Below are 57,671 nucleotides of genomic sequence, written 5' to 3' on the forward strand. Positions count from 1 at the left end.
ATCAACAACTGAGAATCATTGGTGGCAAGCATGTTCGGTCGTTAACCCCGGTTCGGCGTACGGGATCTGCACGACGGTTTCACCCATCAGATCGAGCCCACGAGCGAACAGGGTGCACGCGAATATAGATCTATCACAAACTGATTCGACGTATGAGCTAGGTTGCAGCGCAGCACGGTCGACAACACTGTTGTGCAACAACAACCAAAGCCGTGAGTGAACGGTGCGGTTGCGCTAGCTTCAATCGGCATGCCGACACTGATCGAGCGCAGCACTGACGCTATCGAGTCGAACTATGCATCAGCCCACAACGGCGCAGAGCTGCGCCATTGTCAAGGACTCTGGCCATGCAAAAAGCTATCGAAAAACCCTACACCCCAACCGTCGGCGTTCTCAGCCCGTGCTTTTGCCGACGCGGAGCACAAAACTGCACCCCAAAGACTGTGCGACGGGTCTAGCACCACCGAGGACATTGTGACTTCTGCTCCCAGCCGCCCCAAATGACGACGTATCAAACGCCCCATGCCAACCGAAGACCGCAGAAGATCTGACGGCGAGCCAGATGACTCCAGTTGCGGAAGCTGGGAAGCAGGATGTCAGGCTCCACGGCCCAGTATCCACACCGCAACACCCGATAGTCGCTGTCGAAGAACGGCTGCAAGTAACGCTCATTGGAGCATAGGAACAAACCCAGTCCAGGGCCACAACGGCGAAATCGTCCACGCCCAGACAGCGCCCAGTACCTATTGCGATCCCGCAGACCTACGCTCCGGCTGGGTTAAGCGCCAGACGCAGTGCGGGCCACCCAGGTTGGCACGGGCTACCATCGACTCCTCAGCTCCCCACGGGGTAGCAACGCCGGTGTTCGTCGCCGAATCCCACGTACAGGCTTTCTCCCACTCCGTCTCGGTAGTGCCAGCCGCGCGCCGACCCAGGCTACGTAGGCTTCGGTTTCAAAATAATATTGGAGACATATTGCACCGGCTCGCCAGTCAGACTGTCTTCGACATAGCCAAACCTGATGCGGGTGCACCCGTCGGAAAGCCAGAATTGTGGGTGGTCAGGCCCGTGTACTTTCGGTACTGCCAGCCACGCGTCGACTACCATAGCGAGTCGGCTGTAGCCGCCGTCGTCGATGAAGTGTTGCCATTCGTCATTGACAACCAGAAACCGGCTAAGCTAGAACACTGGTACGACGACGTGGGCTGGGCACTCATTGTCCAACGAATACGGGTCGCTGGCGGCTTCGACGCCCAGCACTAACGGGCCGGCGGATACGGGCGCCGACGCTCCTGCCATTCCAACTCCGCTCGGCAAAGTAGGACGTATCATGCAACAGCTCCGCCCCGACGCACAGATTTAAGGCCTGCAGCAGGGTTTCGTCGTATTGGTTTTCGTGACTTACCATCATGCCGAATGCGAAGACCGCTTCGTCAGCAACAGAGTCGTCAGGTAAAAGCATCGAAAGTACCGCAAGAAACCTACCACATGGTGCGGTAATAGGACTGCACCCGTTCCGGAGACAGCATCGGTAATTCAACACCATTGACACGGAAATGCTTAAAGGTGTCGGAAAGACCCTTGAAGGCCAGCGGCAATATCCCGTGCTGATTCGGGTCATCGCCCCTCAGCAGCCACAGCTTTTCCTGTTAACTAATGTGCACCAAGTCCCACGCAAGTGGGCTCATCAACAGATCGTAATGCCAGCCATTCGGCGTCGTCGAAATTGACTAGCCACAACGTCCGCATCTGGGCAACCGGTGTCAGATCGCCGGCTAGCTGCCCAGGATGTCACAGCTTCCTTGGGTCCACCGCACGGCTTCGGCTACCGTAGCCGCGATGCCGTACTTGATTACCCGATCGGAACAGTGGTCGCCAGGACAGTGCCCCTGCTTCAACCCTGCGAACCAGTCGCTCTATCGCGTGGTTGAACTTTACCAGGGCGTTTGCAACGGCGACGGACGCACATTGGTTGACCGCCGCTTACAACAGCCGCCAGTCACGCAAACCAACCCAAGCCGCGGTGTCCCAAGCGGTGGCCGCCGGTTCAACAGCCTCAGCCACGATGTCGGCCGGCAGCCGGATCGTCGAACAGAGCAATCAGAGTGAACGCCAGGGCGGACAAGAAGACATCCGGTGAACTATAAAAAGATAGCGAATTTCCAGCCACTGCCGTGGGCAGACCGGTGTGAACACGGTCGTTAAGTATATAATTATGGGTCGGACGGCGGTAGTTGGCTAGGACCAAACCTTCTGATTCAGCCGGTAAAGACCGCTATAGTACGCGACTGCGGGTAGGTCCGTGATGTCCAGATTGTGTGCCAGCATCATCGACGGCTTGAGTGCACAGCAAGCCCAGGCGGTGCAGAGGGTCACGGCCACTGGCCGGGTCTACAACCTGCAGCGGGGTGCGGGTTGTAGAAGCGGCCAGAGAATTCCCCACCAAACTATCGGGAAGTTGGCGACGATCACAATCGTAGTGGGCCCCAGGGCATGCACCAACCACATCTGCACCACCCATGTGGCTTGTGTCCCGGCGTCTACGTTGACCTGAACCCAGGTGACCGACGTCATCATCGCCAGCATCCGCCACCCACGAGTTACTGACAGCGAAGAACTACTCCGTCACGCGGTAACGCGCACCGGGGGTAACGCGCTCGACTAGCTGCCACGAGTCCGCGCAGGAAAACAGCTCCAACCCACCGTCGGCCAGCGGACCGGACAGTTCGACGACGTCACCGGGTTCGACGCTGATCACGCTAACGCTCGGCAGCGAGCTAAGTCACTGCAAAACCGCGATATTTTCGTCCCAGCCAGACCTGCGCCGCGGATCAGCCGGATCGTAGCGTACGCCTCCATTTCTAGACTCATCCGGCACAGCAATGCATCGACTCAGAAAGCCGTCAGCAATTGATTGGGCGGCAGCCGAGCAACTGGCCATCAGTATACTACGATCAATCTTCTCCGGGTCCGAGCAGGTCTTGCGGACCGCTTACGAAGGAGCTATCGGAACGATAGTTGCCACCTTATTTTCATCATGAAAACCGCCCAACATATTTGATGTCTCGTACTTTTGGTCGTACGACGTATGTGGGTGCCCAAATTCTCCCACGCTATTGACCCAACGCATTCTGCATCGCCCCGGCCAAGACGTTGACCGCGGGACCCGCGTTGCCAGGTTGGCAAACTTTCGTCTGCAGCAACACGTTTTCACGCAGCCGGGTTTGTACGAAACACCGACGATCGGTTCCCGCCTCCTGCTTAGTCCAATTCGCGTCGGTATCGGTAGGCACGCCACCCACGAACGACCAAACCTGGGTTGTTCCGTTATCCAGGTGCATCGCAGTGGTCTGTCCCGAGCAACCTACGGTCCGGTCCACGACCCGATGAAAAGCCCGTACCGCAGCGTCATTAGTAGCAAATACCCCAATCGCCTGCTTTACGAAGTGCGTCTGGTCATTAGCCGACGTCTGGGTAATAGCTCCGTTGAACGAAGCTAAGTCAAGGTCGTGGTATACCTCAGGCAACCCGATGTCCGCCCAGTTGTTGCACATCGGTAGGTCTACCGAGTACGTCTGCAACGGCTCGGTTACCACCGACTCCCACCCCATGGATCGACCGACGATATTGCCTACCGAGCCCTTGCCGAGGACCGCATATAACACAACTCCCGGTTCGGAGGGGTGCGCGCTCGCGACCGGTACCCCCAGCGCCGCCCCTAGGGCCAGAACGACATTCATAACCACAGCCGATATCCGTATCGCCCAGTTCACCAGCCCGGCTGCACCATGGCCGAGGCATCGAAAATGATAGAAGCCATCCACTGGCTTCCGGTGGCCATCGCAGCGGCCGACAGTCGCTGTGGATTCCATGGTGTAACGGACTTCGATTGTCATGGGTCCCGATCATGCCAGTCCGACGCTGAGCAGCGAATGGCGGCAAGAACTACCGTCTACAGCGGCGCGCGACGGGTCGGCCTGGGGGTCCGCTGTGAGAGTTGGGCGCCTAGATCTAAGCTGGACGAACTCACGAAAATCCCTAAGAAACATAGTAATTTATCATTTCGTAACCCGGAAACCAGCTTCGATGGTCGGAATACGATTGGTCGTCAAGCACTTTCAACACGATGCCCTTCCGCCCACGCCCCCGCCAGGGTGCCAGGCCGGCGGTTGCGCAAGATCCCCATTTCTGTTCGATGTCCCGACCGGGTACCCGCTAGGGCCATGCTGGCGCAGTACTGGAAGGTGGGATCGCTGGTAATTGACTAGGATCACCTGGTGCCCAAAAATACCCCGGCCCGACACACGGATCAGGAGGTCCTTCAGAGTTTGAACATGCCGTGGTCATAGCGATCATGGCAGAGGATGGTGAAGGCCCCACCACGGCGGCCAAGAAGAACACGACTGCGAAGACGAACACGATCCCGACGACGATGGTGACCCAGGCCGCGACTTAAAAGATGAAGATCTTGGGGGGCTTGTATGGTGGCGTCTCTGCTACAGGAAGCGCCGGTGCTGTTGCAGTCGAAGTCTGCACGGTTGGGGTTTCAGATGTTTCACTCATGAGACGCATGATGCCAGGGTAAACAATATTTTGGCTTGGCGTTACTTAATTTGTAGAAGCCGTAAACTCACGCAACTTCTTGCCTGGCACAACCGCCAAAGCCACAGTGCTGCCGGGACGTCGTGTGCCGAAATTGAGCTGTCCGATCTGCGATAGTGGGCTATGTGCCGGCACAAGCATAAATAACACTGTTTGTTTGTCGACGTTCTGGCCCATAACAGCAAACCACAAGCCGAAGTCTCGTAAGCTATCCGTGCGTAAGGCGGCCGTGGCTACCAAAGAAAAAACCGACCGGTCCGTCGGTCGATATCCAAATGACGAAACTCACTGAATCGCAGCTAGACTCCCGAGTCAGGCAAGGAGTACGGAGACGTCGCGGTGTGTCCAGACGCATGGTAAATGTGACTTTGTGTCCTCCGGCCTCCCGGGTGGGCATCTGGTGGTGCCGAGCGAAGTTGTGGTTCGCTTCATATGGAGTGCAGCGAATCCGTGAGCTGGGGGTATTTTTGCCCGCGGAGGTGATTCTTTGCCGGCAGCCATTGGCCCGCAGTCCGGTTGTCATGGCCCGCAAACATTCATAGCGAGTCATCGAAAGCTGCTGGCCGGGATCGAGTACACAACCACGTCCGGGACCCTGGCGTCGGTGGACAAATCGATGATGTTTGCATGGCCGACCTAGGCCCTGGTCGACGCAGGCCTATCCGGGCTGTGTGCGGGCCGTGCGCTCATCCGACAAGATAAAGTACACACTGGCGCTAGAGGCGAGTTATCGGGTAGGTGGTCGAATGGTTTACAAACTTGTCATGGTCGGCGGTTAGATTGACCTCAGCGGTCAACCTATTGGCCTCCCAAAGCGGTATTCTTTAGCTCACCGCGTCACTGAGTGTCATGCATTTCGATTACCATGATGCGGAGGCACACGATCATCGTCTGTTACATTAGCGATTTGTCGGCTGTCGATGGCAGCTTACCACTGACCGAAACGTCACCAACAAGCTCGTCAGTCGAAGTTGCTGAAGCCAACAAAGTTTGGCATCAATTCTTAGCAGTGATCACTACAGTGAACGTCAAGCATCCGTGGCTAACATCAGATGCCGCCGTGCTAGACGTCCAAACCGTAAGCAGCGGGCTCGCCGCTACCACCACGCCCCGGTTTCGCCGGTTTCTGTGTTGCCAACTAGATTACACTCCGTCAAGAAAGCGTCGACCTGGACGCTGCATCAATCCTGTTTATTCTCGCGTCCTACGCAGCGAGCCCTGGCAAGAAAAGAAACCAGAATAGTGGCTCTTTAAAGGAGCGGCCGATCAAATTGACGAGCACCTTGCAGAGAAATCAGGTGACGCGTATTTCTTGCACAACCCACCATCCTAGCCGGACAGGACGACCACGGAGCGACCGTCCCTACTAGCGATGTTGATTACCGCAAGGACTTCGCGATATTAGCACTTTTCCCAAGTGAGCCGGAGCAATTGATTACAGTCCGCCGCTACCCACGCGTCGTATCCAATAGCTGCAAATAGGCTAGGTGATCACACTTATACCTCAGTTTACCCGACCCGCCTAGTGGCGCACGAAAGGGCTCAGCGGAACAACCGTGAGTGATCAAACCGCTGTACAAACAGCAGACAGCTCGCCGCCTAGAGGTACCCCGGGATCTTGATGAACTTCGTCGTCGGGCACGCCGCCATCCGGTTAGTAAATGAATCCGACGACACCCGTAACCTAACACAGTGCCCTCGTACCTAGCCACGTACTTTAGCAACGAAGCGATGTGCCCGATCCAATTCATCGAAACGAATTAAGACCAGCGAAAAATGGACTGGAAGAGCGCTCAACGCTGTACTCGGCCCCAATACACTTACCACCTACGGCTCAGCCATAGCTGAATCTGTGGGCCAGATTCACTGAGCTGATACGAACGCCCCCTATGGAACGCCTATTTTAACGAGGCAATACAGGTTGAATACACCGCAGCTCATGCGGTGGCGGGACGCGCAGTCTAGGCCGCTGATCAGGGTTTGAACGGGTTGACCGCGAATTGGATCACCCGGTACAGCGCACTCATCCGCGCGCGGGTGTCCCACTGGCTGACGAAGATCCGCAGCTCATCAAGGGTGGAACCGGGTGAGATGTACCCTCCATACGGTTGGGCTAGCCGATTGTCGTACGGAGGCGGCAGGCTTTCCGCCGGATCGGGCCACTCATCGTGTTGCACCACCGTAGTCACCGGGGAGGTGCCCAGCAACGTCGGATCGGCGGCAACTCGGACCTCCATATTGCCAGTGGTGGCGTTGAAATAGGACAGCACTGCCTGGCCATCAATCTGCTTAATGCACATCTCGCCAACCTTGTCAGGCCAGAGCGGTGTCGGGGGCTTGTTCCAACCGCCATCAGGTCCAGCCGCCCAACCCTGCCACCGAGACCGGTCGGTGAACGTTTGCGGTGTGACCCGAAAAAGCTGCACAGGATCTCTGCGGGTGAAACTGTTGGCCACGATGTATACCCACCCACTCGACGAGTCAGGGGTGGGTATCGGGTCGTAGTACCCGCTGATCTGCGTCTGCCGGCCGTCATGGGAGGCCGCGGCGCGTCGCGATCCTGGTACGGTCTGCCAACCGACACGCGCAGGCTCGGCCGTGACCAGCCGCGAGTCCTGTGGCTCCAGGTCTTTGGTCGTAGTCACCATCAGGTAGTTGTGCCGGTTAATTTGCACCACGCCAGCAGGCAGCTGCGAATCCCCCGGCGGTGCGGAGTCGGCCAGCAACGGCTTATCGACACCGGTGACGCCGATGTAACGCACCCCGGTCGGGTCGTCGACCGACGCAGTATCCACGTGCAGCGCGACCGGTGAGGACCAGCCACCGAACCCGACCCCCTGGCCGGCAAAGCTGTCACCACAAACCTGCAAAAGCTCGGCGGGGAACTCGATGAACTCGCACAAGTCGGTGGCGCCGATGCCATAGTCACCGGTACGGGTTCCTGTGCCCGCCGTCGGACCGATTCGCAACACTTGCCCCGGCACCAGAGGCCGCAGAATCGGCTCTGGTGCCGGGGCGGGTGGATCGGCATGCGCTGTCCAAGAAGCAACCCAAAAAACCTGTGCGACACACAAAAACAACGCGGCGTACCACGAGCACCCCGCGAAACGGGCAAAACTCACCCGTGGATCATAGCTGCGTGGCTAGCAACTCGGCGATTTGGATCGCATTGAGCGCCGCGCCTTTACGCAAGTTATCACCAGAGACGAACAGTGCCAAGCCACGCCCGTCGGGTACCCCGGGGTCGCACCGGATGCGGCCGACCAGTGATTCGTCGACACCGGCGGAGGCCAGCGGCGTCGGCACATCGACCAATTTCACGCCCGGAGCGCCGTCCAGCAGTTCGCGGGCTCGTTGCGGCGACAGCGGCCGGGTGAATTCGGCGTTGATCGACAGCGAATGCCCAGTGAACACCGGAACCCGAACACAAGTACCGCTGACCAATAGGTCGGGAATGCCCAGAATCTTGCGGCTCTCAAAGCGCAGCTTCTGGTCTTCATCCGTCTCGCCTGAGTCGTCGTCCACCAGCAATCCGGCGAGGGGCACCACGTTGAAGGCGATCGGCGCTACATACTTGCTGGGCGCGGGAAATTGCACGGCACCACCGTCGTGTACTAATTGCTCAGCAACGTCGATAACCGCACGCACCTGGGCGACCAGCTCGGCCACCCCGGCCCGACCGCTACCGGAGACCGCTTGATACGATGACACCACTATTCGCAACAGCTGAGCTTCGTCGTGCAGCACCTTGAGCACCGGCATTGAGGCCATGGTGGTGCAGTTAGGATTGGCAATGATGCCCTTGGGGAGCGGGAAAGCGTCCCGCACATCCCTGTTGTAGTTCACCTCGGACACCACCAACGGCACTTGCGTGTCCTTGCGCCACGCTGACGAATTGTCGATCACCGTCACTCCGGCGGCGGCGAAACGCGGCGCCTGCACCCGAGACATTGATGCACCGGCAGAGAACAACGCGATGTCTAGACCGGTGGGATCGGCCGTCTCGGCGTCTTCCACCTCGATCTTCTGGCCGCGAAAGGCCAACTTACGACCCTGGGACCGGGCTGAGGCAAAAAAACGCACGGAATCGGCCGGGAAATCGCGCTGGTCGAGCAGCGTGCGCATCACGTGGCCGACTTGGCCGGTGGCACCCACTACCCCGATTGCCAAACCTTTGGCACCCATTACTTCCCCGTCCCTGCGTACACGGTCGCCTTGTCCTCGCCACCGAGCCCGAACGCCTCATGCAACGCACAGACGGCCTTGTCTAGTTCGGTATCACGGCACAGCACCGAGATCCGGATTTCCGAGGTGGAGATGAGCTCGATGTTGACCCCAACAGCAGCCAGCGCCTCGCAGAAGGTCGCCGTGACCCCAGGGTGACTGCGCATGCCGGCGCCGATCAAAGATACCTTGCCGATATGATCGTCATAGAGCAGCTGGGTGAAGCCGATCTCGTTGCTGAGCGAATCCAGCTTGGCCACCGCGATGGGTCCGCTATCGCGGGAGCAGGTGAAAGTGATATCGGTCTTGCCGTCTTCGACCTTGGATACGTTTTGCAACACCATATCGATGTTCACGTCAGCGTCGGCGACAGCTCGGAACACTTTGGCCGCGTAACCCGGGATGTCGGGTATCCCGACGATGGTCACCTTGGCCTCGCTGCGGTCGTGCGCGACTCCGGTCAGTATGGGGTCTTCCATAGGTACGTCCTTGATCGATCCAACGATTACAGTACCTGGTTTGTCAGCATACGACGACCGGACATGCACCGGAATGTTCTGGCGGCGTGCGTATTCCACGCAGCGCAGCATCAACACTTTGGCGCCGCAAGCCGCCATCTCGAGCATCTCCTCGAAGGTCACGGTGTCGAGCTTGCGGGCATTGTGCACGACCCGCGGGTCGGCGCTGAAGACTCCGTCCACGTCGGTATAGATCTCGCATACGTCGGCGCCTAATGCCGCGGCCATGGCGATTGCGGTGGTGTCCGAGCCGCCGCGGCCCAGCGTGGTGATATCGCGGGTGTCCTGGCTAACGCCCTGAAATCCGGCGACCAACACGATCCGCCCTTCGTCGAGCGCGAACTGCAGCCGGGTCGGTGTGACATCGATGATTTTGGCGTTGCCGTGGGTGCCGGTGGTGATGACACCAGCTTGCGAGCCGGTGAACGAGCGAGCCTGGGCGCCGAATGATTCGATCGCCATGGCCACCAGCGCATTGGAGATGCGCTCCCCCGCGGTCAGCAGCATGTCCAGCTCGCGAGCTGGCGGCTCCGGGCATACCTGCTGCGCTAGATCTAGCAGGTAGTCGGTGGTGTCGCCCATCGCGGAAACCACCACAACGATGTCATTGCCCTGTTTTTTGGTTTGAACGATGCGCTCAGCAACACGGCGAATCCGATCGGCGTCGGCCACCGAGGATCCACCGTACTTCTGTACGACGAGCGCCACTGTTGCACTGCCTTTCTGGTTATCTCCCTGGCTAGTAGGTCCAGAACAGAATACGTGGGGATGGCACTGCGACGATGCATACCATGCGTCGAGCACCGTGCGCTCACCGGCACCTCGCAGCGGATGGAGTCAGCATAGTTATGCAGCAAGCTGGGGATGTCAACAAGATCTGTCGACTGGGCCTGAAACCCTTTCTAGAACCTAATTAATCGGCGTACTATATGGGTATTTGAGCGGAAATCCATAAACTCCCCGGCGATCGCGATACGTCGCGCATCCCTGGTGGTGGGAATCGCCGGATCCTGCTTGGCGGGAAACAGCACATGTCATTTGCGGTCACGGCCCGGAGTTAGTGCTGGCAGTGACACAGGATTTGCAGGGTATCGGCTCGCTGGTGGGCGCAGCACAGGGGTAACGCTGGCACCAACGGTCAACTGTACGGCAGGCCGATCCGACCCCAGTGCCTACGGCTGAGACTTGGTGCACATGCCGAAGCTCAGTCTGTGGTTTGGCAGCGACGCCCATCGCGGTATAATGCAGATCGTGCTGCAGGTACTCCTTCTCGAACGCCGCGGCGGGGTCTGATGTAGACCGGCTTCCCGTCGTGGGAGTTCACTATGCGCCGGTCTGAGGTTCCTTCTCACATCCCGGAGCAAGTATTGTGGCCAGCTTTTCTGAGGCTTTGAGCCAGGAGTCAGCAAATGCCTACAAATCGGCGCCCACCGTCACCAAGCCCATGGGCCCGCCCAGTCCCGGCCAACCCCGGTGGAATCCCCAACGAGCTACATTAATGCCGGTCTGCCGGTACCGGCCGTTCGCCGAGGAAGTCGAGCCTATCCGGCTGGCTGACCGCACCTGGCCCGACCGCGTCATTGATTGCGCACCTCTATGGTGTGCGGTGGATCTGCGGGACGGCAACCAGGCACTGATCGACCCGATGAGCCCTGTATGCAAACGCCGCATGTTCGACCTGCTGGTTCGCATGGGCTACAAGGAGATCGAGGTAGGGTTCCCATCGGCCAGCCAAACTGACTTCGACTTCGTTCGCGAGATCATCACCGAAGGCGCCATTCCGGACGACGTCACTATCCAGGTGCTGACCCAATGCCGACCTGAACTGATTGAACGCACCTTCGAAGCCTGCGAAAACGCGTCGAGGGTTATAGTGCACTTCTACAATTCAACGTCAATTCTGCAGCGCCGCGTGGTTTTTCGCGCCGACCAAGCCGCAGTACAGGCCATCGCGACCGACGGTGCTCGTAAGTGTGTCGAAGAGGCGGTCAAGTACCCGGGCACGCACTGGAGATTCGAGTATTCACCGGAATCCTATACCGGAACCGAGCTGGAATACGCCAAACAGGTGTGCGACGCTGTCGGCGAAGTCATTCAACCGACACCGGAAAACCCGATCATTTTCAACCTGCCTGCCACCGTGGAGATGGCCACCCCCAATGTCTACGCCGATTCTATCGAGTGGATGAGCCGCAATCTGGCCAACCGAGAGTCCGTCATCCTAAGCCTGCATCCACACAACGACCGCGGAACCGCCGTCGCCGCAGCCGAATTGGGCTATCACGCCGGTGCCGACCGAATCGAGGGCTGCTTGTTCGGTAACGGGGAACGCACCGGCAACGTGTGCCTGGTAACGCTGGGGCTGAACCTGTTTTCCCGCGGTGTGGACCCCCAGATCGACTTCTCCAATATCGACGAGATCCGGCGAACGGTAGAGTATTGCAACAAGTTGCGGGTGCACGAACGTCACCCCTACGGGGGAGATCTCGTCTACACCGCTTTCTCTGGCAGCCATCAGGATGCCATCAACAAGGGCCTAGACCAGATGAAGATCGATGCGGACGCCGCCGACTCCAATGTCGACGACATCCTGTGGCAGGTGCCGTACCTGCCGATCGACCCGCACGACGTCGGCCGCACCTACGAGGCAGTGATCCGGGTCAACTCGCAGTCCGGTAAGGGAGGCGTGGCTTACATCATGAAGACCGACCACGGTCTGGAATTGCCGCGACGGCTGCAGATCGAGTTTTCTCGAGTGATCCAGAAAATCAGTGAGGGCGAAGGAGGCGAGATCACACCCAAGGAGATGTGGGACTTGTTCTTCAAGGAGTACCTCGCACCGGTGCAGCCGTTAGAACGCATAAAGCAGCGGGTCAATGCCGCAGAGGAAGACGGCGGCAGCACCAGCATTGCCGCTACCGTCAAGATCAACGGCGAAGAGACCGAAATTAGCGGGGTCGGCAACGGCCCACTGGCCGCTTTCATCGACGCGCTGGAACACGTCGGCTTACATGTGGCCGTCCTGGATTATTCCGAGCACGCGATGAACGCCGGCGATGACGCGCAGGCTGCTGCATACGTCGAGGTGTCGGTACATGGGCACACAGCATGGGGTGTGGGCATTGCACCGTCGATCACTACAGCGTCGCTGCGTGCCGTCGTCTCAGGGATCAACCGGGCAATGTCCGGCTAAGACTCAGTAACAGGCACCGGTGACGGCTCTTCCCTAACTTCAAGGCTCCATTTGTCATCGGCGTGCCTGGCCCATCCGGGCCAGGCGGTCTGTTCGGCACACAGAGGATATCGGGAACGAACGGTCTCAGCGGGTTTACTCGAGTTACCTAATTCATCAAAACAGTGTGACTTGCTCGTCGGTAACCGCGGCACTAGTGAATTCATCCAGGAAAGTACCACAGACGACAGCGCGAACGTAGTCCATGAATTGCTCTCAGAAACCACCGGCACATCCAATTGCCTGGCGAGATAACCCTTACTCTGCGCGGGAGTGGCTTCGTTGCAAATCACCAGCGAGGTCTCGCGGTCAACAGCCTCTCAGTAGGCCAGCCCAGCGTGCAGGATTCACTCGACAAGTTCTTCCTGGGTGCGTGCCAACTCAGCGGCCAGGTCCACCCGCATGCCTTGGGGGTCAGCGGCCTACCGCCAACGTATCTCCCCAGGTTGAGATACGGACACAGCATGCGGGCAACCAACACCTTCAACGGTCGCAGCCCATCGTGAACCGCCCGGGCGTTGTGCCAGACCGTCAGAAACCACAAGTCGAGTTGGTGTCCCCGTTTGAACACCATCGCCAATACCCTGGTCAAAACCATAGCATAGCCGAAGGCATCATGCGACCGCTTCTTGGGGATACCCCAGTGGTGCGCCGCGAACGCCTCGAGTCTCGGAATATCAGATCCCCAGGCCTAACCGCTAGACCATAGTACATGGCACTGTCGACGAAGAGTTCAGCTCCCAAGATCTCGGCCTCCGCGGCGAGAAATGCGTAGGCGAACGCAACATTGCTCGCCACCAGCGTGCTGTCGAGCAACACCTCGGACATGTCACCGACCATGTCAGCAATTGAGACGGACTCGAGCATGGCGGCCGTCAGGCGATGCACGTGGGTGGGACCCGAGATTAAGCAAGCTGACCAGGGACCACTCCACACGTCCGTCGACATCAAAGCCGAGTACGGCAAGGCTGATTATCTGGGCCAACCAAACCCGGACGAAAATCCGACAGCTCGACCTGTCCGACGAGGACAGCCCAACCCGCATTCGGCTCGCTGGCCGACCCCAAAGCGTCGGGTTCATTAACTGCAGTATTACAGTCGAGCCGACATCAACGGTGGCGTTGCACGTCGTGTTGGCCCGCAAATATTTTAGGGCGACCCGCTGCACCCAACGCAAGCGCTGCGCTTGCGATCGCCCTAAACTGCACAGGTGTTTACCGTCCGCGCACGTCTAGCCCTGGCCGCCGGAGCAAGCGCGCGGTGGACATCACAGATCACCGGACGCGGAGCTGGGACAATGATCGGCGGCCTGGTGGCGATAACCCTGGACCGCTCAATTCTCAGCCAGCTCGGAGCGGGCCGGCGCATCATCGTCGTCACCGGCACCAACGGCAAATCGACGACCACCCGGATGACTGTGGACGCGTTGAGCACACTGCCCCCCGGCTCAGTGGCCACCAATGCTGAAGGCGCCAACATGGACGCTGGCCTAGTGGCCGCGCTGGCCGCGAATCGTGCCGCCAAACTCGCAGTCCTCGAGGTCGACGAGATGCATGTGCCGCACGTCGCCGATGCTCTAACACCTTACGTCGTCGTACTGCTTAACCTGTCGCGTGACCAGCTGGACCGCGTAGGCGAGATCAACGTGATCGAACGCACGCTGCGCACCGGCCTGGCCCGGCACCCGACGGCAATCGTCATCGCCAATTGCGACGACGTGCTGATGACCTCGGTCGCCTACGACAGTCCGAACGTGGTTTGGGTGGCCGCGGGCGACACCTGGCCGAACGACTCGGTCAGCTGCCCCCGCAGCGGCGAAGTCATCGTCCGCAACAACGGACATTGGTATTCCACCGGCGCCGATTTCAAGCGACCCAGCCCACACTGGTGGTTCGACGACAACACCTTGTATGGGCCCGACGAGTTGGCGCTACCGATGCGGCTGGCGCTGCCCGGATCGGTGAATCGCGGCAACGCCGCCCAGGCGGTGGCCACCGCCGTCACGCTAGGTGCCAACGCCACAACAGCAGTAGCAGCAGTGTCCAAGGTCAACGAAGTTGCCGGACGATACCGGAGCGTACGGATCGGTGAACACACCACCCGGATCTTGCTAGCCAAGAATCCGGCGGGCTGGCAGGAGGCGCTGTCGATGGTGGACACACAAGCCGCTGGAGTGGTCATCTCAGTCAACGGGAAGGTGCCTGACGGTGAGGATCTGTCGTGGTTGTGGGATGTGCGTTTCGAACACTTCGAGAAGATCCCCGTGGTAGCCGCTGGCGAACGCGGCACCGACCTAGCGGTGCGCCTGGGATATGCAGGCGTGGAACACACTCTGGTGCACGACACCGTAGCCGCGATCGCCTCGTGCCCACCCGGGCCGGTGGAGGTCATCGCCAACTACACCGCGTTCCGTCAGCTACAACGCAGGTTGGCGCGTCATGGCTGACTCGACGGTGCGGATCGGGCTAGTGTTGCCCGACGTCATGGGCACCTACGGCGACGGCGGCAACGCCGTGGTGCTGCGACAACGGTTGCTGTTGCGAGGTATCGCGGCTGAGATTATCGAGCTGACGCTCGCCGATCCGGTGCCCGAATCACTGGACCTTTACACGCTGGGCGGCGCGGAGGATTACGCGCAGCGGCTGGCCACAAGACACCTGCTGCGGTATCCGGGCCTGCAGCATGCAGCCAGTTACGGCGCACCAGTGTTGGCTATCTGTGCAGCTATACAAGTGCTCGGCCAATGGTATGAGACATCGTCCAGGGAACAAGTCGACGGCGTGGGCTTGCTGGATGTGACTACCACACCGCAAGATGTGCGCACCATCGGCGAACTGGTCAGCACGCCGTTGCTGACCGGTTTGAACCAACGCCTAAGCGGCTTCGAAAACCACCGCGGTGGCACCGTGCTGGGCCCCGCGGTGACGCCACTGGGCGCGGTGGTCAAGGGAGTCGGCAACCGGGTCGGTGACCACTTCGACGGCGCCATTCAGGGCAGTGTGATAGCGACCTACATGCACGGACCATGTCTGGCCCGTAATCCCGAGCTTGCCGACCTATTGTTGAGCAAAGTGGTAGGTGAGCTGGAGCCACTAGAGCTGCCCGAGGTGGAGTTGCTGCGCCGTGAGCGACTGGCGGCTCGCTAGGCCTTCCAACCCCTGGCGAGCAGCGCGTTACGCACGCGAACCAGCACTGCGTTGGATTTATCTTGGGCAATTACGCAGGTAATAACCTGACTTAAGTCTTCCAACTTACGTAGCCGTCGCTGGTCGCTGGGTATATTGCCGGCAATCGCTGCGATGGTGGTCACTGTCATTATTCATTATTCAACGGCTACCTCCATCCCTCCCCGCCCATATAAGTACGCCTACCGGATAAGTACGCCTACCGGACGTCAGTTTTCCTAGACCGACCGGTATTTGCGTGGTGAGAACGGGCAGGTTGGCGTCGATCAACCACAAAAGTAACCAACTCTCTTTGGAAGACGCGGCACCCGGATAGACGAGCGCAAGCACCACGCGTAGCCGTCGCAGACCCCATGCATCCGAGTACCACTCTGGCAAACAACAGCACATTTTCGCCCGAAAACGGGGTCTACCCGCATGAGAGCGTCGAGCTGCGCCACCACCGGCCCGCGCGACAGAAGCCGACCGCGATCATAAGCTGTGCGGGCCAACGTAGTAACCGGCAACCCGACCCGACACGGAATGATCTGGTCGTCGACCACGGTCTCGTTGCGAGACGATAGGCCGCGTTGTGGCCGGGCGCTGGGCACAACCAATTCGACAGCAAAGCCGTCGCCCACCCACTGCGCACCACGAATCGCGGAGACAGCGACGCCGGCAAGGACCGCCTTTTGACCACGCAAAGAAAGCCGGGAGCCGGTAACTCAGCCACCCAACGTGAATGCCGGAGCACCTCGGCAGGTAAATGCCGTGTTAGACCGCGTCATGCCAACGCTAAAGTTCATGTACGGTCATCCAGTCAGCGGTAATGACCTCACCGGCCAATAAACAATAAAGACTTTCCCCATGCAAGCATGCTAACTACCGGCTATCGACATTCCCCAGATCGACGTTTTGCATATAACACCCGAGAGAGTGCCTACAAAACATCGATTTCGGCGAAATCAGATCATCGCTCGCCGGCCGGTCAGCGCACGGCCGAGTGTCAGCTCGTCGGCGAACTCCAGGTCACCGCCCATCGGCAACCCGGACGCGATCCGCGTCACGGTCAAGCCGGGTATATCGCGCAGCATCCGAACCAAATAGGTGGCGGTTGCCTCACCCTCGGTATTGGGGTCGGTGGCAATGATCACCTCTGTAATGTCCACATCGTCGACCCGCTCACCGATGCGGCTTAGCAATTCGCGGATCCGCAGCTGGTCGGGGCCAACTCCGGATAGCGGATCAAGCGCACCACCCAACACGTGATAGCGGCCGCGGAATTCGCGGGTGCGCTCCACGGCCTGGACATCTTTCGGTTCCTCAACAACACACACCACAGATGCATCTCGACGGGTATCAGAACAAATTCTGCATCGCTCATCGTCAGAGACATTGCCGCACACCGCACAGAACCGCACGCCATCGCGAACCGCCACCAACACGGCGGTTAACCGGTCGATATCTTGCGGTTCAGCCGATAACAGATGAAAGGCGATGCGCTGCGCGCTTTTAGGTCCAATACCAGGCAGCTTGCCAAGCTCATCGATCAGATTCTGGACCGGCCCCTCAAACATATCGATGCAAGTCAGGTGCCTGGCATGTAAGTCGGTGGGGTTGGCGGCGGTGCCGTCGGACGCATGGCGCTGGTCAGCGCGCCCAAACGCTCCTGAGCCAGTTTGGTGACTTGTTTGGAAGCATCGGCCATAGCGCCGACGATCAGGTCCTGTAAGGTCTCAATGTCGCCGGGGTCGACGACCTTAGGATCGATGGCAACACTAACCACTTCTCCACTGCCTTTGACAACAACCTTGACCAAGCCCCCACCAACCTGACCATGCACTTGCGCGTTCACGAGCTGTTGTTGGGCTTCCAGTAACTTCTGCTGCATCTGCTGCGCCTGGGCGAGCAGAGCCGACATATCACCTCCGGGTTGCATGACAGTTCCCTCGCATCTTGGTCTCGAGTTGGTTTCGCCTACGGATATTAGGGCGATTTGAAACCCCGAGCCTAAACTGCACCAGGCTAGCTTTGCGCCGTGAACGCACGAATCAGCCTCCATATCGGGTTCCGAATGGTCATAAGTCTATTAGTCACGGCCTTGGCGACGATCATCCCGACCGCGGTGGCCTATCCATCTAATCCCGCCAATATAGCTGGTATGGTTGTGTTCATCGATCCCGGCCACAACGGCTCCAATGACGCATCCATCCGCCGCCAGGTACCCACAGGTCGTGGCGGCACCAAAGACTGCCAGGCCAGCGGCACGTCAACGAACAGTGGCTATCCGGAGCACACTTTTACCTGGAACACCGCGCTGCAGGTGCGCTCCGCGTTAAACGACCTGGGTGTGTGGACCACCCTGTCACGCGGAGACGACACTGGGCTGGGCCCGTGCGTCGACGAACGAGCCAACATGGCCAATGCGTCGCACCCCAATGCGGCCGTAAGCCTGCACGGTGACGGCGGCCCGGCGTCCGGCCGGGGCTTTCACGTGATCTACTCTGCGCCGCCGCTCAACCCGGTGCAGGCCGGGCTGTCGGTGCAGTTCGCCCGAATCATGCGCGACCAGTTGCAGGCCTCGGGCATTCCGCCGGCTAACTACATTGGCCAGGGTGGTCTGTGCGGGCGCTCCGATATGGCTGGCCTAAATCTGGCTCAATATCCGTCGATCCTGGTCGAGTTAGGGAACATGAAGAATCCAGCAGACTCGGCAGTGATGGAGTCGTCCGAAGGCAGGCAGAAATACGCCGACGCTGTGGTCCGAGGCATCAGGAGCTTCCTTGCTACCCAGAGCCGGGCGCGCTGACCCCCCCGCTGGGACTAACGTTCCAACTCGTTCTTCAGGTTGGCCAACACCTCGGCCTGGATCTTCTTAAGCCCCAGCGGCGCAAAGGTCTTTTCAAAAAATCCTTTGACACCGCCCGCACCGTTCCATGCCGTCTTCATCGCCACGCTGGACCCCGGTCCCGCTGGAGCAACCGTCCAGCTAGTTACCATCGACGAGTTCACGTCCTTTTCAATGACTGTGTGGCCCGCGACATCAACGTTGACCTGCACATCGCGAACACGTGATCTGGTGACCTGCAACTTCCACTTCACGACGGTACCCGGCCCTTGACCGCCCTGCAACACCTGATACTCATCATACTGCGGTGACAGAATTTTTGGGCGCATCTTCTGATAGTCTGCTACCGCAGCAAGTATGGCTGCGGGCTCAACATTGATCAAGATCGTGCTGACTGCGCTCACCGGTCCCATCAGGCGCAACTCCTTTGTTGTGATTACGGTGCCCTCGCACTTGGTCAGAGGATCGGTGCGGGGAGTGTGTTCGGAGACTAGGGTATATGTGGTGCCTGTCCAAGAACCTGCACTGGTTGCCCACACATCTGGTGTCGAGCGGTTGTTGGCGAGCTTTAGATCTATGCCCGTCACGTCGCCCGTACGACTCACCAAGCCCACCTCAAACCTGTTCCGCACCCGAGCTAAACGCGATGCACCCGGCTTGGATGCATCGGGACTGACCGGTGTCATCGGTATCGACACCGAAACCCGCACCGCCGACGTGGCCGGCATGTGCACCTACGAGAACCTGGTAGCCGCAACCTTGCCTTACGGTCTTTTGCCACTGGTGGTTCCGCAACTGAAGACTATCACCCTCGGCGGTGCAGTCACCGGGCTGGGCATCGAATCGACCTCGTTTCGCAATGGCCTACCACACGAATCGGTGCTGGAAATGGATATCCTCACCGGAGCTGGCGAATTACTCACAGTATCTCCAGAACAGCACGGCGACTTGTACCGCGCCTTCCCCAATTCCTATGGGACGCTGGGATATTCAACACGGCTTCGGATCGTTCTGGAGCCTGTCGCACCCTTTGTAGCACTGCGACACATCCGATTTCACTCGTTGACCGCAATGGTCACGACGATGAAACGCATCATCGACACCGGCGGACGCGACGGCGTACCAGTCGATTATCTGGACGGTGTGGTGTTCAGTGCTGACGAAAGCTACCTATGCGTGGGTAAACGGACCACAACCCCGGGACCTGTCAGCGATTACACCGGACAACACATCTACTACCGGTCGATCCAACACGATAACGACGTTAAAGAAGACCGGTTGACGATCCACGATTACGTGTGGCGCTGGGACACCGACTGGTTTTGGTGCTCGCGCGCATTTGGCGTGCAGAACCGGCAACTGCGGCGCTGGTGGCCGCGCCGCTACCGACGTAGTAGCGTGTACTGGAAGCTGATGGCTGCCGACCGGCGCTTTGGCATTGCTGACTGGATAGAGGCGCGCCATGGCCGTCCACCGCGGGAACGAGTGATGCAGGACGTCGAGCTGCCGATTGAAAGAACCTGCGAGTTCTTGGAGTGGTTCTTAGGCAGTGTGCCCATTGCTCCGATCTGGTTGTGCCCGTTGCGGCTTCGCGACCACAACAGTTGGCCGCTATATCCGATCCAACCAGGACGCAGCTACGTAAACGTTGGGTTCTGGTCCTCGGTGCCGGCTGGCGTCACCGAGAATGCGACCAACAGGACAATCGAAGCCAAGGTCAGTGCGCTCGATGGGCACAAGTCGTTGTATTCCGATTCCTTTTATACCCGTGAGGAGTTTAACGAGCTTTATGGGGGAGAATCCTATAATGCCGTGAAGAAAATATACGACCCCGATTCACGCCTTCTCGACCTTTATGCAAAGACGGTGCAACGACGATGACCACAACCAGAGATCCCGAACGTTTCACCCAAATTTCTGGTGGCAAACTGACCATGGCCGAGATTCTGGCAGTCTTGACCGCAACTGGACGACAGCCACTGAAGTTCACCGCGTATGACGGTAGTACCGCAGGCCACGATGAAGCCGAAATAGGTCTGGACCTATGCAGCCCCCGCGGCGCCACCTACTTGGCCACGGCTCCCGGTGAGCTCGGTATTGCGCGCGCATATGTAGCAGGTGACCTGCAGGCCCGCGGTGTCCATCCCGGTGATCCCTACACGCTGCTAAAAACACTGACCGACAGAGTCCAATTCAAACGTCCACCACTACGCGTACTAGCCAGTGTCGTCCGCTCGCTTGGTGTTGAGCATTTGCTGCCCATCGCACCACCTCCGCAGGAGACACCTCCCCGGTGGCGCCGGATCACTGACGGCCTACTGCACAGTAAGGCTCGTGACGCCGAGGCCATCCGCCATCACTACGACCTCTCCAACCGGTTCTACGAATGGGTGCTCGGGCCCTCGATGACATATACTTGCGCAGTTTATCCGAACGCCGAGACGACGTTGGAGGAGGCGCAGGAAAACAAATACCGGCTGATCTTCGAGAAGCTGCGGTTGCAGCCCGGTGACCGGCTGCTCGATGTCGGCTGCGGCTGGGGCGGCATGGTGCGCTACGCCGCCCGACGCGGAGTCCGGGTCATCGGTGCGACGCTGTCGGCCGAACAAGCGAAGTGGGCTCGAAAAGCGATTGACAACGAGGGGTTGGCAGAGCTGGCACAAGTGCGTTATTCCGACTATCGCGACATACGCGAGAAGGAATTCGACGCCGTTTCGTCGATCGGACTGACCGAGCACATCGGCGTGAAGAATTACCCCACCTACTTCAACTTCCTGAAGTCGAAGTTGCGCACCGGCGGTCTGCTGCTTAATCACTGCATCACCCGATGCGACAACAAGTCGACCGCCTTTGCTGGTGGATTCACCGACCGTTACGTCTTCCCCGACGGGGAACTAACCGGCTCGGGACGCATTACCACCGAAATCCAAGAGGTCGGTTTGGAGGTGCTGCACGAAGAGAACTTCCGGCATCACTATGCGATGACGCTGCGCGACTGGTGTCGCAACCTCGTCGAGCATTGGGACGACGCGGTTGCCGAGGTCAGCCTACCCATCGCCAAGATCTGGGGTTTGTATATGGCAGCATCGCGTGTGGCCTTTGAACGAAACAACCTTCAGCTGCATCACGTACTGGCAACGAAAGTTGACGTCTGGGGTAACGACAGCCTACCGACGCGGCCTTGGTGGACGCCTTAGTCTTCAACCGCGTCAGTCAGCCATTTATCGATACGGCGTGCACCCAGTTCGTTTTGCAACAGTTCGAGCGCAACCTCTTCCGGGTCGCTACGTGGCGCTGATGGGTCTCTGCGGCCGGCTTCGGCTGGCATGCCCTCATCGTCGTGCTGCTGGACAGAATCCACGTCAAGGACAGAAGCTTTCTCCTGGGTAGGCTGTGCAACTACTCCTTCGCAAGCGGGTGGTACACTCATAGCAGGCATGGGTGCGCCGACCTCACATCGCACCCGCCAGTTCACACCCAGCGCATCTTTAAGCGCTTCAGCGACAACATCTACATTGTGCTGTTCAGACAGCCGCTTGGCCAGTGGTGCTGATCCGTGGGTCAACACCAAGGTGTTGTCCTCAACCGCGTGGACGATCGCGCCCGCCAGCATCACCTCGGTAGTGCGGCTGCGCTGGCGCACCTTCTCGCGCACCGTCGGCCACATGGTTCGTACCGCGGCCGCATTGGGTTCACCCATGATAGGGGTTGGCTCAGCGGCAGCTGGCGGCGAAGCCAGTTTGGAAGGCTGAGCATCCGCAGCGGACCGGGAATCCGGGGAAGCCAAGCAAGACTGGGGAGGGGGACTAGGCCGGGCAACCTTCTCGGCGGGCGCTGACTGAAGCGGGTATGCTGCCCTGGCGGGGATCGACATGTCCAGCCGGGCCTCGATTCGCTCGACCCGTTGCAGCAGCGCCGACTCGGCGTCCGTGGCCGAGGGCAGCAGCAGCCGCGCGCAAACCACTTCGAGCAGCAGACGCGGCGCAGTTGCACCACGCATCTCCCCCAACCCGGCCTGTACTACCTCAGCGTAACGGGTCAAAGTCGCAGGTCCGATTCGGACCGCTTGCTCCCGCATACGGTCCAGCACGTCCTCCGGCGCATCCACCACGCTACGGGCCGCCGCATCAGGAACCGCCTGCAGGACGATGAGATCGCGGAATCGCTCTAGTATATCGGTAGCGAAACGCCGTGGATCGTGGCCAGCATCGATCACCGATTCGACCGCACCAAACAATGCTGCCGCATCGTGAGCCGCGAGCGCATCGACAGCGTCGTCTATCAGTCCAACGTCGGTAGCACCTAGCAGATTCAGTGCCCGCTGGTAGGTCACGTGATCACCCTCCACGCCAGCCATCAGCTGGTCCAACACCGACAGCGTGTCCCGTGGGGAGCCGCCACCGGCCCGAATGACCAGAGGATACACCGCATCGTCGACAACGACGCCCTCCTGCTCACAGATGCGCCCGATCAACGCTCTCATGGTGCGCGGCGGCAGCAGCCGAAACGGGTAATGATGGGTGCGCGATCGAATCGTCGGCAGCACCTTCTCCGGCTCGGTGGTGGCGAAAATGAAGATCAAGTGGTCAGGCGGTTCCTCGACGATCTTGAGTAGCGCGTTAAAGCCGGCAGTGGTCACCATGTGCGCTTCGTCGACGATGAACACACGGTACCGCGACTGGGCCGGCGCGTAGAACGCGCGGTCACGCAACTCACGAGTGTCGTCCACGCCGCCGTGGCTGGCGGCGTCGAGCTCCACCACATCGATGTTGCCGGGCGCGTTGGGCGCTAACGACAAGCATGATTCACATACACCACACGGCGTGGCCGTGATCCCCTGCGCACAGTTTAGCGACCGCGCCAGAATGCGCGCCGAGGAGGTCTTTCCACAGCCACGCGGCCCGGAGAACAAGTAAGCATGGTTGATCCTGCCAGCTTCCAAAGCAATGGACAACGGCTCAGTGACATGCGCTTGCCCCACCACCTCGGCCAAGGCTGCCGGTCGATACTTGCGGTACAGAGCCACGTCAGCAGGCTACTCAGGCCCAATGACGATGCGGACCCCGGAGGGTCTGTTGAGAGGCAGGCAGTCAAGGCGAGCCGCTGACTAACGACCGGACGACGTCGAGGAGGCTAGCACCGGCCAGTGAGCAGCGACTCGGAAGCCGCCAGCAATGCACACGTCGCCAGCCCATCGACTGCATTACGTAAGTCCGACATCGACGGGAAACTCGGCGCTAACCGAATGTTCTTATCATCCGGATCTTTTCGGTACGGGAATGACGCACCCGCCTCGGTAACTGAAATGCCGGCAGCCTTGGCCAGGGCAACAGTCCGGCGCGCCGTTCCGGGTAGGACATCGAGGTTGATGAAATAGCCGCCCTTGGGCTTGGACCAGGAGGCGATGTTGGAGTCGCCGAGCCGCTGCTTCAGAATCTCTTCTACTAACGCGAATTTTGGCGCCAATATCTTCTGGTGGCGCAGCATGTGCAGACGGACCCCTTCAGCATCACCGAAGAAGCGCAAATGCCGTAACTGGTTGACCTTGTCGGGGCCAATCGACTTCTTCCCCGCGTATTGCAGGTACCAGGCGATGTTGCCAAGCGATCCGCCTAGGAAACTGACACCGCCACCGGCGAAAGTGATCTTTGAGGTGGACGTAAAAACGTAAGGCCGATGCGGATTGCCGGCTTTAGCAGCCAGCCCCAGCACGTCGATCTGGCGGATGAAGTCATGCGTCAAGGTGTGCACCGCGTATGCGTTGTCCCAGAACAACCGGAAGTCGGGTGCTGCCGTCCGCATCTGGACGAGCCGATGCACCGTTTCCCAAGAGTAGGTGACCCCGGTGGGGTTGCCGAACACCGGTACCGTCCACATACCCTTGATTGTGGGATCGACGACGACTAACTCTTCGATCAGATCAACGTCGGGACCGTCGTGGCGCATCGGAATCGGGATCATCTCGATGCCCATCGTCTCGGTAATGGCAAAATGCCGATCGTATCCGGGGACGGGGCACAGAAACTTGACGCTCGCTTCGTCCTTCCAGGGACGCGCCGAGTCCACACCGCCGTACAACACCGAGAAGACGACCAAATCGTGCATCAACTCCAGGCTGGAGTTGATGCCCGCGATCAGGTTGGGCACCGGAATGCCGAGCAGCTCAGCGAAGATAGCCCGTAATCCGGGCAAGCCGTGCAGCCCGCCGTAGTTGCGGGTGTCTACACCCTCAGAGTCACGGTAATTGTCTCCGGGCAAAGACAACAGCTGGTTGGACAGATTGAGCTGCTCTGGGGACGGCTTGCCGCGAGTCAGATCCAAAGCCAGCTTCCTGCTCTGCAGCTCCGCATAATCCTGCTGGTGGCGTACATGTACGGCCGCTAGCTCGTCAGGGCTGAGGGAATCGAACGACACCAATGGCACCCTTTCGCCGTCGAACACCGTGTTACATACGCAAGTCTTGGGCAGAACCTGAGCCATAAGAGCTGGTTACGACGCCCCCCGAGGGGGGACCCCGCGCACCCGACAGAGCCCATTGACCCTTGCTGCCTTCCGGCCCTAGGGGAGTTCACAGGATAGACGCCGCGCGAGGTCCATTGAGAGTCTAATACCATGGCGATCGCAAGTGTGGCGCAGCCGGGTGCAGCTGATCGTCAGTGTATTAGCTTTGGTTGGAGCGGGTGGCGGCCGCAACACACTCGACCCGGCCCAGCGGCTACCATAGCCACGGAGGATTCGCCTAGTGGCCTATGGCGCTCGCCTGGAACGCGGGTTGGGTTAACAGCCCTCGCGGGTTCAAATCCCGCATCCTCCGCACTCGGTCGTTGTTTCACCAGACACGACCATGTTCGATACCATTCTGGAGTCGGGTTCGTCACCTTTGGGGCGGCTTGAAGTCACCCGCACGAGGAGGGGTATGGGACGCAAGGTCGCCACACTATGGCACGCGTCATTTTCGATTGGCGCTGGCGTCCTCTACGTATATTTCGTGCTGCCCCGCTGGCCGGAGCTGATAGGCGAGACCACGCACACGTTGGGAACGACGTTACGCATCGTGACAGGCGTGCTGTTCGGCCTGGCCGCACTGCCAGTGGTTTTCACGCTGCTGCGTACCCACACAAACGAGCTCGGCATCCCGCAGCTGGCACTGTCCATCAGGAGGTGGTCGATCGTGGCCCACGTGCTGGCCGGGGTACTAATCGTGAGCACCGCAATCGGCGAGATCTGGCTCAGACACGATACCGCTGTACAGTGGTTGTTCGGGATTTATGGAGCCGCTGCAGCCAGCGTGGTAATCGGCTTCGTCGCTTTCTATTTGTCCTTCGTCGCCGCGCTGCCGTCGCCATCGCCGAAATCGATCAAACCACCGAAGAAAGCCAACCAACGACGCAGTCGCCGTCGGAAGGGTCGCAAGGACGACAAGGCTGAGGATGAAGAAGTCGATACTGGCGAGCGTAACAAGGCCGAAACGTCAGCGCAGACCGAAGAAGTCACCACGGAGAACCCGCAGCCAGTACCCGAATCGGGGGCACAGAAAAAAGAATCTGACGAGCTCCCAGTCGACAAGACCGAAGAGACCGACGAACTTCGGTGCGGACTGCACAACCGCCGCCCGACCGGCAAAGTGTCACATCAGCGTAGGCATGCACGCAACGTGATCGCGGTCGAGAATTAACGACCCAACTTAGCAGTCAATCACAGCGCCGCAGGTATTCAACGGAGTCGACTATGCTCTAACACGTGTGGGTCCCACAGTTGACGAGTCTCGTGCTCGATACCGGCCAGCCTCGCGAATCCGGTCTAACGTAGCCAACGTAGGAGCGCACAGCTGAACTTTCGTATGCCGATAGACATCGACTGAAATATCGTCAAGGTCTGACACCTTAGCAACGGACACCTAGGCGAGCTCTTCGATTACAGTGTGGTGGGCAAGTCCGACCCCAAACAACTTCTAGCCCGCCGATAGATACGGCCGCCGAGCAGCACCGTCCCCGCAAGCATAAAACACAACATCAAAGGCGACCCGGAGAAAACAACCACTCCGACGCGCACCTCGGCACGCCCGATCTGCGCATCGGGGCTCAGCAGGCGACAGCTGCACACGCAGGCCAGTACACACCCGCCCGCGATAGCGGCACACCATTGATTGCGGTCATGGTCGGGCCCAGGACAGCAAAACATAGCCTCAAACACGTTGGACAGGGCCGGCAGCAGCAGATCGATGTAGCCAACCCCGCTCCGCAGTACGCGGTTTAGCCCACCTCTAGCCCAGAACATCGAGCCAATATAGACGACTACGTCGAATACCCGGCCGCCAGAACATTGCAACTCGCGGATGGCCTCAGTCAGCTCGTCCAGCAGCTCAACATCGAGGGCATTAACGCGCCCCCACGAAAAAGCTAAGTACCCGCACCACTCCCACGGCTTGGATCTCAATCAATAACATCTTCCAGCACTGCCCCTGGCTAGCCCAATTCCCGGCTGCCGACCCGGAGCCAATGCTCCTCATGGTAGGCGAGCATGACCGGAATATCGGTGTTCTCGTCGTTGTGATAGCTCACGCACACCCGAATAGTAGCCGTCGGCGATCTAGAAGCAGAACGCTCGTCATGCAGTTGCCATGGATCAGCAAGATGAGCGACAGCAGCTCACTTTTTCTGATTTTGGCTAGATCCAAAACTACGTGAGGATTGTCAACAGGTGGCCTGCGCAGCTTGGCTGCCCAAAGAATGTCTTTGGCCTTCTTGCTCACAAAAGTTCCGGCCTATAACTAGCTCCGTCAACTCTCTGCGAGAGTGCATGTCCACAAGCACACCAAGGCAATCGTCTGCCGCCAAAAATCATGTCCCTCAGGATTGTCCAGCCATTTCACTCGCCATCCGATGCCTCCCTCCATCTGGCTCCCGTCACCCAACATCACTAAGCCGGCTGAAACGAAGCGCCCGCGTCGAGGCAGCGATCTACTGGGCTTGAACGCGGCTTCGGTGACCGTCGTAACGCAAGGTGGCACGACAGATCCACGAGCCCACCCAAAAAAATCGACTCCCTCACGTGCGACTGATTTGTCACACTCCCGCGGCAAACGTGGCCTCAGTCGACCCACCTAATCCCCTATACTGAATAGGTATAGGTGCCAAAAAGATATCGCGTCATGCATGGGAGCAACGGCAACGTCGGCAAAGCTCGCCGAAATCGATCGTTATCAACCCCGCGCTGGACCTGGTCGGGAGTTATGCCTGGTCGCCTAAAGAAAGCTGGCTGAAACGCGGGCGAACTAATCAGTATGCCGCCGCTGGGTGATGACCACCGCCGACGATGTCGACGCGCTATTCGCCCTCAAACCGGACCGCATGCTGTTACCACCCGAAGTAGATCGACGTCTACAAGTTAGTCCGCATCCGTAACCACCAGGACCAACATAGTGACGACGGCGTCTTTCATTACCGGGCTTAATGTGTTGGCGACGGTATGCAATCTGGTTGACAAAGTCACCGTAAACAAGGCCGCGGACACCGCTTTCTATGACTCACCAGCTGCCACGACGCCCGTGGGATTCCGCCAGCCGATCAACCCGCCCGAAGCTAACCTCAATTACTGCTCAGGGCATAACCATGTTCGGCGAAGCCGTACGGCTGGTGACCGACGCGCTCGGCGGCCAGCTCGACGAGATGCATTGCGTGGCCGAGTATGCGCAAACCACAACCGATCTCGGGCTAGGATCCTGTAAGATTGCCGCAGGATGCCTGGCCGGTGTCTATGCAACCTGGCAGGGAATAATTGGCGGCAAAGCTATGGTGGAGTTCAACGTCCGGTAGCGCAAAGGATACGCATTCAAGCCGTACTGAATGACCCGACCAAGAAGGTCGGGTCATTCAGTACGGCGGGCAGCCGACTGTAACGATCACGGTCGGCTTTCTGCCGCCGCCGTACCTCCGGGTCCAGGCTGAGACCATCGCCGACTTTGATAATGCTCGCGCATGTCATGACGGTAATATCCACCATCAACGCGATCCCGACCGACGTTGCCGCAGCACCGGACATCGTTACATACACCAATCTGCCACTGGCGCTTCCTACGCGGGGTAGTGTCAAACAGCTAGCCCACAACCCCCACGGCCTACGCATCCCCTGACGCTTGCCGTGGGCAAAGCCGGCTGCTCGCCGCCGAGCGAGCTTTTAGGTCGAACCAAGCGGCGGCACTTCGCGCGAGTCTTGATGGTGGGCGGCCTCGATTGCCTTACGCAGCGGACCAACCAAACCCGCGAATAACTCCATGTCGAAAAGCCTTGGTGTCACAAACCGGTTGTGTTGTAACCGAACGAACTGTGGGGTTCAGGATCCGCCCATTCGAGGGGTCCACCTAGCCCGATGTGACCAAAGCCTTTGAGTAAGCCCGGAATCGGCGATATGACGCCAGAGAAGTACACCCCGCGCCCAAGGCACTCGAAAACGGCAGAACAGCCTCTTTTCGGTGTGATGCAGTTAAACACCGGACTGCGCAGGTTCAGTTAAGACATCAGAGTCTGCGCCGGCCGGGTCGGCGAGCCGGCAGGAGGGCGACCAATATGCACGCCGTCGTTGCCGAAAACAGGTGTACAACCTCCTCGCGGATTAGCTGGCGCATGTCTTTGCCGGTCGCCACTGGTGCCAAACCAGGCCGCAATCATCCCTAAAATCAGCTGCTTACTACATTTTAACCCCCTGCAGTGATAGACCGCCGCAGCGGCGAAGCGCTGCTCCATACAGAGATGTTCCATCACCTCCGTCCTGATTACGCCGCTGAGATGCGGCAACCCGGATCGATGCCCCAGCACACCGCGAACCGTGATGTCAGCCTTACCGTGGACCACGCACGCTAGCCAGTCGTCGCAAACCTGGACGTCATAGGACAACTGATCCGCGGTCGGCTAGCCGATGAACCACCGTCGACGAGACACTCTTGGTCAACGAAAAACCATCGCGCCAGTGTCGGCCAGTCCAGATCTCCGTGCCGATAGCGATCGCGGTGATTACCCCTCCCAGACGTCTACGACGGGCCCGATTATAAATGTAAACTACCGTAGGACTCCGCCACCAAGCCACTGCCCTGAAAACAGTTGCGCGAACAACTTGATGACGTTTGCGAAATGTGGGTCTGCAACACCGGACACACTGCGCAGTAAGCCATCGCCGGTGACTAGGAGACGCCGCCGATGTCATTGCGCTGCGCGGACCCGCCTCCTCAGCCGAGCCACCGCGGGAACGGCATGTCCCCGAACCGATGCCATCCCGAGGATGGCGTTATCAGTAACTACTACCCGCAACTTGGATCTAGTTTGACGATTACCAGCCGGGTGTCCAGCTGAAGCGAGCTAAATCTGCCAAACTCAGTCACGCCGCCCAGTAAATAACGCAATTAACATAACAATAGCGGATTTAATCGGGATAAGGCCACGAACCGACGTGGTTAGAGATATGTGGACGTTATCAATTTGGATAAGAGCCAAATGGTCACCGTGAGATTACGGTAACCGTGGGCGTCGCAGCGGTTATAGCAACTTGAGTGCCGCTGAGCTTGCCTGCGCCAACAGCGACTGCCGACCCTTGGCCCGACATCGATTTGGTGTTCACTCAGCAAACCGACGAACTGCCTGGCATTGGCGGCAGCCTAAGTAAGACCTTTCATGAACTCAGTGTACAGTGAAGCTGGGTCCAGATCAATTATCAATTGAAGCCTACGGTAAAATGCCTCGCCAGAGGCGACTTAAGGAACAGGATTCCTCCATCACGGTCATCGACGGGATCCGCGACGTGAGCTCTCATGCTGAGTATATGGCAGCGAATTGCCCCAAAACCAGGAAGATGCTGAGTGTATATGCACAAGGCGCAGCCGTGGCTGGATATGCCATTTCGGCCGCCATCCCCACCAGGAATATCTGCCGCGCCGCAGTGATGCTTTTTGGAACACCGTCAGATTATTTCCTGCAGCAGTACGGCGCGCCGCCGATCGCCATCGGCTTGCTGTATCAGCCCAAGACCCTCAAGTTGTGCGCTGTAGGCGATGCGATTTGCGGTGAGGGCGGCGGCCCCATCGCTCACGCACTCTAGCGTACGTAGACAGCATGGTAGACCAAGCTGCGGACTACGTCGCAAATCACTTGTAACTTGCAATTTCTTTTCCCCACAAAGTAATTCATGTCGTTGCTGTAGCGCTCGAGCAGGTAGGGTCGTTGGGCGACATATTGGCCAACTAACCAGACTTCGAGGTAACTAAACGTTATAGGTTCTGCTCAGGAGGGTGAGTGTATTCCTCACGAGGGGGCGAATGCTTGAGCCAGTTCCTGAACCGAAGAAGCCGATTAATCACAATACCGATCGCCAGGAGCACTAGCGTCGGTCACCACAATTGCGGTAGTCACGCACTCCATATTGACAGGACGACACCGCGGTGGTTGTCTTTGGTTGCCCGCAAGTCAATAATTAAAGTGAAACGACTTTGTGTTGGTCGCTTTAGGCAGAGTGTCCCTCGTCACACTGCATGAACCAGCAGCACTGCCACCGCGTACATCCATTCGGCCAGCGGTTTTCTCTTCACCACCACCTGGCCCGATAAAATTTCCTCAAAATAATGTCGGCGGCCATCTGTACCGTAAAGACCGTGCACACCAACACTCTGCTTCTCTTATATCATACGCCGGTTGTTGACCCGGAACCAGGCGGAAGCTGGCAGACCACGACATCGCCCTAGGAACTTCACGTCGTCGATGCCGTCACAGTCCCTCACCCAAGATGGTGCTACTTGATAATGGCTTCGGCGCCTTCCTCGCGTTGTCTAAACCCCACCATCGTCAATGTCGCGTTTCCCGACATTCAGTAGTATTTCCTGCAATAGAATCAACAGCCTGTCATGGGTGTTCAATGCCTACAACATCGTCTTCGCTGCATTCTTGGTGGCCGCGAGTAAGCTCGTTGACCTAACTGGGACACTGGCGGTTGCGCATATTCGGCGTGGTGTTCTTCACGGTCACCTCTGGCCTGTGCACTGTTAGGAAGCTGATTGCATTTCAGGTGCGGCAAGGTATTGGTGCAGCAGTTCTGGCACCGGCATCACTCAAGCTAGTCGTCGAGGCCTTCGACGATAATCGGCGCGCGCATGAGATAAACATGGGGGACGTGGTGGGAGCCATTTGCCGCGGGCCTCGATCCGCCGGTGAGCGGTGCCCTAATGGAGGCGTTGCAGTAGTTGGTGGGTGTTCCTGGTGAATCTTCCGCTGGGCGTTGCTAACGTGCTGGCCTGGTCAACACATGCTGGTAAAGAGCCGGGCCGTTGGATGGCGCCGGGTGCCCAATTTGCATGGCGCGCCACTGCTGGGCATCGCGCTGAGCCTGCTAACCCTGGGGCTGATCAAGGGTAAGGACTTGAGATATTGGAATGTTGGGTCGACCCGTACCGATGATCGGGGTTTTGGTGGCAGCAACGCTAGTAATGGTCGAATTGTGATGCGCTCGCGATACCCCACCCGACACCACTGATTAACCCCGCGTTATTGCGCATGCGGTCGTTAGCGGCCGGCAGTGTACTCACCACCATCGGCTGCGTCGGGTTCTACGCCTACCTGCTGACACACATGCTGTTCCTAAAAACTACGTCTGGGCATACCTCGTTGCTGCTTCCGGGCTTGCCGTGGCCCTCGCCGTATTCTCACTACCGCGGTTGCGCGGCGTACTGAGCCGCGCCGCCGACCGACATGGGTATCGCCTGATCATCACTGCCAGTGTGCTGTTTTGGGCTGCCGGGCTGGCCTGTTACCTAGAGCGTGTCGGGTCCAAGTCCGACTTCCTCGGTGAATAGTTGCCCGGACAGATATTGCAGTTAATCGGGTGGGCGCCACGTTCCCACTGCTGAGCAGCGCCTACCTGGCCGGGCTGGCCGCAGAAGGCAACTATGCTACCGTTTCGGTCGTGATCGGCACCATCCGCACCGTTCTTGATGTCGCGCTAACTTATGGTGCCAATCAGGACACCAGCCTGCGACTTTACCGACGAGGCATTGCGCCGCGCATGGGCCGATGGCTGCAATCTGTTTTGTCGCGGTTGTCGTAGGGGCAGTGGCGCCAGGTCGCGTCCGCCCTCCCCCGCGCGGAGGTGGTTAAGCCTCAGCCCACACTGCCAGTCGATCCCCCGCAATCAAAGCCCGGGCAACAGTCAATGGTGTCCATACCGGCCGTAACCGGCGCAGCCGGCTTACCACCACGCCGACGTGCTGGGGCTCCGTCGGTGTTTTCCGAACTAGACTTTATGATCACCTCTGGCACAACTGCGAGACCACAGCGAGCAGGTGGAGCTGAAGGGCTGCGCGGGCGATGCGTCTAATGCGCTTTACGTGGTGCAGAACGGACGCCTCCAGGTGCTCGGCGTGGTCACAAAGCTGGGGGCCACGGCGCGGTGGTCGGCGAGCGCGAGTTGTTGATCGGTGCGCCGTGCTAGACGTCGGTTCGAGCCGTGCGCGACTCGTTCTCGCCCGATTGACCAACGCCGAACTCGACAAAATCGCCGACGTCCGCGTACTTAGAGCACTGGCGTAAGTGCCGCCCAACGGCAGAACCAGACTCCGCGAGCAGCCTTCCGGACAACGCCCGAGACCGTAATCCCGACCATCAGCGCCTAAACCAACACGCCAGAAGTGATGATGGACACCGAACTTTGCGCTGCATTGCCGACCCGGTCAAAGGTAGAGTAACTCTTAGCCGCGTCGACCGCGACGGGCTGGAACGCACCAAGCAGACCGCGGATCGGGCGGTATTGCAGGCAACAGCCGATGACCCAGAGTAGCGGGGCTTCCGTTTGCGCATCGCCGATCGCGTAGTGCTTGGTTGCGGGGTAACCCAGTCCCGCCTGTACAACCGCTGCCGGCAACAGCAGAGGGTGCTGATCTGATGCTGGCCGGACTTCCCACCAACCAAGAGCACTGGCCACACGTGGAAGCAACTGATCACGCCACGGTTAGTGCACGTGGTCCGCCGCAACGGCTACATCGACGACCTGCACCCACTTACCGTCCGGCCTTGGTCGATCTCGTCCTTGACCAGTGGCAGCGCGGGGCGTGCGCCCACCTAATCATGCTTGAGAAGCTTGGAGGCGGCCAAGATCATGGTCGACACCGGTTCGCTGGCACCAGCATGGAGCAGTCGTCGCTGGGCTAGCAGATTAGATGCCGCTGTGTATACGTACATATACGAATGCCTGCGTGCGCAAAAGCTACGGCAATCCTGCCGAGCAGGATGCCTGTTGCACAGGAAACGCACCATGGGCCACCGTGCGTAGCGCTCGTAGCGCTTTTGGAGAGCAGCTGATCGAGGAGCTGCCGAAGAAGTTCCGCTGCGCCAGCGTGGATCCGCTAACACGACAGAACGTTGTGCACCGGCGAGGTCAGCTCGCCGACGTCCTCTCCTGTGTGCTGGAGCTACCGTTGCTGTACGCGCCCATGGGGCGCATGACACGTCGACGTAGGCATGCTGGATAATGGGCCCGTAACACGCTGGCGGTTGGAGGGGCCCACTAATTGCGGTAAGCGTGACCACCAGTGCCAACCCAAGGTCCAACTTCCAGCAGCAAAAACAACAGACCGCCAACTGTGCCCAACCCCAACGACACTCTGCTGTCTGCGTGTGCACCATGCATGATCAACAGAGCGATATCGACGACAAGCAGCGCTAGCAGCGCTGACGCAGACCGACGCTATTGCGTAGAGTATCACACCCAATCCAGTAGGCGTCGGCTTTGTGGAGTACTTCCAGAGCAACCACGCCGCGCGAGGCGGGACGGATCGCGGGCGCGGAAAAGGTGCGACAAATTATGGCGCTGGTATAGCGCTGAAAGACGAACGCGGGTTGGTGACATTAGTATTGCCCCTGCGCTCCTACGCCAATGTACATACCGACCACCACAGGTAACCCGACCGGGCTGTAACCCTGGTGCACAAGTATGTCCTCGCTCTCAGTTCAGAACTTCGTTCCGCGGTTACGGTCGGCATCAGTTGGGCGACGCAATAGTGCAATGCGTAACAGTATCCGAGTCAGGGGTCCACGTGAGATCATCGCTGCATCGCTCAGCGTTCTGTAGGGCATCTTCAACCTCACGCAACGCCTGATCATCGAAGACCAGCACCCCGTCCGGTATCCCTACGCCGTAGACGTGGGACAACGTATCTGCGTTGCGGACCATGCCCCAGCCCCCCTGCCGTAAGTCGTCGTAGACACCCAGGACAACCCAGAACGCAACGCGCCTCGGCAAGCATGGTCAAGGGTAAGCACTAAAAGGCACCCGATGAACACATTGCCCTTCATGATATCATCATAGACCACACCCGTCACTGTAGTTTACCACCACAGCCAGTCAGGCGACTCGGCGAACTCACCCTTTGCATAAATGGTTGCGATAATATAGCCCCACAGTCAGGATCGGATCCTTGAGCGACTCAATGAGTGCCATGGCTTCAAAAGTCAACTACGACGCCTAGCGCAACCAGGCCTGATACGCGTGGTCGGTAGCCGACCCCGCCGTGGCGATGGCCAGCGGGGCCTTGTCCCCGGTGGCGTTGCACAGCTGACGCACTTCATCAAAACCGGAGCCAGCATTGGTACGTCCTCGCCAAGCGATCCCACACAACTTGGTTCGAGGAGCAATGCACATCGCGGCTCGGTGCGGGTCTTCGGCAGGTAGTGCGTCGGCGATCTTTGTGGCGTGTTCCCAACTCAATCGCGCCGCGCGGACATCCCGATTAGTGGCCCATACTGCGGCGCGCATATGCCAGCTGTAAGCGGCGTGCAAATCACCGGCGGCCTCCAAATGTTCAGCAATCAGCACCGCGTGCTGATCGACCGAGTGTGGGGCACGCGCTTCGATCGCAGCGGCCAGCCGCCGGTGCAGCCGGGCCCGATCGGATTTCAGTTGTGATTCGTAGGCTACGGTACGGATCAGCGGATGCCGAAATGCATACTCGACGGGCGCGGTGAAGCGCACCTGATCGACGAGGTTGGCATCAATCAGCTCATCGACGCTAGGATCGATCCCCAGGCTGGCCAGCAGATCAGCACCGAAGCGAAACCCGATGACGGCCGCGGCGACAAGCAACTGTTTGGCCGGCGGACTTAGGCGGTCGATGCGGGCAGCGATAGTCACCTGCAGAGTGGCTGGCACCCGGACTTCGGCCACATCGGTGCTACAAGCGTAGCGGCCACGCTCACCTATAAGAACACCACGTTCGGCAAGCTCTCGAGTGATCTCCTGGGCAAAGAGGGGGTTACCTGCCGCACGCTCGGCGATAAGTTCGCCGATCTGGGTAACGGATTGATCGGGACCTAACAGCTCAGCAACCAGCGTTGAGGTCTCAGTATTGCTTAGGGGTGCCACAGCAATGGTCTGTGCTCCAACAACATGACGCAAGGCCCCGTGGTACTCGGGGCGATATGTGACCAGTGCCATCGACCGGGTTTGAGGTATCACCGCCAAAAAGTCGGCCAGCATGGAGTCACTGACCTCGTCAATCCAGTGAACATCCTCCACCACAAAGACCGCCGGTCGGCTCAAGGCCAACTGGGCGACGTTGATCAGCGCAGTCAACCGCCGCCGCCGCGCATCCGAGTCGATCCTGGGCAGCTCCACCTCGGGATCGGCGATGCCCAACAAGTCATCAAGTAGCAAAAGATCCTGCGTATCGGCGTCGGGAATCTGCGCCCGCACACGGGCCCGCGCACTACGGTCATCAAGACCGCTGATCTGCGCCACGACACGCATTAGCTGGGCCACCACATCAAACGCGACATTGGTGGCGTGCGATTCACAGAAAATGGAAAATACCTCGACCTCAAGACCTTTCGCGAGCTGCACGGCTTTGGCGACGAGTCGTGTCTTCCCTATGCCAGCAGGACCAACCAGTCCAACCACCGAACCCTGTCCACCGATCGATCGATCGAGCATCGCTGCCAGCGTGGCCAATTCCCACTCACGACCGACCAACGTCGACTCCGAGAACCATGTCGGCTGGCGTGGCTCGGCTACGCGTAGCAGCCGCCGCGCTGGCACCGCATCCTCGGCGCCCTTGATGCGCACCGTTTGCGGTGCACCCAACACTGCGGTCTGCTCCACCAGCCGTGCGGTGGACTCACTTAGCATCACCACACCCGGCGGCGCAACCGACTCCATCCGCTGAGCCATCCCCACCTGCACGCCAACAGCAGTGTAACCCAAAGCGCCAGAACCAATTTCACCAACAATAACCTGACCGGAATTCAGGCCCACCCGCAGCTGAAGATTAACACCGTCACGATCACCAACCTCAGCCGCCAGCCGCCTAGCTTTTTCTTGGACACCAAGCGCAGCTAAACACGCACGCAACGCATGATCTTCCAACGCCGTCGGCGCACCAAAGATAGCCATGATGCCGTCGCCGGTGAACTTGTCCACCGTGCCGCCATAACGCGCCACCACTCCCGCGGCGCGGCTGACCAGCTCGGTCATGATTTCGCGCAGCCGCTCCAAACCTACCGTTGCTGCGATATCCATCGAGCCCACCACGTCGGCGAACAAAACCGTTACCTGCTTATACTCTGCGGGTGTTTCGGCCGCGACAACCGGTGAGCCGCACTCATCGCAAAACTTCGCGGTCGACCGCAATTCTGCGCCGCACGCCACGCAGACCAACGCCGTCGTCATCCGCCCCTCCGTCAAGCCCGGTCCCAGAGTGTTCGGATTTTCCCAGGGCAACGAGCCAAACGGCGCACATTGACGCTGTTCATGGTCAGTCAGCGCAATTACGCGGCTACGCCCGCGGCTGGCCAGTATCTCGGCGGTGTCGAGCCATGCATCTATCTCGCTCATGCCAGCCAGCCTGCGGCCACCACAGGGCACAGAGCATCAGCAAAAACACGTAAACCCGCCGACTTCCTACGCAGATTTCTACAACATCAAGTTCGTTTGGTCTCCGAGTTTCGATTAATTATCCAGCTTAGTTGTACCCGTTTGGGCTCACCTGACATCTTCGGATGGTTCGGCGGATATGGCAGGCTCAGTCCGCGCTCTACGTCGGCCGCGGCCATACTTCAACAGCGGGGCAATCGACTGGTCAACATCTCTATGCCGGCCCACGGGTCGTCCCGGCCATGCACCAGATCGGGCACAGTCGCCATGGTGTAGTCATCCGGGTCGGCTACGGCCAACTCATTCCAGGTCAGCGGGATCGACACGGTCGCGACCTGGGTGCGTCGCATCGAATACGGCGACACCATGGTGCGGTCGCGGGCGTTCTGGTTGAAGTCCACAAAGACCCGCGATCCCCATTTTTCCTTATACCACTCCGTGGTTACCGCGTATGGCGCGCGGCGCCCTACCTCGCGGAACAGCGCTATAACCACCCGGCGCACGTAGATGAAGTCTTAGTTATTGGCGATTCATAAGAACACGTGGATCCGGCGACCCGGACGTCTCAGGGTAACCGGCAAGACCAAGCTAAGCCAAGCACTAGTCGAAGCACATCGACATCGACCGGGCGCGTGTTCGAAGTCGTTGTCGGGATTCAGATCCCAGTCGATGCGTAGTTCGTCGGAATGCCCAGCTTCGGTACCGCGCATCTGCCACCAGTACGGCGCGCTCGTACCCAATAACACCCCGCCCACAGCAACAGCCGCCAGATTAAGTCTACCTTCAGCGCATCTGCGGTTCGCCCCGATGGGAACGTCACCCAGCAAGTCTCTAGGAGGATGTCCGCCAGGTTCTAGGAGCTTGTCTTACCAACGGTGACATAGACGCGTTAGCCGTTACAATCCAAGAGCACTTCTTCGACATCGATGGCGTGGTGGTACTCCAGGGCACCGACACAGTCGAAGAAGCCGCATATCTTCTCGGCCTCATTCAACAGACACGACAACCCGTCATGTTCACGAGAACGATGCGAAGCCCCAACCTAACCAGCTACGGTGGACCCGCGAACGTTTTCACGGCGGTCAGTTCGCGACTACCTGATCGTAATGGCCGACAAAATCCATGCCGCAGCCCGGGTACACAAGGACCACACCCACCTAGCAACGTTGCATTCGAACCGCCGAAAACAGATTGGTCATCGAAGGCAAACCTGTACTTATTAGCGGTCCACCCCGCGCGTTTCGTGGTGCTTGCTACGCATTTCGGCGCCCCTCGGATCAGCATTGTGACCATCACGCTGGACGACGACACCCCGATCAATGCCTGCGCTAATTGCTACGGACTTACCATAGCCGCATTCGGAACTGGGCATGTTCCTCCTACGCAGGTTGTCCCGATACTGGCGACACTGGCCATCGATGCCGGTCGTGCCTACCTCCCGCGTCGGCGTTGGCTCGATCCTGGCTCACACATACGAGTTTGCCAATGCCAAAAAGGATCTGCGCAACTGTAGTTTGATTGACGCCGGATTTCTCAACCACTCCAAAAATAGCACTTACCAATGCATGCACTACTTGCCACGAATGCAGGCCCCACCACCATCCGGGCCGCTTTCACCGACACAAGAGGAGAAGAGGATTCTGAAAAATATTCTTGACCAAGCTTTTCCGACTCCAAGCAACCAGCACGTGCGTAACTCGGAACTCACTTTGGAAAGGACCTTCGATGTGGTATGCGATCACAGCGAAGACTCCCACGCAGTGTTGACCCAAATTCTTCCCAAACGTAAATGTCCGCCAGACCTACATTAATTGCCAGATTCAGCCAAATCGATCTCGTAGGCATCTGCAACAAACAGAAGAACCCGGACGCCCCAGTGTGGAGCAGGGGGTACTTGACCAACATGGAAGCGTTCGGTGGTGAAACCGTCACCTATAACCCTGACCGCCACTAGGTGTACAATCACGTATCCACATCGCAATCGGGCTCAAGGAGCACCGAGCCAGCGAATACAGCAGCCATCTACTCGACACGAAGGTTCAGTTTCTCACCGCAATGCTCGTTGTCGAGGTCGTCACTCCCATGATGCCCCGGTGACCTGATGCTGAAAATCTACAGTGTCCTGCTGCTTCGCTTTGACACAACGTAGTCCCATGCCAACCAGGAGTGACCGGAAAACTTTTCTGCTAAACACAATTGGTGAGTGAAATGGAAAGATTAAGATATCCGGCGCGCCATGCTTAGGGATCAGCCTAGGCTGGCCCGCGAAACCGTCACCGGCCACCACAGCAGCCCACCATGCGCGCATCATAAGTTATCACTCACTAGGCGGGTGGCAGACATGACTACGACCACAAGTATTTTGCTATCCATCGGCGTGTTTTCCCTTGGTTCCGGAAAAGAACGTACTACCGAGGCTGGTGAGTAGAAGGAAGACCATCATCAACCCGACGACACATCCCTCAACACGTGCCGCTGGTAAGCCGGCAATTATCGGCGACACCGCATCACAAATAATTTCATCCGCGCTAAATAAGGATACACGAAGCCAACTGCCCATGCAGCACACCCACGATGGCATACGTCACAGCGACAGCAACACCCAACAGGACGGAGTCACCAGTATCCATCAATGGCATCACTACAAACGCCTAGGACAAGCCAACAACAAAGCCGTACAGCATGATACGTCGTCGACCGAAACGGTCCGACCAGATTGCCGCCGGCACCACAAACGCGAACATCAACAAACCAGTCCAGCACACCACCACACAGGATCGAGTCTCTCAGATGACCAAGTTCGTTGCGCACGTAGTTCATCAGATAAGTCCCCGGCCAAGAAGCTCAGCGTGAATAGCCTGATCACGTAACCGGCTGTGAAAACGACCTGTCGAATCTGGATCCGGAAAAATTCGGCTATGAAGGCGCGAGGGCGGTGATATCTGCCTGCTCATCCAACTTATGGAACGCGAAAGCCGGAGTTCGGCGATGTTAATGTGCACGTAAAGAACGATAATTTCTATTATAGCACTGAGCAGAAACAACATTCGCCAACCCCAGCTTATAAGCGTGGGGCTGGTCTTTCCGTAGAGTGAAGTCGACGTCCAGTATAGCCAGGTTGGCAAGCACAAGGCCCACACCAACTCTGAGTGGGATGGCCATTTCATGGTGTAATAGTTTCCGCATTGGTCGCCTGGCGCGTGTTCGGCAACTAACCAATGCCAATCCAGCCTATTCGCCACCGAACGCTATTCCCTGCAGCAGCCGCAGCGTGAGCAAGATCAATGACGTCGGCCACGCCGATAGTAGCCACACCGGGGAGAACACCCCACCGCCACGGTGAACAGACCCATGATCAACAACGTTGCGACCAAAGTTGCTTCCCTACCAAGACGATCACCGAAGTGCACCAAAAAATCGCGGCTCACAGCGGTCGGGAGAAGAACACGGCAGCAAACGTTGCTAACGACGCGATTGTCGCCATTGCTGGCGCTAAGTCGACAAAGAACACGCTGGGAACACCAGAACTACTGCGGTGCCATTAGAGAAATGGAAACTGTAAAACTCGATCACGGGACCAACCAGGCTTGCCAAGGCGACGCGCTTCATCGGTACATGCTACAGACGACAGTGACTGCCCCTACATTGGTCCCCCCGACGGGAATAGGCATTGGTCCCCCGACGGGAATAGGCTGGCACTGGGGAGAAGGCGAATTAGCGACCAAAATGAACCAACGAACTTACCCGTGATGCCACCAGTCTCGCCGATGCTGTCTAAGTCGGTTCGGTCGAACCCCGCGTATGCACCGTATGAGCCCAAAACGGAATGGTTTAGGTCCATATGCTTTCGCGGCGGCGATCAAGTCGAGCTGAGCAACCAGCGGCCGATAACCCGTTACTTCTCTGGGCTGGTCGTGGCGGTAACCGTAGAACTGCCAAAACGCTGCGTGATGGATGCTCAAGACTTAACCATCCGGAATGTTGAAAACGAACTTCGTTGCCAGGGCGTGTGCATCCTTACTGCGCAGCAGCGTCAGCCCTGCTTCTTGGCCTGATAAGACAACTGTTGCCATTTCGGACCATGAATCGCACCGCGGCTAACCAAGCGCGGTATACCTAAAATCGTACCCACTCGTCGAACAGCACCCTCGTACGCCGTGGACCCGAAGAGCATGTCACTGACAATTGCACAAAGCAGGTTCTGGGCAGAACATCGATCCGCGCCTGGCCTCGAACGTCTTGCGTGATCTGCTCAAAGCACAAAGAATTTGAGACGCTGGCCGTTCCGGCCGCTTACGTTGCTGCTGCCCCAGCCTTGGACGGTGCAGCAGAGCAGGTCAAGCTACATAAAGCAGTGTCGTGATACATGCCGTGCGGACTGCCTAGACCGTGGAAAACGAAGCTCGCAAGAGCTTAGTGTACTCCTAAACACCGCGGGAGAGGGCCGGGGCGGAATCGTCCAGGGGATCTCCTACAAGGACAGGCGCATAATACCAACCACTGTGAAAACCGAGAAATTACTCGGCTAAGATGTGAAAACAACTTATAAGCACCTTTTGTTGTTATAGACATGAATTCGGCGACTACCACACTTTTTGAGTCCGTGCAACCGCATATTCGGGCTGCGGTAAACACACAATCACACCCGGTTTTCCTTCTAACCAGGCTGGACGGTGTTCGCAGAAAGGGGAGCCTGGCGAGCAGCTCTACATCATCAAATCGGACTAAATTACCATTAGCCTTAGCTCTCCAGACAGACATGAAGACCTAATGGCCCTCCTGGGACCAGCCAAAGCGTTCGACGAGATTGCGGTTTAGACCCCAGGCCACATGACTCGACCGCGGCTGCAATCACGAAAGTGCATACGGACTGGATGGACCGCGAGTTTCCACCTGCCTTGATCGCGAAGTCAATGAACATCTGTCGATGGGTATTGGCTCGCCGTCTGCAGCACACTTAAGACGCACTGGACAATCTGATCTTCAACGATGTGCCTGACTAGGTCGTCAAACAGCTGCTGCTGCGGTCCCAGCGATTAGGCACTCACGAAGGCCGCGCATCCCGGAGAACCGACACTTTGTTCATGGAGAGGTCACCCAACTGGCCAGTGCGTCGCACGAGGCACTAAAGGATTTCGCTAACCGAGGCCTAGACCACCTTGCGCACCAAGCCAGCTAACTGACTTAAACCACCACAATGCCTTCGGCAGCGATGGGGCAAAGTTCTTAGCACAGAATCATTTCGCTATTTGACAAGAAGTAAGTTCACTTCTCCGCTCTGAGAATCCGTTCGGAACAGGTTCAGCGCATCAACAGCACGTTGCGGTCGACAACTGGTCAGCCTAGCTCAATCCAGCCGGGCGTGCAGGTCGTACCATCCGGACAAGACGACCTCCATCGTCCAAGTGACTAAGCGCCGCCCGAACGGGCGCTTAGTGAAATTCGACACCGTGCGATGGCTGGGCATCGGGAGGAATCGTTGCAATGATCGCATCCCTTTACCACCGAAGCCCCTAACATTGTAGCGACGCTGCAGGACCTGTGCCCTCCGCACGGCCTTGTCTATCATCTCCCATCTAACGGGCAATTCTTCACCGAATAACCCGCTGCAGTGCTCGGTAAAGTCAACGCTAGCGAAGCAACCTTCTCTGGCCGGATTAGGTGGCTTATACCTCGAGTGTTTACGCTGATCGACGTAGGCGAAACGGCGGTACCCGAGCTCCCAAAGCACCGCAAGCTCTTCAAACGCTGCGTCAAATGCACCCGCGGGGGAACTCACGCTCGATTCAATAGAGATGAAGTCCGGTAGATTGTCGGCTTGCTTCAGAGCGTGAACACAAAGCATGTCCAGCCCCTCGATGTCGACCTTGAGGTAATGGGGCACCCCAACTTCCTCAAGAACACTGACGAACGTCCGCGCAGGCACATCGATGTAGTGGTATGTCACTCCCGCCATCGACTTATTGCGCTCAATGATTGCAGGAGACATCGAAGTCCAAAGCGACTCTTCGTCACAGATAGCTAGTGGCAAGGTGCCCTCTGTCGCGGCTATAGCCTCCGGAAGGATTTGCAACTGTCCAGATTCGATCTCTGACGCGAATCGAATACGGGCGGCATCAACAAGAACGGGGTTCGCCTCAAGAGCAACAACATCAAAACCTTTGGCGAGATAGAACGCGGTGTCTTGTCCATTATGCATGCCAACGTCGATGATCAGATTCGGACGCTTCATAGGGATTCATCCATAATGGGTAAATACTGTACCCTTCGCTGCCACTAATACTAGCAACCAGGTGCCTTTCGCAAGCCATGATGAACATCACATGACTGCGCGAACGCATCGCTGCTGGCCGAGTCTACCACCACCGAGGCGCCCGCCAAGGTGATAGACCTGCTTCCTTGTACGCATCGACTCCACCTAATTACAACAGGACCTAATTACAACAGGGCATTCGTGGCAGCACGCTGACGTACCAACGCACTCGGAGATACCCGGTGTGTTACGCTCTCATTAAAGATTTGGGTTCTAGTAAGCAACCTCGCTAAAACATTACATGGAATCTAGAGTGCACAGTCTGGGTGGCGAAAAATGGGCGCGTTGGGTGTGTCAAAAATAATATCTAAGGAAAATGTGACTATATTAGCAGCAAAAATTAATTGGATGCTTCGATGTCTTGTATTTTTGTTCCGTTTCGGGCTTGTATTTTTATTCCATTCAGGTATAGTACGTCCTATCATTATATGGCACGGATTTGCAGGATTATTGCGCTATTTTCTGGTCAAGCATGGCGTTCCATCCGGTACAGCAAAACACCTAGCTAAGATTCATGCCGAATTCGAAGAACAAGCGGCTCAGGGACAGTTCAAAGAACTATACTTCGATATGACCGATCGAAATATTGTCGTGTGGAGTGATACCTTTTCAAGGGTCTTCGATCGTAAGAAACCTGTACGGATCCTCGAAATCGGAGCATGGGAAGGCCGATCAACCCTATTCTTACTGACCTATTTTACCCAAGGGCACTTGACAGCCGTGGACACATGGGCCGGTAGCGATGAACACCAGCACAATGCACCATCGGATTTGCGAAGCCTCGAAGCCCGTTTTGATAGCAATCTAACTCCTTGCGCAGCGCGGTTAACCAAGCGTAAGGGATCGTCGTTGCATGTGTTGCCTCAACTACTCGAAGAAGAACAGAAATTTGATGTGATTTATGTGGATGGATCGCATTTTGGTGACGACGTTTTAGCAGATGGGATCACCGCCTGGCGCCTGTTAGAGAAGGGCGGGATACTTATTTTCGATGACTTTTTATGGCCCGGCTACCCACGCGCGCGAGCCAATCCCGCATGGGCGATCAACTTATTTTTGAAGTACCACGCAGGTGAGTATAAAATTCTGAATATTTCCTATCAAGTGATTTTACAGAAAAAATTAGTATTTAATGACCGCGTAATAACTTCCCTCGCCACAGGTCAGTACAACGACCGTCGTCGATTTACTAAGGAGTTCATAAATAATTTAAATTCAACCAGTCAAGTTATGAGCGGAAAATTCGATCACTAAAGCGACGGCGTTGACATGAGCTGATACAATAGCTGTGCCCCTGGCAGTACAAAACATATAGACGTTGATAGCCGCACTCTCATCTGTGGATGCTGAAAAATTTAATACTCCGATTAGCCTGTGGCAATGTGCCATTGGTACCCACAACGCACACGAATCACTGAATTACGTGAAAGCACTGAGAAAATAAATGAAATTTACTTTGGCTGCTAGCGGGTCTCGCGGTGATGTCGAGCCGTTCGCCGCGCTCGGTGTGGAATTGCAGCGCCGAGGCCATGAAGTTCGCATTGGTGTCCCCCCTGATTTGCTTCGCTTCGTCACGTCAGCCGGGCTGGCCGCGGTCGCCTACGGGCCGGATACCCAAGAGTTTCTGGCCCACGATGCCTATAGTCAATGGCGCCAATGGTGGAAAATTCGGCCGCCGATCAAAGCTCTGCAACAACTCCGCCAGGCATGGACGGACATGGCGGCGGACTTGAAGTCACTGGCAGACGGAGCCGACCTGGTGATGACGGGCGTGGTCTATCAGGGGATCGTCGCCAACGTCGCTGAGTACTACGGCATTCCATTTGGAGTGCTGCATTTCTTTCCCGCGCGGGTCAACGGCCAAATCATTCCTAGCCTGCCATCGCCGTTAAATCGCGCTATGCTCGCGGCGGTCTGGAGAGCACATTGGCTCTTAGCGAAAAAACCCGAAGATGCTCAGCGCCGTGAACTAGGCCTGCCGAAAGCAAGCTCACTCTCGACGCGACGGATCGTGAAACGAGGGGCGCTCGAGATTCAGGCCTATGACGAGCTCTGCTTTCCTGGGTTGGCCGCGGAATGGGTAAAATACGGTGACCGCAGGCCCTTCGTTGGTGCACTAACCCTAGAGTTACCGACGGCCGCCGACAATGAGGTCTTGTCGTGGATAGCTTCCGGGACACCGCCAATCTACTTCGGCTTCGGCAGCATGCCAATCGTATCACCAACCGATACGGTCGCGATGATTGCCGCAGCCTGTGCGGAGTTAGGGGAACGCGCGTTAATTTCCGTTAGACCTAAGGACTTAACCCAGGTGCCAAAGTTTGATCACGTCAAAATAGTGACATCAGTAAGTCATGCGGCCGTATTTCCCGCCTGCCGCGCAGTCGTGCACCATGGTGGCGCCGGAACCACGGCCGCAACCCTGCGGGCCGGAGTCCCAACACTGATCCTCTGGATTTTTATCGAACAGCCGGTCTGGGCAGCTCAGATCAAGCGACTGAAAGTCGGTTCAGGCCGGCGATTCTCCGTCACCACCCAAAGGTCACTGGTCGCCGACCTCCGCACGATCCTTGCCCCGCAGTACGCTACCCGAGCCCGCGAGGTCGCGAATCGGATGAGCAAACCTGACGAAAGCGTTAACGCTGCTGCGAATCTATTGGAAGACAAGGCCAGACGAAATAAATCCAGCACTCGGCATCGCGACTGTTGAGGTCCGTTTCCGGCAACCACTCAGACGCCAGTCGGAGGCATCGCAGTGCTCAAGCCCAGGAAGCTGCAAAAAGGGTTTCCAATGACCAAAACAGGTCGTCACACAGAAATGACCCCGGCGACCCCGGGTGCAAACCATTATCTACAGCTGTAGACACTACACATCACTCCATAATCCAGCCGTACTCCGAGGGAACAGCGCACAGCAGGGAACGTATTACCTCGAGAGCCTTTTCCGGTTTCTCGATATGTCCGTGATGCTCGATGATCAGTTGTCCTTCGTAGACGCCACAGGAGTAGAGATCCAGCGGGACACTAATCGAACAATAGAATCGGCCCTGAATGTCTTCAATCGTAAGACCCGGCGGTGTGCGCATCGTTGGGAACGCAGTGGCATCAGTGCAGAAGACAAGGGGGGGCAGACCGGGCGGAGTTCCTTCGAATGCCGTACCAAAGTGCAGACCCGACTGCTGAACCACGCCGTTGGCCAAGTCAGCCCGAAGTGTGGCAACGATATCGGTTGCCAAATCAACGATGTCGGTGTCCGGTCCGATCTCAGCGAGGTAGCCCGCCGCCCCGAGTAAGTTGGTACTTTCGGTCGGGGCTACCGGAGGGGCAAGAACATATCGCAAATCGACGGGATAAACGTAGGGAATCGGGACATGCGGGGTTTCGCGGAGTCGCCACTCGGCCAGCAGAATGGCCGCCGCTACCACTGCGTTGATACTGAGCCGATGTTCACGACCGAACGCCGCGAGATCCGATGTCTCCTGCTTGGTGAACCAGAGTCTGGTGACCGGAACGGCTTGGGGCAATCCAGGCTTCGCGAGGACAGCCGGCGTTCCAGTGGCAGGAAGATCATAAGCATACATAACCGACATAAAACGCTCAGCTCCCGAAAGGCCGTGTTTCTTGATACCCCGCTGTTGTAGGACGGCCTCCATCGACAGTGGTGTGGCCTGTGGGATTATCGGTCCAGGGTCACCAGTAGTCACCACGTCGGTGTAGCGGGAGAACAGCTCATCGACCAGAACGGCCCCATGGTGACCATCGGCCATGCTGTGATGAATATAGAGTACGAGCTCGCCCGCTCCCTCACGACGGGTAAGTCGCAGATTCAATAGTGAAACGCTCTGATCGAGCCGCGTTTCGGACTGTATTTCACTACCACCCGACTGCACCCCGTTAGTAGCATCAACGACACAGATCCCAGGGTGGAGCAGGTCGTCGGCAACGAGGTTCCAACCGCCATCACAACTTGCCTCAAGATGACTGGCCAAAACTGGATGGGCCTGCACGAGCGCGTCGAAGGCCTCCGACAGAGCATCGACCTCGAGAACACCGCGCAGCTGGATTGTCATAGACGTGAAAACTTCGTATTGCGCGAAAACTTCCTCACTGTGCGACAGCTTTCGGATCACAGATCCGGCAAACACCTCAAGACTCCCAACTGGTCACCACACCCGGGGCCACCACATATTGCGTCAATGCATACACGCCAGTCGATAGCCGACTGCCAGGGGTACCGCACATAAGGCACAAATGCCTGCGGTCCACAGCAGCATCGCAACCATCGAAGCTAAGACCGGACCCCCCATCGATAATCCGCGCATCGTCGCAATGGCGTAACTCACCGGTTGATGAGCGACTAAGGGCTGAATCCATCCTGGATACTGGTTCAGCGGTACTAGACCGGTGGACAAAAAGACCGCGATTGCCTGCACCAACTCAACCGCTTCAACCACAAACGTTTGCTCTGTGTAAAGCGCCACGGTGGTGACGATAACGGCGATGGCAATACCAAATATCACCGGGATACTAACCCACATAAGGCTCGCAATCACACCCTGTCGAAACCGGAAACCGAGTACCACCCCAGTAACCAACATCACAAGGGTGGTGACGAAAGTCCGAATTGTGTTTGCGAGGATTCGAGCAAGCAAGCCCGATGCCCGATGAATGGGCAACACCCATAGTCGGGAAAGCAGACCGATGGAGCGCTCGCGTACCAGGTCTATAGCGACGAATGTTGAGCCAGTGATCGCGGCGCCAAGGGTGATTAGTGGCACGAAGCTGTATAGCCCGCTGTCGCAAGTTACGATGTAAGCCAGATTACCCAGCACGATGTTCAACACCACCAGAAAAAGAATCGGCAACACGAGCGCACCGATAATGGTGACATAATCGCGCGCCCACCGAGTGAGTAACCGCTTGGTCTGCAACAAAGTCTGCGAAACGAACGCCTGAACAGAGGTGTTCGTGTGCTGCGAGCTCGCGGGTACCAACCCTACTTTTTGACTTGTCATAGGGATCATGTCCGTCTAAACAAAATGACAAGGCACGTGGGCACCAGGACCACCAAAAAACTGAACAGCCAGGCCAACGTCGGAGCCATAACAGACCACGCCACCGGTATGACTGTCTTAGTGGTCTCTCCAGCCAGCGCGCGCAATGCCACCACAAACTGGGAGACTGGTTGGTTAAGAACAAAAGGGTGGATCCAACGAGGAAACAGCTTGACTGGCATGAGACCTACCGACAACAGTCCGAAGATCAAGATCGGCAAAGTCAGTAGCGGCAGCATCGCGTCGGGATTCCTGATCGCGGTGCCAAGCAGGTCAGCGGCGAATGAAAGCACGGTCCCGATTGCGAGCGCCAATGCACAAAATCCAACGATATAGAGAGGACCGCGATGGAACTGGAATCCGATCACGTGTCCGCAAATCAGCGCTACCCCCATACCCCAACAGCATCGCTGCACGGCATCTGTCACACGGGCGAACACCGGCGTCACCGGAGCGATCGGCATAGTACGAAACCGTCGACTTATGCCTCTCAGAGAATCGGTTGCTGCCCGGAAGGACGATCCGATCGCGGCGAATGCGATGGACTGCAACACGATCAGCGGAGTGACGTATTGTCCTAGATTGCTGGCGATGCCTGAGCTGGGGCCACCCACAAAATGATTCCACGGTATGGCAAACGGTAGGTAGAGGCCCACCGTGAATACCACTGGCGCGCCGATTTGTATTATTTTCTCAAACACAAGCAACCTCATGTCCATGTAATAGCGCGTAGTGAGCGCCCACCACTGCCGGAGCGTCGACCGACGTGGCTTTGCCATGCTTGTGCTTGGCCACTTTGAGGCCGAACTCGGAGCTAATGCCGGCATGCTCATCGAATCGCCCCTGCCGCTAAATGGCTCAGCGACTCGCTGGGATCCGTTGTCATCGAAAAGAATACGTCATCGAGCGACGGCCGGCGTAGCGCAATGTCAGCCAGCTCAACACTCACCTCATCGATCCGACGCGCAGCTTCGATGAGCGTCTGCGTGCCATCCGGGGCCGGCATCGTAATCCGGTCTGATGTAGGCGTAAGCATCGCTCTGCTGTGTTCGGGCAACAGCGAACCGAGCGCGGCGACGACAGTGCCCAGATCCTTCAGATCGCGCGGTACTATTTCACAAAAAGTCTCGCCGACGCGGTGCTTAAGCTCACTCGCGGTGCCTTCTGCGATGATCATACCGTGATCGATCAAGATGATCCGGTCACTGAGTTCGTCCGCCTCCTCGAGATACTGCGTGGTCAGCAGTGTGGCAATACCGATCTGTTTGAAGCTGGCCACTAGATCCCAAATAGCTTGCCGGCTCCGCGGATCCAGCCCGGTTGTGGGCTCATCTAAGAATGCCACTTGGGGTTGAACCACCAATCCGCACGCAATATCTATCCGTCGACGCATCCCGCCCGAGTACGTACCCACCCGCCGCTTCCCAGCGTGTAGGAGGTCAAATTGCTCGAGCAGTTCTTGCGTCCGTACGCGCGCTACAGATTTGCTCAGCCCATACAGACGACCGAACAAAATTAGGTTCTGCTCACCGGAAAGCTGGTCATCGACAGCGACTTGCTGTCCGGTGACCATGATCGAGCGACGCACCCCGGCCGGTTCGGAAACCACGTCGTAGCCGGCTACGGTTGCCAAGCCGCGATCCGGCCGGGTCAGCGTCGACAAGATGTCCACCATGGTCGTCTTGCCCGCACCGTTCGGACCAAGCAGGCCGATCACTTCACCGCGATCCACGTCGAAACTGACATCATCCAGGGCGATAACCTTGCCCTTGCCATAGGTCTTGCGAACCCCGCGAACCATTACGGCCTTGTCGTTGTTGCGCATCCGATCCTCCTCAGCCGGCATCCAGGTTTGACAGGTCCACCAGAACGCCCGCTTGGGGTGCCCCAGCTATTTCACTCTCGTCGTGCTCGTCCTGCTGCGTCGCGATGCCTTCCTGGATCAACTTACTAAGCGTGCCTGGGAAGGACTGCGCGAGTGCTTCTGCTGTTACCTGCGGGATCCGTCGGATGTCGTACCACCAATCCAGATGCAGTGAACCGCTAGACCGATACGTCCGAAGTTCGACGGCGTGGCCCATCCCAGGAATCGGTTCTTGCACCGGAAGCGTCATGTCCGAGTCGAACTGTACCGGAGCATCGATGGACGGCGGCTCAGGGACAACGCCCACGTACCGGAAGTGAATGTCAGGCGTGCGCTGCGCACCGAGTACGCGTCCGGTCGGCGCGTACACATACCGCAGCAGTCCGTATCCAATCCCGTAATGCGGAATGGATTTAAGGGTGTTGTGAACAGCGTCTAGTTGCGCAAGCGCACCCTGGCTCTTCGAGCAGGACAGTGGAATTGGGTAATAGTTCTTGAACCAGCCGATTGTTCTTCGTACGTCGACGTCCGGCCGCAATACCGAACGGCCCTCGCCCTCAAGCTCTACGGCGACCACACCATCACCGACCGTTTGGGCAATTGTACGACCAAGCGCGGCCAACACAATCGCCTGAATCGATCGCCGAAACCTGCGCCGGGCATCATCCAGTTCGGATATCTGCTCAACGCTTAGCGTGCACGAAACCTTAGCCAGATCATCGGCACCGGGCGGTTGGGTACTATCTGTATTAAGCACGGCATTGGTCAACCACAAATTGGCCTTGTTCGCATTCTCTATCCAGAAGGAGCGGGTGTCGAGAGCTGCCGGATGCGTCGCGAGGCCCGCGCAACGCAGTGACCATTCCCGCCATCCGGTGGTGACCGGTTCCAGTGTGATCTCCTCGCCAGCTAGCCGTTGCCCAAAAGCGGTTATGATATCGGTCCCCAAGATTTGGCGCGATGCATCGTCGGTGACCATCTGGTGCACAGCAAGACCGAGGTAGTTCGGACCACCGTGGGAGGTTATGATCTGCACGGCGATCAGCGGATCTTTCGAATTACTTTGACTAGCAATAAGTTCGGCCAAAATGCTGGATATCACTGCCCGTTCCTCTGCGCTGCCGGCGGCTACACCGTCGGGAAGCGGCCGGGTCGAGAGCCGGGTGAATTCTCCGGTCGCCGCGATGTGCTGTTCCCACATTCCGTCGTTGTCGACAAGGCTGAGGCGCAAGGCGTCGTGGTGGTTGACCACTGCGGTCAGCACGGCTCGAATGTCGTCTGACCCTATCTTGGGGTCAAGCCGCAGGATCAATGGAACGCGCCAGCGGCCAGTGTCACGCAACCCCTGCTCGAGGAAGTAAGCGATGTTGGGTGGAACCGCCGGATGCGCCGCAGCCTCTGGTGGTTTCGCCAACCCACTCGACGCGAATGAGGCATCGACGACGGCTGTCAGCGAGGCTAGAGTCGGGTGCTCGTACATATCCTGCGGTGTGATAGTCATGCCTTCGTTGGCCGCGGCCATCGAGATGCTGATCGCCATCAAGGAGTCGCCGCCTAAGTCAAAGAAATTGGCGGTCCGATCAACCGAACTGACGCCTAGGCACTGTGACCAGATGCGCTGCAACGTGGCCTCGGTCTGCGACTCCCCGCCGCGCACCCCTTCAACAGTGACGGAATCGACGCTGGAGTCGACCAGTGAGCCATTGCTCGCGCCGGGAATCTGCGTCCAGATCGTGTGTCGGGGTTCGACCCAATGACGTTGTCGAGCAAACGGATAACCAGGCAAGGAAACGAAGTGCGGCATGGCCGAACGCCGAGGCGTCCAGTCAACTTCGATTCCAGCCGACCAGAGTTCACCCAGCGCGCGCAAGAAAGTGTCGCGGTCATCGACGTTCTGAAGCGGATGGCGCATGAGCCGAACAGCGCGGTGCCCACTCGACCACTTCGGGTGACGCATCGCCGAACCGGTCAAGCTGCCACCGGGACCGACTTCGACAAGGACTCGCCCCGATTGCGACAACACCACGTCTAGCTCGTCGGCGAAGCGGATCGTGGACCTGATTTGACGCGTCCAGGTTTCCGGATCGGTGACCTGCTGCTCGGACATCCAGGTTCCGGTGAGGTTGCTCAGCAACGGTGTGTTCGGAACGCGAAGCTGTTGACGAGACAGAAATTCGGAGAATTCTATTAGCATAGGATCCATCGAGCTTGTATGGAACGCATGAGTGGCACGGACCCGCCGGACGGGTATCCCCGCCTCGTTAAGACGTTGGCTGAACGCGCGAATCTGGTCTTTAGGCCCGGCGACCACACAGTTACCGGGATCATTCACGGCAGACAACTCGACGCCGGTGGCAAGATACTCCGCGAGGTAATCGGTGATGTCGTCGGGGCCCAGCGCCACTGCAACCATGGCCCCCGACGGCGATTCATGCATCAAACGGGCACGCAACGACACCGTTTCGATCGCCGTCTCGAGGTCGAATACCCCGGCCAAGGTAGCTGCGACGTACTCGCCGGTACTGTATCCGATGTAGGCCCCGGCAACTACGCCAAAGCTGTCGACCAACTTCGCCAGTGCGTATTCCACCGTGAACAGCGCCGGTTGCGAACGGTCGATGCGCTCCAGATCCATCGCGGTACTGTTGAATATCGTCGAGTGTAAGTCCAGGTCACCCATCGCTTCGCGGAATCCGGCAGCACAGGTGTCGAAGTGTTCAGCGAAGACGGACTCGGTGTCGTAGAGTCCTTTGGCCATTTCAACGTGCTGAGTACCTTGCCCGGGAAACAGGAAAACGACGCGATCTGACCCCAAGGTGGTGGTTGAAGCGGTGTCGGCGGCACCGCACCCGGTATCAGCACCGGATTCACCAACGAAAACATTGTCGTGCTCGGCCGATCGCAGAACCGTGACCGCATGCTCTAAGTCACGAACGACGGCAGCCATCGTGATGTTGTGCTTGCGGCGCCGGGCCAACGTATAAGCGACGTCGGACAGGCACGGTGCTCCTGATTTTTCTAACACCGCGGCCAGAGCTTCCCGCGATTCACCAAGCGCAGCAGCAGTCTGCGCCGACAGAAGGACCACCTGGGGGCCGGCCGGCGCAGCAACAGTGGATGATTCAACTGGTGCTTCTTCCAAGACGACGTGGGCGTTGGTACCACCGACCCCGAACGAGCTGACCCCCGCACGACGCACGCCGTCCCACTTCCACGGTCCATACTTGCTTTGCACGACGAACGGAGTTTGGTCCAGACGCAGTTCCGGGTTCGGACTGGTGTAGTGCAGGGTCGCGGGAATCGCCTTGTTCTTCAGGCACAAAATTGTTTTGATCAGACCCGCGATTCCGGCGGCAACTTCTAAGTGGCCGATGTTCGATTTGACCGACCCCAGTACACATGGGCCCGGGCGGGATACCGGCGACACTTCGAATGCCGTTTTCAACCCTTGGATTTCGATGGGGTCCCCGAGCGGGGTGCCGGTGCCATGGGTCTCGACATAGCTCACGGTCGACGAATCAATACCGGCCACCGCATGCGCTTCCGCGATGACGTCGGCTTGAGCGGCAGGATTGGGCGCTGCGTAACCCATTTTCATGGAGCCATCGTTGTTGATCGCTGACCCGCGGATGACGGCATGAATTCGGTCGCCGGCGTCGATGGCGGCCTGCAACGGCTTGAGGGCCACTAACGCAACACCGCTGCCGAAGACGGTGCCGTCGGCCCGCACGTCGAAGGGTCGACAATGGCCTACAGCCGACACCATCGATCCCGGCGAGTGCCAGTAGCCGACACGGTGCGGAATGCACAGCGACGATCCACCGGCCAGTGCCATGTCGCATTCGCCGGACAGCAGGCTCAGGCAGGCAAGATGCAACGCGACAAGCGAAGACGAGCACGCGGTTTGAACCGCAATACTTGGGCCACGCAGGTTGAACGCGTGCGATATCCGAGTTGCCAAAAAATCTTTATCGTTCTGTAGGAACAGACTGAACTGGTCGAAGTTGAGTCCTTCAGCCAAAACGGTATGGGGGTCGCGATGCGACAACAGGTTATGCAGGAGATAACCGCTGGGAGAACTGGTTCCGTATACTCCGATCGAGCCGTCGAACTGCGCGGGGTCACAGCCTGCATCCTCTAGCACATGCCACGCGCACTGGAGGAACAATCGGTGCTGTGGATCCAATACCTGCGCGGCCAGCGGCGGCAGCCCGAAGAAGTCGGCATCGAACTCGTCGATCCCGTCGAGTAGCGGTGCGCGACGCACGTACGCCGGATCGGCTAATGCTTTGTCGCTGACCCCGTTGTCGCGCAGCTCCTGCTCGGACAGGGTGACGATCGACTCCTTGCCGCGTCGAAGGTTGGTCCAAAACGCCGACACATCGTTGGCGCCCGGAAATTTGCCGGCCATGCCGACCACTGCGATCGCGTTGTTGGGGGTGCTCAACTGGTTCTATCCTCCCTGTACGTCAGGTTTAGGTCGGCGCCGCATAACGGCTCCATGTCGCGCCGCCGCACGCTGTTGCGCGCGGTCGCGAACGGTATCAGCATTCTCGAGCGCCTGTTTTGGGCTCGCGAGCCCAAGCTGACACACAAGATCGGCGGTCAGGTCTTGCAAGGACGCGCCCTGCAAGATCAATGTCACCGGCGGCTCCACGCCAAAGTCCGCCCGTACACCGTTGCGGATCCGCACCGCCATCAGGGAGTCCAGCCCCAGCTCGGTCAACGGCACAGCAGGATTAACTGCTGATCGGTCAGCGTAGCCCATCACCGCCGCGATATGCGCGCACATCCGCTCGGTCACCACACGCTGGGCGTCTGCCGGATCGAGATCGGCAAGCGTGTCAGGCCCGGCCCAGTCACCCAGTTCACCCGCCACGTCCAGCTGCTCAACCACCCAGGTGAAGTAGCTGATGCTGCGCATCTCTGGAAATGCAACCAGAGCCTTATCGGCACGTAACCGGGCAACGCCCGTGCGAGTCCGGCCGGCAGCCAGTAGCGATTCGATAGCCTCGATCCCCTCTGCCGGAGTAATTGTATCAAGAACACTGCCTACCAAAGCCTGGGCGACGCCCACGTCTGACCAAGGACCCCAATTGATGACCGTCGCCGGCAAACCGGATGCCTTGCGCCAAGTGACCAAAGCGTCAAGCCATGCGCTGGCACATGCGTATGCCGCTTGTCCAGGCGAGCCCAAGAGCGAAGCAACAGACGAAAACCCCAACCACCAGTCGAGCTCACAGCTAACGCTGGCCTGGTGCATCCGCAGCGCACCAGTGGCCTTAGGCGCCCAAACTCGCTCCAAGTTTTCTCTGGTCATGGTGAACACCAGACTGTCTTCGATGACCGCCGCGCCGTGCACGATGCCGCGCAACTGACCGCCCGCTCGTCCTGCCGCCGCGACCAAACTCTCGGCCACACCTGGCGACGTCACATCGCCGCGCACAAGCACGATTTCAGCGCGAATTTCCAAGTCAGCCAGAGTTTTGCGCTGTTCCTCAGTGGGGTCGCTGCGGCTGCCCAGAACCACCCGGCCGGCACCACGATCTACCAGCCATCTGGTAACGACTAGGCCAAGGCCGCCGAGACCACCCGTCACAATGTATGCTGCTCCGGGGCGAACCACAGGATTGTCTTTGCCAGCATCAAATGTAGCCTTGCACAGCCGTTCGACGAATCTGCGTTGACCCCGCCACGCGATCACATCATCGCCACCGAACTCGCTCGCAGAATTTTGCAGTTCCGCGGTCAGCACCGCGATCTGATCTTCCGTGGCATCCAGATCGAGCAGGGTGGCGCGCAGGTCCGGATTCTCTAGGGCAAGCACTCGTACCAGGCCCTTCAAAGCGGCCGTCGCGGGAGTCCCCGGCTCGTCATCCTGAACAGAAAGACCACCACCGGTGATCAACCACAGCCGTGGCGATCGACCATGCCACGTGCTTACGATCGCACGAACGACAGCCGAAATCGACCACACCGAATCTCGCGCTTGCACCAGTCCGTCGTCCAGCCCGGTTGCCGCACCGCCGACGAAAATAACCACGCCAATAGGTGGGTGCTCTGGATCACCCGCCGTCTCCGCGAATGCGGCAAGCACCGCCGATTCATCGTAGAGATTGGCGGTGTGCACCCGCCGCATTGGTGAGCGCCATCCCGCGATGAATTCGTCTGTCAGGGATTTCATCGAAGGATTCCAGTCGGTAAGTACCAACCAACTTGCGCGCGCCGACTCGGTAACCGACTCCGACGCCCGCGAAGCCGTGATCGGGCTTTCGATCCACTCAGCGTCAAAGATCTTCTGCGCCAACGGTAAGGGCACCACACGGCGTTCAATGCGTCGCAAGTAAATACCATCCACTTCGGCTGCTACGTAACCAGCGTCGTCAATCAAGACGATCTTGCCCAACTTGCCGGTACCCCCGTCAAGGTTGGCCAAACGTGCCCGACACCGGGCGTGCCGACCGATGTCGCGGTATACGCGGATCGCCTCGAACGACACCGGAAGGTAGCTGGCTTCCGCCGACCCAGCGGCCTCACCGTCAGGTATTGCGACACCGAGGCTTTGCAGCGCCGCATCCAGCACAACGGGGTGGAGTCGATATCCGGGATGCCAGGGAGCCTCGTCAGGAAGAGTGATCTCGGTTTCCGCAGAACCGTCGGGCAACCGAGTTATCCGGGTCAATGCAGCAAACACCGGGCCATGGTGTTGACCGGTCTGCCGTAGCACGGCGTAAAAATCGGCTGGAGACACGGTTACCCCGTTCGAAGAACCGGGTGCTTGCTGATACGGTTGCGTGGCCTTGTGCGATACGTGCTCAACCTTGGCCGTGACGTGCCGAGAGAAATCACCGCGAGGTGAGCGAGAATAGACCTCGACCCGAAATTTGCTATCCCCGTGGTGGGTCAACTGCGTCGTCAGCGATGTGTGGTTGTCGAGAGGAAGCATTTGTTCGAC

General features: G+C 58.3%; 39 protein-coding genes, 1 tRNA gene, 1 other RNA gene and 8 pseudogenes (2 of these 49 only partly in view). 19 read left to right on the forward strand and 30 right to left on the reverse strand.

Features of this window, described 5'->3' with window-relative positions:
• Window positions 1-524, reverse strand: a pseudogene (locus tag MLPF_RS12215) (class II glutamine amidotransferase domain-containing protein); it reaches 196 nt to the left of the window's first position.
• Window positions 512-1,749 (reverse strand): annotated as a pseudogene (locus tag MLPF_RS12220) (SUMF1/EgtB/PvdO family nonheme iron enzyme). The pseudogenes MLPF_RS12215 and MLPF_RS12220 overlap by 13 nt, the downstream one beginning before the upstream one ends.
• Window positions 1,750-1,972: 223 nt before the next feature.
• Here MLPF_RS12220 and MLPF_RS12225 point away from each other — a divergent pair.
• Window positions 1,973-2,140 (forward strand): hypothetical protein, encoded by a 168-nt coding sequence (locus MLPF_RS12225; RefSeq protein ID WP_156147259.1) that lies wholly within the window; start codon window positions 1,973-1,975, stop codon window positions 2,138-2,140.
• A 251-nt stretch (window positions 2,141-2,391) separates the two neighbouring features.
• Here the strand turns inward: MLPF_RS12225 and MLPF_RS17910 are convergent, their stop codons facing one another.
• The 6 genes from MLPF_RS17910 to MLPF_RS12250 all read right to left on the reverse strand — a co-directional run bounded on the left by MLPF_RS17910 (window position 2,392) and on the right by MLPF_RS12250 (window position 10,052).
• Window positions 2,392-2,586, reverse strand: coding sequence for a glutamate-cysteine ligase family protein (locus MLPF_RS17910; RefSeq protein ID WP_050039323.1), 195 nt, complete (start codon window positions 2,584-2,586; stop codon window positions 2,392-2,394).
• 31 nt (window positions 2,587-2,617) lie between these two features.
• Entirely contained in the window at window positions 2,618-2,758 is a 141-nt protein-coding gene (locus MLPF_RS12230; protein WP_156147260.1) for a hypothetical protein, read from the reverse strand.
• Window positions 2,759-3,113: 355 nt separating this feature from the next.
• Complete coding sequence (locus tag MLPF_RS12235; protein WP_045843768.1) at window positions 3,114-3,740, reverse strand: sensor domain-containing protein; 627 nt, start codon at window positions 3,738-3,740, stop codon at window positions 3,114-3,116.
• 2,835 nt (window positions 3,741-6,575) lie between these two features.
• Window positions 6,576-7,682: a DUF4185 domain-containing protein gene (locus tag MLPF_RS12240; RefSeq protein ID WP_193386776.1), complete on the reverse strand. Its 1,107-nt coding sequence runs from the start codon at window positions 7,680-7,682 to the stop codon at window positions 6,576-6,578.
• A 49-nt stretch (window positions 7,683-7,731) separates the two neighbouring features.
• Entirely contained in the window at window positions 7,732-8,787 is a 1,056-nt protein-coding gene (locus MLPF_RS12245) for an aspartate-semialdehyde dehydrogenase (protein WP_045843740.1), read from the reverse strand.
• Window positions 8,787-10,052, reverse strand: coding sequence for an aspartate kinase (locus tag MLPF_RS12250; protein WP_045843741.1), 1,266 nt, complete (start codon window positions 10,050-10,052; stop codon window positions 8,787-8,789). Before MLPF_RS12250 ends, MLPF_RS12245 begins: the two co-directional genes overlap by 1 nt.
• 736 nt (window positions 10,053-10,788) lie before the next feature.
• On the opposite strand from MLPF_RS12250, the gene leuA reads away from it, so the two are divergent.
• Window positions 10,789-12,537 carry a 2-isopropylmalate synthase gene (gene leuA, locus MLPF_RS12255; RefSeq protein WP_045843742.1) on the forward strand — a complete coding sequence of 583 codons (1,749 nt, stop codon included), beginning with the start codon at window positions 10,789-10,791 and terminating at the stop codon, window positions 12,535-12,537.
• 156 nt (window positions 12,538-12,693) lie between these two features.
• Here leuA and MLPF_RS16515 read toward each other — a convergent pair.
• Window positions 12,694-13,643, reverse strand: a pseudogene (locus MLPF_RS16515) (DEDDh family exonuclease).
• A 143-nt stretch (window positions 13,644-13,786) separates the two neighbouring features.
• Here MLPF_RS16515 and MLPF_RS12270 point away from each other — a divergent pair.
• Both MLPF_RS12270 and MLPF_RS12275 read left to right on the forward strand, forming a co-directional pair.
• Window positions 13,787-15,022 (forward strand): Mur ligase family protein, encoded by a 1,236-nt coding sequence (locus tag MLPF_RS12270; RefSeq protein WP_045843743.1) that lies wholly within the window; start codon window positions 13,787-13,789, stop codon window positions 15,020-15,022.
• On the forward strand, window positions 15,015-15,722 hold the full coding sequence (locus MLPF_RS12275; protein WP_045843744.1) for a type 1 glutamine amidotransferase: 708 nt from the start codon (window positions 15,015-15,017) through the stop codon (window positions 15,720-15,722). Before MLPF_RS12270 ends, MLPF_RS12275 begins: the two co-directional genes overlap by 8 nt.
• Here MLPF_RS12275 and MLPF_RS12280 read toward each other — a convergent pair.
• From MLPF_RS12280 to MLPF_RS12295, 4 genes are all read right to left on the reverse strand, one after another.
• Complete coding sequence (locus MLPF_RS12280) at window positions 15,719-15,892, reverse strand: hypothetical protein (protein ID WP_156147262.1); 174 nt, start codon at window positions 15,890-15,892, stop codon at window positions 15,719-15,721. The two genes, MLPF_RS12275 and MLPF_RS12280, sit on opposite strands and share 4 nt — an antisense overlap.
• A 135-nt stretch (window positions 15,893-16,027) precedes the next feature.
• Entirely contained in the window at window positions 16,028-16,444 is a 417-nt protein-coding gene (locus MLPF_RS12285; RefSeq protein ID WP_082082430.1) for a hypothetical protein, read from the reverse strand.
• A gap of 261 nt (window positions 16,445-16,705) precedes the next feature.
• Window positions 16,706-17,317: a recombination mediator RecR gene (recR, locus tag MLPF_RS12290; RefSeq protein ID WP_045843745.1), complete on the reverse strand. Its 612-nt coding sequence runs from the start codon at window positions 17,315-17,317 to the stop codon at window positions 16,706-16,708.
• A gap of 11 nt (window positions 17,318-17,328) precedes the next feature.
• Window positions 17,329-17,679, reverse strand: a complete 351-nt coding sequence (locus tag MLPF_RS12295; protein WP_045843746.1) for a YbaB/EbfC family nucleoid-associated protein — start codon at window positions 17,677-17,679, stop codon at window positions 17,329-17,331.
• 135 nt (window positions 17,680-17,814) lie between these two features.
• Here MLPF_RS12295 and MLPF_RS12300 point away from each other — a divergent pair, with 135 nt between their 5' ends.
• Window positions 17,815-18,549, forward strand: a complete 735-nt coding sequence (locus MLPF_RS12300) for an Rv3717 family N-acetylmuramoyl-L-alanine amidase (RefSeq protein ID WP_045843747.1) — start codon at window positions 17,815-17,817, stop codon at window positions 18,547-18,549.
• Window positions 18,550-18,563: 14 nt separating this feature from the next.
• On the opposite strand, the gene MLPF_RS12305 is transcribed toward MLPF_RS12300, so the two are convergent.
• Entirely contained in the window at window positions 18,564-19,001 is a 438-nt protein-coding gene (locus MLPF_RS12305; RefSeq protein WP_045843748.1) for an SRPBCC family protein, read from the reverse strand.
• A gap of 88 nt (window positions 19,002-19,089) precedes the next feature.
• Between MLPF_RS12305 and MLPF_RS12310 the strand changes: the two genes are divergently transcribed.
• Both MLPF_RS12310 and MLPF_RS12315 read left to right on the forward strand, forming a co-directional pair.
• The gene (locus tag MLPF_RS12310; protein ID WP_045843770.1) at window positions 19,090-20,469 is read left to right on the forward strand and encodes an FAD-binding oxidoreductase; all 1,380 of its coding nucleotides are present in this window, start codon (window positions 19,090-19,092) and stop codon (window positions 20,467-20,469) included.
• The gene (locus MLPF_RS12315; protein WP_193386774.1) at window positions 20,466-21,785 is read left to right on the forward strand and encodes a cyclopropane-fatty-acyl-phospholipid synthase family protein; all 1,320 of its coding nucleotides are present in this window, start codon (window positions 20,466-20,468) and stop codon (window positions 21,783-21,785) included. The genes MLPF_RS12310 and MLPF_RS12315 overlap by 4 nt, the downstream gene beginning before the upstream one ends.
• Here MLPF_RS12315 and MLPF_RS12320 read toward each other — a convergent pair.
• The 3 genes from MLPF_RS12320 to ffs all read right to left on the reverse strand — a co-directional run bounded on the left by MLPF_RS12320 (window position 21,782) and on the right by ffs (window position 25,186).
• The gene (locus MLPF_RS12320; RefSeq protein WP_045843749.1) at window positions 21,782-23,614 is read right to left on the reverse strand and encodes a DNA polymerase III subunits gamma/tau; all 1,833 of its coding nucleotides are present in this window, start codon (window positions 23,612-23,614) and stop codon (window positions 21,782-21,784) included. The genes MLPF_RS12315 and MLPF_RS12320 overlap by 4 nt on opposite strands.
• A 107-nt stretch (window positions 23,615-23,721) precedes the next feature.
• Window positions 23,722-25,002: an aspartate aminotransferase type Ic gene (locus MLPF_RS12325; protein WP_156147268.1), complete on the reverse strand. Its 1,281-nt coding sequence runs from the start codon at window positions 25,000-25,002 to the stop codon at window positions 23,722-23,724.
• An 89-nt stretch (window positions 25,003-25,091) separates the two neighbouring features.
• Window positions 25,092-25,186, reverse strand: an RNA gene (gene ffs / locus MLPF_RS12330) — signal recognition particle sRNA small type.
• 130 nt (window positions 25,187-25,316) lie between these two features.
• On the opposite strand from ffs, the gene MLPF_RS12335 reads away from it, so the two are divergent.
• Together MLPF_RS12335 and lucA are read left to right on the forward strand one after the other, a co-directional pair.
• A tRNA-Ser gene (locus MLPF_RS12335) sits at window positions 25,317-25,402 on the forward strand.
• 102 nt (window positions 25,403-25,504) lie between these two features.
• Window positions 25,505-26,263, forward strand: a complete 759-nt coding sequence (gene lucA / locus MLPF_RS12340) for a lipid uptake coordinator LucA (protein WP_045843750.1) — start codon at window positions 25,505-25,507, stop codon at window positions 26,261-26,263.
• Between the two features lie 239 nt (window positions 26,264-26,502).
• Here lucA and MLPF_RS12345 read toward each other — a convergent pair whose 3' ends face one another.
• The gene (locus MLPF_RS12345; protein WP_050039325.1) at window positions 26,503-27,024 is read right to left on the reverse strand and encodes an enoyl-CoA hydratase/isomerase family protein; all 522 of its coding nucleotides are present in this window, start codon (window positions 27,022-27,024) and stop codon (window positions 26,503-26,505) included.
• A gap of 694 nt (window positions 27,025-27,718) precedes the next feature.
• Between MLPF_RS12345 and MLPF_RS12350 the strand changes: the two are divergent.
• Window positions 27,719-28,720: pseudogene (locus tag MLPF_RS12350) on the forward strand (dihydrodipicolinate reductase).
• A 1,592-nt stretch (window positions 28,721-30,312) separates the two neighbouring features.
• Window positions 30,313-30,675, forward strand: a complete 363-nt coding sequence (locus MLPF_RS12355) for a cutinase family protein (protein WP_193386775.1) — start codon at window positions 30,313-30,315, stop codon at window positions 30,673-30,675.
• A gap of 421 nt (window positions 30,676-31,096) precedes the next feature.
• Here MLPF_RS12355 and MLPF_RS15920 read toward each other — a convergent pair whose 3' ends face one another.
• The gene (locus MLPF_RS15920; protein ID WP_282435817.1) at window positions 31,097-31,231 is read right to left on the reverse strand and encodes a hypothetical protein; all 135 of its coding nucleotides are present in this window, start codon (window positions 31,229-31,231) and stop codon (window positions 31,097-31,099) included.
• 677 nt (window positions 31,232-31,908) lie between these two features.
• On the opposite strand from MLPF_RS15920, the gene MLPF_RS12360 reads away from it, so the two are divergent.
• The 3 genes from MLPF_RS12360 to MLPF_RS12370 all read left to right on the forward strand — a co-directional run bounded on the left by MLPF_RS12360 (window position 31,909) and on the right by MLPF_RS12370 (window position 32,670).
• The gene (locus tag MLPF_RS12360; protein ID WP_237817208.1) at window positions 31,909-32,100 is read left to right on the forward strand and encodes a hypothetical protein; all 192 of its coding nucleotides are present in this window, start codon (window positions 31,909-31,911) and stop codon (window positions 32,098-32,100) included.
• A 151-nt stretch (window positions 32,101-32,251) separates the two neighbouring features.
• Complete coding sequence (locus tag MLPF_RS12365) at window positions 32,252-32,419, forward strand: hypothetical protein (RefSeq protein ID WP_236685194.1); 168 nt, start codon at window positions 32,252-32,254, stop codon at window positions 32,417-32,419.
• Window positions 32,420-32,448: 29 nt separating this feature from the next.
• The gene (locus MLPF_RS12370) at window positions 32,449-32,670 is read left to right on the forward strand and encodes a hypothetical protein (RefSeq protein WP_236685195.1); all 222 of its coding nucleotides are present in this window, start codon (window positions 32,449-32,451) and stop codon (window positions 32,668-32,670) included.
• Window positions 32,671-33,231: 561 nt separating this feature from the next.
• On the opposite strand, the gene MLPF_RS12375 is transcribed toward MLPF_RS12370, so the two are convergent.
• On the reverse strand, window positions 33,232-33,483 hold the full coding sequence (locus MLPF_RS12375; protein ID WP_236685196.1) for a hypothetical protein: 252 nt from the start codon (window positions 33,481-33,483) through the stop codon (window positions 33,232-33,234).
• Between the two features lie 20 nt (window positions 33,484-33,503).
• On the opposite strand from MLPF_RS12375, the gene MLPF_RS12380 reads away from it, so the two are divergent.
• On the forward strand, window positions 33,504-33,770 hold the full coding sequence (locus tag MLPF_RS12380; RefSeq protein ID WP_236685197.1) for a hypothetical protein: 267 nt from the start codon (window positions 33,504-33,506) through the stop codon (window positions 33,768-33,770).
• 829 nt (window positions 33,771-34,599) lie between these two features.
• Here the strand turns inward: MLPF_RS12380 and MLPF_RS12385 are convergent.
• The 3 genes and pseudogenes from MLPF_RS12385 to ligD form a co-directional block, all read right to left on the reverse strand.
• Window positions 34,600-34,860 carry a hypothetical protein gene (locus tag MLPF_RS12385; protein ID WP_045843751.1) on the reverse strand — a complete coding sequence of 87 codons (261 nt, stop codon included), beginning with the start codon at window positions 34,858-34,860 and terminating at the stop codon, window positions 34,600-34,602.
• 237 nt (window positions 34,861-35,097) lie between these two features.
• Window positions 35,098-37,281 (reverse strand): annotated as a pseudogene (locus MLPF_RS12390) (AAA family ATPase); the annotation flags it as partial.
• Window positions 37,282-37,532: 251 nt separating this feature from the next.
• Window positions 37,533-38,320 (reverse strand): annotated as a pseudogene (ligD, locus tag MLPF_RS16520) (non-homologous end-joining DNA ligase LigD); the annotation flags it as partial.
• 18 nt (window positions 38,321-38,338) lie between these two features.
• Here ligD and MLPF_RS17915 point away from each other — a divergent pair.
• Window positions 38,339-38,998: pseudogene (locus MLPF_RS17915) on the forward strand (asparaginase domain-containing protein); the annotation flags it as partial.
• Between the two features lie 2,236 nt (window positions 38,999-41,234).
• A pseudogene (gene ligC, locus MLPF_RS12405) lies at window positions 41,235-41,447 on the forward strand (ATP-dependent DNA ligase); the annotation flags it as partial.
• A 1,385-nt stretch (window positions 41,448-42,832) separates the two neighbouring features.
• Here the strand turns inward: ligC and MLPF_RS12410 are convergent.
• On the reverse strand, window positions 42,833-43,717 hold the full coding sequence (locus MLPF_RS12410; RefSeq protein WP_045843754.1) for an FkbM family methyltransferase: 885 nt from the start codon (window positions 43,715-43,717) through the stop codon (window positions 42,833-42,835).
• A gap of 357 nt (window positions 43,718-44,074) precedes the next feature.
• Here MLPF_RS12410 and MLPF_RS12415 point away from each other — a divergent pair, with 357 nt between their 5' ends.
• A complete protein-coding gene (locus MLPF_RS12415; RefSeq protein WP_045843755.1) occupies window positions 44,075-45,052 on the forward strand; it encodes a class I SAM-dependent methyltransferase in 978 nt (325 codons plus the stop codon).
• A 190-nt stretch (window positions 45,053-45,242) separates the two neighbouring features.
• The gene (locus MLPF_RS12420; protein WP_045843756.1) at window positions 45,243-46,508 is read left to right on the forward strand and encodes a glycosyltransferase; all 1,266 of its coding nucleotides are present in this window, start codon (window positions 45,243-45,245) and stop codon (window positions 46,506-46,508) included.
• A gap of 163 nt (window positions 46,509-46,671) precedes the next feature.
• Here the strand turns inward: MLPF_RS12420 and MLPF_RS12425 are convergent, their stop codons facing one another.
• The 6 genes in view from MLPF_RS12425 to MLPF_RS12450 are tightly spaced (at most 48 nt apart) and all read right to left on the reverse strand, a layout consistent with a single transcriptional unit that may run on beyond the window.
• A complete protein-coding gene (locus MLPF_RS12425) occupies window positions 46,672-47,943 on the reverse strand; it encodes a phthiocerol/phthiodiolone dimycocerosyl transferase (protein WP_045843757.1) in 1,272 nt (423 codons plus the stop codon).
• 48 nt (window positions 47,944-47,991) lie between these two features.
• Window positions 47,992-48,822, reverse strand: coding sequence for an ABC transporter permease (locus MLPF_RS12430; protein WP_045843758.1), 831 nt, complete (start codon window positions 48,820-48,822; stop codon window positions 47,992-47,994).
• The gene (locus tag MLPF_RS12435) at window positions 48,819-49,685 is read right to left on the reverse strand and encodes an ABC-2 transporter permease (protein ID WP_045843759.1); all 867 of its coding nucleotides are present in this window, start codon (window positions 49,683-49,685) and stop codon (window positions 48,819-48,821) included. The genes MLPF_RS12430 and MLPF_RS12435 overlap by 4 nt, the downstream gene beginning before the upstream one ends.
• Window positions 49,682-50,677, reverse strand: coding sequence for an ATP-binding cassette domain-containing protein (locus MLPF_RS12440; protein ID WP_045843774.1), 996 nt, complete (start codon window positions 50,675-50,677; stop codon window positions 49,682-49,684). The genes MLPF_RS12435 and MLPF_RS12440 overlap by 4 nt, the downstream gene beginning before the upstream one ends.
• A gap of 10 nt (window positions 50,678-50,687) precedes the next feature.
• Entirely contained in the window at window positions 50,688-55,163 is a 4,476-nt protein-coding gene (locus tag MLPF_RS12445) for a type I polyketide synthase (RefSeq protein WP_045843760.1), read from the reverse strand.
• A 6-nt stretch (window positions 55,164-55,169) separates the two neighbouring features.
• Window positions 55,170-57,671, reverse strand: partial view of a type I polyketide synthase gene (locus MLPF_RS12450; RefSeq protein ID WP_045843761.1) — the 3' portion only. It continues 2,961 nt past the right edge of the window; only the last 2,502 of its 5,463 coding nucleotides appear in the window; its start codon lies beyond the right edge, outside the window — the gene reads right to left on this strand; the stop codon is at window positions 55,170-55,172.

It is taken from the genome of Mycobacterium lepromatosis, from assembly GCF_000975265.2.
GTDB classification, from domain to species: domain Bacteria; phylum Actinomycetota; class Actinomycetes; order Mycobacteriales; family Mycobacteriaceae; genus Mycobacterium; species Mycobacterium lepromatosis.

What these genes read in the sequence shown, in the direction of transcription:
- MLPF_RS17910 (WP_050039323.1), bottom strand. Translation starts at nt 2,586, where the DNA reads ATGCTGGCGATGATGACGTCGGTCACCTGGGTTCAGGTCAACGTAGAC.
- MLPF_RS12235 (WP_045843768.1), bottom strand. Translation starts at nt 3,740, where the DNA reads ATGAATGTCGTTCTGGCCCTAGGGGCGGCGCTGGGGGTACCGGTCGCG.
- MLPF_RS12245 (WP_045843740.1), bottom strand. Translation starts at nt 8,787, where the DNA reads ATGGGTGCCAAAGGTTTGGCAATCGGGGTAGTGGGTGCCACCGGCCAA.
- leuA (WP_045843742.1), top strand. Translation starts at nt 10,789, where the DNA reads ATGGGCCCGCCCAGTCCCGGCCAACCCCGGTGGAATCCCCAACGAGCT.
- MLPF_RS12275 (WP_045843744.1), top strand. Translation starts at nt 15,015, where the DNA reads ATGGCTGACTCGACGGTGCGGATCGGGCTAGTGTTGCCCGACGTCATG.
- MLPF_RS12280 (WP_156147262.1), bottom strand. Translation starts at nt 15,892, where the DNA reads ATGACAGTGACCACCATCGCAGCGATTGCCGGCAATATACCCAGCGAC.
- recR (WP_045843745.1), bottom strand. Translation starts at nt 17,317, where the DNA reads ATGTTTGAGGGGCCGGTCCAGAATCTGATCGATGAGCTTGGCAAGCTG.
- MLPF_RS12295 (WP_045843746.1), bottom strand. Translation starts at nt 17,679, where the DNA reads ATGCAACCCGGAGGTGATATGTCGGCTCTGCTCGCCCAGGCGCAGCAG.
- MLPF_RS12300 (WP_045843747.1), top strand. Translation starts at nt 17,815, where the DNA reads ATGGTCATAAGTCTATTAGTCACGGCCTTGGCGACGATCATCCCGACC.
- MLPF_RS12305 (WP_045843748.1), bottom strand. Translation starts at nt 19,001, where the DNA reads ATGGGACCGGTGAGCGCAGTCAGCACGATCTTGATCAATGTTGAGCCC.
- MLPF_RS12315 (WP_193386774.1), top strand. Translation starts at nt 20,466, where the DNA reads ATGACCACAACCAGAGATCCCGAACGTTTCACCCAAATTTCTGGTGGC.
- lucA (WP_045843750.1), top strand. Translation starts at nt 25,505, where the DNA reads ATGGGACGCAAGGTCGCCACACTATGGCACGCGTCATTTTCGATTGGC.
- MLPF_RS12355 (WP_193386775.1), top strand. Translation starts at nt 30,313, where the DNA reads ATGCCTCGCCAGAGGCGACTTAAGGAACAGGATTCCTCCATCACGGTC.
- MLPF_RS12380 (WP_236685197.1), top strand. Translation starts at nt 33,504, where the DNA reads ATGCTGGCCGGACTTCCCACCAACCAAGAGCACTGGCCACACGTGGAA.
- MLPF_RS12410 (WP_045843754.1), bottom strand. Translation starts at nt 43,717, where the DNA reads ATGAAGCGTCCGAATCTGATCATCGACGTTGGCATGCATAATGGACAA.
- MLPF_RS12415 (WP_045843755.1), top strand. Translation starts at nt 44,075, where the DNA reads ATGGGCGCGTTGGGTGTGTCAAAAATAATATCTAAGGAAAATGTGACT.
- MLPF_RS12420 (WP_045843756.1), top strand. Translation starts at nt 45,243, where the DNA reads ATGAAATTTACTTTGGCTGCTAGCGGGTCTCGCGGTGATGTCGAGCCG.
- MLPF_RS12430 (WP_045843758.1), bottom strand. Translation starts at nt 48,822, where the DNA reads ATGATCCCTATGACAAGTCAAAAAGTAGGGTTGGTACCCGCGAGCTCG.
- MLPF_RS12435 (WP_045843759.1), bottom strand. Translation starts at nt 49,685, where the DNA reads ATGAGCATGCCGGCATTAGCTCCGAGTTCGGCCTCAAAGTGGCCAAGC.
- MLPF_RS12440 (WP_045843774.1), bottom strand. Translation starts at nt 50,677, where the DNA reads ATGCGCAACAACGACAAGGCCGTAATGGTTCGCGGGGTTCGCAAGACC.